45 protein-coding genes, 1 tRNA gene and 1 pseudogene (1 of these 47 running past the window's edge) are annotated in these 57671 nt (G+C 60.6%); 27 read left to right on the forward strand and 20 right to left on the reverse strand.

Going from position 1 to position 57671, the window contains the following annotated elements; all coding sequences use genetic code 11:
* Positions 1-153: 153 nt before the first annotated feature.
* From serS to NKH13_RS24530, 4 genes are all read left to right on the forward strand, one after another.
* Positions 154-1458, forward strand: a complete 1305-nt coding sequence (gene serS / locus NKH13_RS24515; protein ID WP_352719158.1) for a serine--tRNA ligase — start codon at positions 154-156, stop codon at positions 1456-1458.
* Complete coding sequence (gene surE, locus NKH13_RS24520; RefSeq protein WP_352719159.1) at positions 1458-2216, forward strand: 5'/3'-nucleotidase SurE; 759 nt, start codon at positions 1458-1460, stop codon at positions 2214-2216. The genes serS and surE overlap by 1 nt, the downstream gene beginning before the upstream one ends.
* Positions 2213-2878, forward strand: coding sequence for a protein-L-isoaspartate(D-aspartate) O-methyltransferase (locus tag NKH13_RS24525; RefSeq protein WP_352914978.1), 666 nt, complete (start codon positions 2213-2215; stop codon positions 2876-2878). The genes surE and NKH13_RS24525 overlap by 4 nt, the downstream gene beginning before the upstream one ends.
* A 285-nt stretch (positions 2879-3163) precedes the next feature.
* Complete coding sequence (locus NKH13_RS24530) at positions 3164-4696, forward strand: peptidoglycan DD-metalloendopeptidase family protein (RefSeq protein ID WP_352914981.1); 1533 nt, start codon at positions 3164-3166, stop codon at positions 4694-4696.
* Positions 4697-4793: 97 nt separating this feature from the next.
* Here the strand turns inward: NKH13_RS24530 and NKH13_RS24535 are convergent, their stop codons facing one another.
* Complete coding sequence (locus NKH13_RS24535) at positions 4794-5669, reverse strand: ATP-binding protein (protein ID WP_352719162.1); 876 nt, start codon at positions 5667-5669, stop codon at positions 4794-4796.
* 275 nt (positions 5670-5944) lie between these two features.
* On the opposite strand from NKH13_RS24535, the gene yajC reads away from it, so the two are divergent.
* Genes yajC through NKH13_RS24555 form a run of 4 tightly spaced genes read left to right on the forward strand, consistent with a single transcriptional unit; the run spans position 5945 to position 10148 of the window.
* Entirely contained in the window at positions 5945-6286 is a 342-nt protein-coding gene (gene yajC / locus NKH13_RS24540; RefSeq protein WP_352719163.1) for a preprotein translocase subunit YajC, read from the forward strand.
* Between the two features lie 51 nt (positions 6287-6337).
* Positions 6338-8890 (forward strand): protein translocase subunit SecDF, encoded by a 2553-nt coding sequence (gene secDF / locus NKH13_RS24545; RefSeq protein ID WP_352719164.1) that lies wholly within the window; start codon positions 6338-6340, stop codon positions 8888-8890.
* A gap of 15 nt (positions 8891-8905) precedes the next feature.
* On the forward strand, positions 8906-9295 hold the full coding sequence (locus tag NKH13_RS24550; RefSeq protein WP_352719166.1) for an Mth938-like domain-containing protein: 390 nt from the start codon (positions 8906-8908) through the stop codon (positions 9293-9295).
* Between the two features lie 25 nt (positions 9296-9320).
* The gene (locus NKH13_RS24555; RefSeq protein WP_502912385.1) at positions 9321-10148 is read left to right on the forward strand and encodes a phytoene/squalene synthase family protein; all 828 of its coding nucleotides are present in this window, start codon (positions 9321-9323) and stop codon (positions 10146-10148) included.
* 85 nt (positions 10149-10233) lie between these two features.
* On the opposite strand, the gene NKH13_RS24560 is transcribed toward NKH13_RS24555, so the two are convergent.
* From NKH13_RS24560 to trmFO, 3 genes are all read right to left on the reverse strand, one after another.
* Positions 10234-10566 (reverse strand): type II toxin-antitoxin system RelE/ParE family toxin, encoded by a 333-nt coding sequence (locus NKH13_RS24560; RefSeq protein ID WP_352719168.1) that lies wholly within the window; start codon positions 10564-10566, stop codon positions 10234-10236.
* Positions 10538-10840, reverse strand: coding sequence for a type II toxin-antitoxin system ParD family antitoxin (locus NKH13_RS24565; RefSeq protein ID WP_352719169.1), 303 nt, complete (start codon positions 10838-10840; stop codon positions 10538-10540). Before NKH13_RS24565 ends, NKH13_RS24560 begins: the two co-directional genes overlap by 29 nt.
* Before the next feature lie 78 nt (positions 10841-10918).
* A complete protein-coding gene (gene trmFO, locus NKH13_RS24570) occupies positions 10919-12328 on the reverse strand; it encodes a methylenetetrahydrofolate--tRNA-(uracil(54)-C(5))-methyltransferase (FADH(2)-oxidizing) TrmFO (protein WP_352719170.1) in 1410 nt (469 codons plus the stop codon).
* Between the two features lie 239 nt (positions 12329-12567).
* Between trmFO and NKH13_RS24575 the strand changes: the two genes are divergently transcribed.
* Complete coding sequence (locus NKH13_RS24575) at positions 12568-13029, forward strand: hypothetical protein (RefSeq protein WP_352719171.1); 462 nt, start codon at positions 12568-12570, stop codon at positions 13027-13029.
* Between the two features lie 359 nt (positions 13030-13388).
* Here NKH13_RS24575 and NKH13_RS24580 read toward each other — a convergent pair whose 3' ends face one another.
* Positions 13389-13529: a DUF1127 domain-containing protein gene (locus NKH13_RS24580; RefSeq protein WP_023678914.1), complete on the reverse strand. Its 141-nt coding sequence runs from the start codon at positions 13527-13529 to the stop codon at positions 13389-13391.
* 47 nt (positions 13530-13576) lie between these two features.
* On the reverse strand, positions 13577-13717 hold the full coding sequence (locus tag NKH13_RS24585) for a DUF1127 domain-containing protein (protein WP_091596947.1): 141 nt from the start codon (positions 13715-13717) through the stop codon (positions 13577-13579).
* Positions 13718-13940: 223 nt separating this feature from the next.
* Here NKH13_RS24585 and NKH13_RS24590 point away from each other — a divergent pair, with 223 nt between their 5' ends.
* Both NKH13_RS24590 and NKH13_RS24595 read left to right on the forward strand, forming a co-directional pair.
* Positions 13941-15059, forward strand: a complete 1119-nt coding sequence (locus NKH13_RS24590) for a DUF2157 domain-containing protein (RefSeq protein ID WP_352719172.1) — start codon at positions 13941-13943, stop codon at positions 15057-15059.
* Positions 15056-15640, forward strand: coding sequence for a GDYXXLXY domain-containing protein (locus NKH13_RS24595; protein ID WP_352719173.1), 585 nt, complete (start codon positions 15056-15058; stop codon positions 15638-15640). Before NKH13_RS24590 ends, NKH13_RS24595 begins: the two co-directional genes overlap by 4 nt.
* 91 nt (positions 15641-15731) lie before the next feature.
* Here NKH13_RS24595 and NKH13_RS24600 read toward each other — a convergent pair.
* Positions 15732-15816 (reverse strand) — tRNA-Leu (locus NKH13_RS24600).
* A 343-nt stretch (positions 15817-16159) separates the two neighbouring features.
* On the opposite strand from NKH13_RS24600, the gene tig reads away from it, so the two are divergent.
* From tig to NKH13_RS24625, 5 genes are all read left to right on the forward strand, one after another.
* The gene (tig, locus tag NKH13_RS24605; protein ID WP_352719249.1) at positions 16160-17635 is read left to right on the forward strand and encodes a trigger factor; all 1476 of its coding nucleotides are present in this window, start codon (positions 16160-16162) and stop codon (positions 17633-17635) included.
* A gap of 160 nt (positions 17636-17795) precedes the next feature.
* Positions 17796-18320, forward strand: a complete 525-nt coding sequence (locus NKH13_RS24610; RefSeq protein WP_352719174.1) for a hypothetical protein — start codon at positions 17796-17798, stop codon at positions 18318-18320.
* Between the two features lie 187 nt (positions 18321-18507).
* Complete coding sequence (locus NKH13_RS24615) at positions 18508-18888, forward strand: c-type cytochrome (protein ID WP_352719175.1); 381 nt, start codon at positions 18508-18510, stop codon at positions 18886-18888.
* 147 nt (positions 18889-19035) lie between these two features.
* A complete protein-coding gene (locus NKH13_RS24620) occupies positions 19036-19968 on the forward strand; it encodes a heme o synthase (protein ID WP_352719176.1) in 933 nt (310 codons plus the stop codon).
* A 315-nt stretch (positions 19969-20283) separates the two neighbouring features.
* Entirely contained in the window at positions 20284-21096 is an 813-nt protein-coding gene (locus tag NKH13_RS24625) for a DUF2189 domain-containing protein (RefSeq protein WP_352719177.1), read from the forward strand.
* Between the two features lie 62 nt (positions 21097-21158).
* On the opposite strand, the gene NKH13_RS24630 is transcribed toward NKH13_RS24625, so the two are convergent.
* The 7 genes from NKH13_RS24630 to NKH13_RS24660 form a co-directional block, all read right to left on the reverse strand.
* On the reverse strand, positions 21159-21632 hold the full coding sequence (locus NKH13_RS24630) for an aminoacyl-tRNA deacylase (RefSeq protein ID WP_352466993.1): 474 nt from the start codon (positions 21630-21632) through the stop codon (positions 21159-21161).
* Positions 21633-21776: 144 nt separating this feature from the next.
* The gene (locus NKH13_RS24635; protein WP_352719178.1) at positions 21777-22181 is read right to left on the reverse strand and encodes a cytochrome C oxidase subunit IV family protein; all 405 of its coding nucleotides are present in this window, start codon (positions 22179-22181) and stop codon (positions 21777-21779) included.
* Positions 22182-22191: 10 nt separating this feature from the next.
* Positions 22192-22914 (reverse strand): heme-copper oxidase subunit III family protein, encoded by a 723-nt coding sequence (locus NKH13_RS24640; protein WP_352719179.1) that lies wholly within the window; start codon positions 22912-22914, stop codon positions 22192-22194.
* A 13-nt stretch (positions 22915-22927) separates the two neighbouring features.
* On the reverse strand, positions 22928-23632 hold the full coding sequence (locus NKH13_RS24645) for a cytochrome c oxidase subunit 3 (RefSeq protein ID WP_352719180.1): 705 nt from the start codon (positions 23630-23632) through the stop codon (positions 22928-22930).
* Positions 23629-25398, reverse strand: coding sequence for a cytochrome c oxidase subunit I (gene ctaD, locus NKH13_RS24650; RefSeq protein ID WP_352466989.1), 1770 nt, complete (start codon positions 25396-25398; stop codon positions 23629-23631). Before ctaD ends, NKH13_RS24645 begins: the two co-directional genes overlap by 4 nt.
* 91 nt (positions 25399-25489) lie before the next feature.
* Positions 25490-26305 (reverse strand): cytochrome c oxidase subunit II, encoded by an 816-nt coding sequence (gene coxB, locus NKH13_RS24655; RefSeq protein WP_352719181.1) that lies wholly within the window; start codon positions 26303-26305, stop codon positions 25490-25492.
* Between the two features lie 331 nt (positions 26306-26636).
* Entirely contained in the window at positions 26637-26993 is a 357-nt protein-coding gene (locus NKH13_RS24660; protein WP_051409696.1) for an SPW repeat protein, read from the reverse strand.
* Between the two features lie 495 nt (positions 26994-27488).
* Here NKH13_RS24660 and NKH13_RS24665 point away from each other — a divergent pair, with 495 nt between their 5' ends.
* The 3 genes from NKH13_RS24665 to NKH13_RS24675 all read left to right on the forward strand — a co-directional run bounded on the left by NKH13_RS24665 (position 27489) and on the right by NKH13_RS24675 (position 32750).
* Positions 27489-28679: a glycosyltransferase family 4 protein gene (locus NKH13_RS24665; protein WP_352719182.1), complete on the forward strand. Its 1191-nt coding sequence runs from the start codon at positions 27489-27491 to the stop codon at positions 28677-28679.
* A 139-nt stretch (positions 28680-28818) separates the two neighbouring features.
* On the forward strand, positions 28819-29685 hold the full coding sequence (locus NKH13_RS24670) for a class I SAM-dependent methyltransferase (RefSeq protein WP_352719183.1): 867 nt from the start codon (positions 28819-28821) through the stop codon (positions 29683-29685).
* Positions 29686-30170: 485 nt separating this feature from the next.
* The gene (locus NKH13_RS24675; protein WP_352719250.1) at positions 30171-32750 is read left to right on the forward strand and encodes a bifunctional diguanylate cyclase/phosphodiesterase; all 2580 of its coding nucleotides are present in this window, start codon (positions 30171-30173) and stop codon (positions 32748-32750) included.
* Positions 32751-32867: 117 nt separating this feature from the next.
* Here the strand turns inward: NKH13_RS24675 and NKH13_RS24680 are convergent, their stop codons facing one another.
* Complete coding sequence (locus NKH13_RS24680) at positions 32868-33389, reverse strand: MarR family winged helix-turn-helix transcriptional regulator (RefSeq protein ID WP_352667981.1); 522 nt, start codon at positions 33387-33389, stop codon at positions 32868-32870.
* A gap of 91 nt (positions 33390-33480) precedes the next feature.
* Between NKH13_RS24680 and NKH13_RS24685 the strand changes: the two genes are divergently transcribed.
* Positions 33481-33924: a DUF417 family protein gene (locus NKH13_RS24685; RefSeq protein ID WP_352719184.1), complete on the forward strand. Its 444-nt coding sequence runs from the start codon at positions 33481-33483 to the stop codon at positions 33922-33924.
* Positions 33925-33985: 61 nt separating this feature from the next.
* Entirely contained in the window at positions 33986-35515 is a 1530-nt protein-coding gene (locus NKH13_RS24690; RefSeq protein ID WP_352914998.1) for an MFS transporter, read from the forward strand.
* A 78-nt stretch (positions 35516-35593) separates the two neighbouring features.
* On the opposite strand, the pseudogene NKH13_RS24695 reads toward NKH13_RS24690, so the two are convergent.
* Together NKH13_RS24695 and NKH13_RS24700 are read right to left on the reverse strand one after the other, a co-directional pair.
* Positions 35594-35758 (reverse strand): annotated as a pseudogene (locus NKH13_RS24695) (JAB domain-containing protein); the annotation flags it as partial.
* A 105-nt stretch (positions 35759-35863) separates the two neighbouring features.
* Positions 35864-36247, reverse strand: coding sequence for a helix-turn-helix domain-containing protein (locus tag NKH13_RS24700; RefSeq protein ID WP_352719186.1), 384 nt, complete (start codon positions 36245-36247; stop codon positions 35864-35866).
* Between the two features lie 1061 nt (positions 36248-37308).
* Between NKH13_RS24700 and NKH13_RS24705 the strand changes: the two genes are divergently transcribed.
* The 4 genes from NKH13_RS24705 to NKH13_RS24720 all read left to right on the forward strand — a co-directional run bounded on the left by NKH13_RS24705 (position 37309) and on the right by NKH13_RS24720 (position 51786).
* Positions 37309-38115 carry a hypothetical protein gene (locus NKH13_RS24705; RefSeq protein WP_352719187.1) on the forward strand — a complete coding sequence of 269 codons (807 nt, stop codon included), beginning with the start codon at positions 37309-37311 and terminating at the stop codon, positions 38113-38115.
* Between the two features lie 112 nt (positions 38116-38227).
* A complete protein-coding gene (locus NKH13_RS24710; protein ID WP_352719188.1) occupies positions 38228-38860 on the forward strand; it encodes a helix-turn-helix domain-containing protein in 633 nt (210 codons plus the stop codon).
* Between the two features lie 317 nt (positions 38861-39177).
* On the forward strand, positions 39178-46476 hold the full coding sequence (locus tag NKH13_RS24715; RefSeq protein ID WP_352915002.1) for a hypothetical protein: 7299 nt from the start codon (positions 39178-39180) through the stop codon (positions 46474-46476).
* Positions 46477-46479: 3 nt separating this feature from the next.
* A complete protein-coding gene (locus NKH13_RS24720) occupies positions 46480-51786 on the forward strand; it encodes a hypothetical protein (RefSeq protein WP_352915004.1) in 5307 nt (1768 codons plus the stop codon).
* 48 nt (positions 51787-51834) lie between these two features.
* On the opposite strand, the gene NKH13_RS24725 is transcribed toward NKH13_RS24720, so the two are convergent.
* Complete coding sequence (locus NKH13_RS24725; RefSeq protein WP_352915007.1) at positions 51835-52746, reverse strand: MBL fold metallo-hydrolase; 912 nt, start codon at positions 52744-52746, stop codon at positions 51835-51837.
* Positions 52747-52950: 204 nt separating this feature from the next.
* Here NKH13_RS24725 and NKH13_RS24730 point away from each other — a divergent pair, with 204 nt between their 5' ends.
* The gene (locus NKH13_RS24730; RefSeq protein WP_352719192.1) at positions 52951-53721 is read left to right on the forward strand and encodes a trypsin-like serine protease; all 771 of its coding nucleotides are present in this window, start codon (positions 52951-52953) and stop codon (positions 53719-53721) included.
* Here the strand turns inward: NKH13_RS24730 and NKH13_RS24735 are convergent.
* The gene (locus NKH13_RS24735) at positions 53715-53903 is read right to left on the reverse strand and encodes a hypothetical protein (protein ID WP_352719193.1); all 189 of its coding nucleotides are present in this window, start codon (positions 53901-53903) and stop codon (positions 53715-53717) included. The genes NKH13_RS24730 and NKH13_RS24735 overlap by 7 nt on opposite strands.
* 150 nt (positions 53904-54053) lie before the next feature.
* Positions 54054-54608 carry a hypothetical protein gene (locus tag NKH13_RS24740; protein WP_352719194.1) on the reverse strand — a complete coding sequence of 185 codons (555 nt, stop codon included), beginning with the start codon at positions 54606-54608 and terminating at the stop codon, positions 54054-54056.
* Between the two features lie 105 nt (positions 54609-54713).
* Between NKH13_RS24740 and NKH13_RS24745 the strand changes: the two genes are divergently transcribed.
* Positions 54714-57671, forward strand: partial view of a TM0106 family RecB-like putative nuclease gene (locus NKH13_RS24745; protein WP_352719195.1) — the 5' portion only. It continues 435 nt past the right edge of the window; only the first 2958 of its 3393 coding nucleotides appear in the window; the start codon lies at positions 54714-54716; the stop codon falls past the right edge of the window.

Genomic DNA, 57671 nt, shown 5'->3' on the forward strand with positions numbered 1-57671 from the left:
CGGCAGGACAGAGGGGGGCGCGAAGGAACTCGGCCTGACATCTTGCATCAACGAAAGATGCGGTTTACGCCCTCTGGTCTTTGTTTTGGGCATCTCGTTGCCCCACAACCGCTGCGCATTTTGGGCGACATGCCCTCTGAGGACGAACAGACCATGCTTGACATCAAATGGATTCGCGACAACCCGAAGGCCCTTGTCGAGGCGCTCCAGAAGCGCTCGTGGTCGGCTGAGGCGGCGCAGTCCACGGTCGACGACCTGATCGGCGCGGATGAGGCGCGGCGCGAGCATCTGACGGAGCTGCAGACCCGGCAGGAACGCCGCAACGCCGCATCGAGGGAGATCGGCAATGCCATGCGCTCGGGCGATGCCGCTCTTGCCGAAAGGCTGAAGGCCGAGGTCGGCGAGATCAAGGCCTTCATCCAGAATGGCGAGGCGCGCGAACGCGAGCTCGACAAGGCGCTGAACGATGCGTTGGCAGTGCTGCCAAATGTGCCGTTCGACGACGTGCCGGTCGGCAAGGACGAGCACGACAACGTCGTCAAGCGCGTCGTCGGCGAGGTGCCGACGCGGCCGAACTGGGTCAAGGAGCATTTCGAGATCGGCGAAGCGCTCGGCATGATGGATTTCGAGCGGGCAGCACGGCTTTCCGGCTCGCGTTTCACCGTGCTGAAAAGCGGCCTGGCGCGGATGGAACGCGCGCTCGGCCAGTTCATGCTCGATCTGCACACGACCGAGCACGGCTATGTGGAGATCCAGCCGCCGTTGATGGTACGCGACGAGGTGCTTTTCGGGACCGGGCAACTGCCAAAATTCGAGGAGGATTTATTCTTCGTTCGGCATGGGGACGGCAGGCTTGGCCTAATACCAACCGCCGAAGTCCCGCTGACCAATCTCGTTCGCGACGAAATCACGCCGCACGAAAAACTGCCGCTGCGCTATACCGCGCTGACGCCGTGCTTCCGCTCGGAGGCGGGCTCGGCTGGGCGCGACACGCGCGGCATGCTGCGCCAGCACCAGTTCTACAAGGTCGAGCTGGTGTCGATCACCGACCAGGAGACTTCGGTTGCCGAGCATGAGCGCATGACCGAATGCGCCGAGGAGGTGCTGAAGCGGCTCGGCCTGCCTTTCCGCACCATGACGCTGTGCACTGGCGACATGGGCTTTGGCGCGCGCAAGACCTACGATATCGAGGTCTGGCTGCCGGGCCAGAATGCCTATCGCGAAATCTCGTCGTGCTCGGTATGCGGCGATTTCCAGGCGCGGCGCATGGACGCCCGCTACAGGGACAAGGACGGCAAGGGCAACCGCTTCGTCCACACCCTGAACGGTTCGGGCACCGCCGTCGGCCGCGCTCTGATCGCCGTCATCGAAAATTACCAGAATGAGGACGGCAGCGTAACCATTCCTGAAGCGCTTCGGCCTTACATGGGCGGTCTGCAAAAGATCGAATCGAAATAATGCGCATCCTTCTGACCAACGACGACGGCATCCATGCCGAGGGCCTTGCATCACTCGAACGCATCGCCCGCACGCTGTCGGACGACGTCTGGGTGGTGGCGCCGGAACAGGACCAGTCCGGCTATGCGCATTCGCTGTCGATCTCGGAGCCGCTGCGGCTCAGGAAAATCGGCGAAAAGCACTTTGCCGTGCGCGGCACGCCGACCGACTGCGTCATCATGGGCGTGAAGAAGATCCTGCCCGAAGCGCCCGACCTGATCCTGTCCGGCGTCAATTCCGGCGCCAACATCGCCGACGACGTCACCTATTCGGGCACCGTCGCCGGCGCCATGGAGGGCGCGCTGCTCGGCGTGCGATCGATCGCCATCAGCCAGGCCTATTCCTATGTCGGCGAGGACCGCGTCGTTCCCTACGAGACCACCGAAGCGCTGGCGCCGGCGCTGCTCGAAAAGCTCGTCGCCATGCCGTTGCCGGACGGCGTGCTGCTCAACGTCAATTTTCCGAATTGTGCGCCGGAAGAGATCGCCGGAACTGTGGTCACTTCGCAGGGCAAGCTGGTCCACAGCCTGTGGGTCGACGAGCGGCGCGACGGGCGCGGCTTGCCTTACTACTGGCTGCGCTTCGGCCGCGAGCCGGTCGAGGGCAAGCAAGGCACCGACCTCCATGCCTTGCGCAATCGGCAGGTGTCGGTGACGCCGCTGCAGCTCGATCTCACCGCGCATGAAATCCGCGATCAACTGGCCAAGGCGCTCGCATGAACTTGAACCACGCTGCAACGGTCGACGAGCGCGAAGGTTTCGCTGCCTTCCTGCTTCGCCTGCGAGGCAGGGGCACAGTGCCGAAGGCGCTGATCGCCGCCTTCGAGGCGACGCCGCGGCGCGGCTTTCTGTCTCCGCATTTTCACTCGATCGCCTGGTCGGACCGTATGCTGCCGATCGAATGCGGCGAGGCCATCGAAGGTGCCGACCTGCAGGCGGCGGTGATCGCGGCACTTGCCATCGAGCCGGGCAACCGGGTGCTCGAGATCGGCACCGGGTCCGGCTATACGGCGGCGGTGATGTCGCGGCTTGCCGCTCGGATCGTCACCATCGACCGTTACAAGACGCTGGCCGAACAGGCCCGGCAGCGCCTCGAGGCACTCGCCATCGGCAATGTCATCGTGCGCCAGGCCGACGGTTCCAACGGGCTGGCCAACGAAGCGCCGTTCGACCGCATAGTCGCCTGGGCGGCCTTCGACAGCCTGCCGCGCTTTCTCCTCGACCAATTGTCGAGCGGCGGCATCGTCATCGCGCCGATCGGACCCGACGAAGGCGAGCAGGTGCTGGCCAAGCTGACCAAGGTCGGCAGCCGCTTCGAACGCGAGGATATCGGCCTGGTGCGCCTGCAGCCGATCCTGCGCGGCGTCGCCGCGGTGATTTGATATCCTAACCGTCGGCCGCTTGGGGGCAGCCGAAGCCGGGTGTTTCGTCATCCTAGGGCGCAGCAGAATTCTGCTCCGCCGCATTCTTCGGCCAACGTCACGGAATGGATCCCAGGGTCTCCGCGACGGAAGCTCCGCTCCTGCTCCGCCCTAGGATGACGAAGCTGAGAGCCTTCCTCGAATATTTTAAGAAAATTTGCGCCTGATTCTACAGGTTTAACCGACCGGTAACATTAACGCGCTTTAATCACACTCAGTTGTACCGGGTCTGTGCGGGTTAGTGCGATGCAATTCAGTGTTTTGAAGGCAAACGGACGCAATCTGGCGCGTGGCTGCGCCGTCCTCATGATCGCAGGCGCTGCGACGGGGTGTAGTTCCCAGGTGGCGCGGTTCAACAGCGTCGACGACGTGTTCACCGCCTCGACCAACAACCAGCGCGCCATCATCGACAAGCAGGATGCTGCTCAGCCCTATCCGGGCGATGTTGCGGCCGCGCCGATCGACGGCAGCCACACCCAGTCGGTCAGCCGCTCAAGCCTCGAACCGGTCACGGCGCAGCAATTGCCGCCTCCGGCTCCCGCCCTGGCGCCTGCCGCCCGTCCGGTGCGCACCGCTGCCGCGCCGGCCCTGGCGCCTGCCGCTCCTCGTGTCGACAGGACGGCAACCGGCACCGTCGCTCCGGCGGCAAGGCCATTCAAGAACGCCGAGCCCGACGCGCCGCGCATGGCGACGGCCGCCGGCGCACCACATGCGACCGAGATCGTCGTCAAGGATGGCGAGACCATTTCCGGCCTGTCCCGGCGCTACGGCGTGCCGGCCGATGCCATCATGAAAGTCAACGGGCTGAGCGCGACCAAGGGGCTGAAGACCGGCCAGAAGCTCGTCATCCCGGCCTATGCGTATTCGAGCAACGGTGCCGCGCCGAAAGTCGCCGACGCCAAGCCCGCGAACGGCACCAGGCACGACCAGCCGGCCGACGCGCCGGAGAAGGTGGCCGTGCTGCCGCAGCAGCCGAAGCTTAGGGAAGGCAAGTCTACCGCGCAGGTGGACGCCTCGGCTGCCGCAAGCCAGCCGAAGGATGGAAAGGCCGCGGCGAAGGTGGCTTCGGCGACGGCCAAGCCGGCCAGTGCCGGCGGTACCTACACGGTTCAGCAAGGCGATACGCTGTCCGCCATCGCCAGAAAGACCGGCGTCGGCGTCGTCGCGTTGAAGCAGGCGAACGGCATGCAGGATGGACTGCTCAAGATCGGCCAGACCCTGAAAGTGCCGGCAGGCGGAACCGCTGTCGTCGCCGGTGCGAAGCCGGCAAAGGTCGATCCGGTGACGACGGCCACGACCCAGCCGCCTGCCAAGACAACGCCGACGCAGACGCTCGCCTCCTACACGCCGCCGAAGAAGGACGCGAAAGTCATCCAGCAGGCCGAGGACGACAATGCGGTGGCGCCGGACGCAACCGGCATCGGCAAGATGCGCTGGCCGGTGCGCGGCCGTGTGATCTCAAGCTTCGGCGGCGGCAAGGACGGCGTCGACATCGCCGTGCCCGAGGGGACGCCGGTCAAGGCGGCCGAAAACGGCGTCGTCATCTATGCCGGTGACGGCCTCAAGGAATTCGGCAACACGGTGCTGGTGCGGCACGAAAACGGTCTGGTCACCGTCTACGGCCACGCCAGCTCGATTGAGGTGCAGCGCGGCCAGAAGGTCAAGCGCGGCCAGGAAATCGCCCTGTCCGGCATGAGCGGCACCACCGACTCGCCGAAACTGCATTTCGAAGTGCGGAAGAACTCGGCGCCGGTCGATCCTTCGACCTATCTCGAATAGAAGACGAAAAGCAATTTGCGGGCCGCCTGACCTTCAGCCCGCCGAGGAAGTCCGCTCCGCAAGGTGCGGGCTTCTTCTGCTGTTAGTCCTTGAGCGGCTAATCCTTGAGCGATTTTCCGAGCCGGCCTGCCAGATCCTGGGTGAACTGCCAGGCGACGCGGCCCGAACGGCTGCCGCGCGTCGTCGCCCATTCCAGCGCCTCGGCGCGCAGCGTCTCGGGATCGATGGCGAGATCGTGATGGCGGACATAGCCGTCGATCATGTCGAGATATTCATCCTGCGAACATTTGTGGAAGCCAAGCCACAGGCCGAAACGGTCCGACAGCGAAACCTTCTCCTCGACCGCTTCGGACGGATTGATCGCCGTCGAGCGCTCATTGTCGATCATGTCGCGCGGCAACAGATGCCGCCGGTTCGAGGTGGCGTAGAAGATGACGTTGGCCGGGCGGCCCTCGACGCCGCCTTCAAGAGCTGCCTTCAGCGATTTATAGGACGTGTCGTCATGGTCGAATGACAGGTCGTCGCAAAACAGGATGAAGCGGAACGGCGCGGCCTTCAGCAGTCCCATCAGCTTCGGCAGCGTGTCGATGTCTTCGCGATGGATCTCGATAAGCTTGAGCGGCAGGTTGAGCTTGGTCGAAGCGTTGACCGCGGCGTGCACCGCCTTGACCAGCGACGATTTGCCCATGCCGCGCGCGCCCCACAACAGCACGTTGTTGGCAGCATAGCCGGAGGCGAAGCGCTCGGTGTTGTCGACCAATATGTCGCGGACGCGATCGACCCCGCGTATCAGGCCGATGTCGACGCGGTTGACCTTGCGCACCGGCTCCAGATAGCCGGGATCGGCCTGCCAGACGAAGCAATCGGCTTCGCCGAGGTCGGTTTGCGGCACCGGCGGCGGCGCGAGGCGGGCGACCGCCTCGATCAGGCGGTCGAGCTTCTGGCTCAGGGTATCGATGGTGCTGTCGGTCATCTCTTGTCTTTTTTGTTTCGCATTCGGGACGTGCGGCAGGCCAACCTACCTGATTTCAGCGGTTTCGAAACTCGTCCCAAGCATTTGTTCGGGCATGATCTTTTGCGAAAACCGAGCGTCGCTTTTCGGGATCACCCTCTAACACGGCTCACCAGCCCGGAAAAGCAGCCGATTTGCCCGGCGGCGCAGTTGCATTGGCAACGTTACCGACTATATTCCGGCCAAATTTGGCGGGGCCGCCTTGCGGCTGTTTTTCAAAGTTCAGGAGTACCTCGATGTTCGTGACACCGGCATACGCCCAAGGCATCGGCGGGGACTCGTCCGCAATGTTTATCCAGATCGTGCCGTTTGCTCTGATTTTCGTGATCATGTATTTTCTGATCATCCGGCCGCAGCGCACGCAGCTGAAGAAGCGCGGCGAGATGCTGGCGGCGGTTCGCCGCGGCGATACGGTGGTCACCGGCGGCGGCTTCGTCGGCAAGGTGACCAAGGTGATCGACGACAACGAGCTCGAAATCGACCTTGGCGGCGGCACCAAGGTGACGGCGCTGCGCTCGACACTCGCCGACGTGCGCGTCAAGGGCGAACCGGTGGCGAACCAGAACGCCAAGAAATAACCGAATTGTCGGCGGAACGATCCGCCAGCACGCCCTGACGGACGACGCCATATGCTTTATTTTTCGCGCTTCAAGATGATCCTGATCTGGCTGGCCGTGGCCGCCACAGTGGTCCTCGCTGCGCCCAACCTTTTTTCCGCCAGCACGCTGGCCAAGTTGCCCGACTGGCTGCCGAAGCGGCAGATGACGCTCGGCCTCGACCTGCAGGGCGGCTCGCACATCCTGCTCAGGATGGATCCGAACGATCTGATCAAGGATCGGCTGGAGACGACGCGCGACGAAATCAGGACGCTGCTGCGCGATGCCAAGATCGGCTATACCGGCCTTTCCGGAACGGGCCGTACGGTGCAGGTCCGCATCACCGATCCCGCACAGATCGAGGCTGCCAAGACAGCCTTGAAACCATTGACCAATCCGGTGGCCGCAGGCCTGTTCAGCGGCGGCTCCATCCAGGAGATGACGCTGGATGATTCCGAGCCCGGCCTGCTCAAATTTGCCGTCACCGATGCGGGGATCAAATATCGCACCTCGACGGCGCTGACGCAGGCGATCCAGGTTGTCGAGCGTCGCGTCAACGAACTCGGCACCACCGAGCCGATCGTGCAGCGCCAAGGCGACGACCGTATCCTGGTGCAGGTGCCTGGTCTCCAAGACCCGCAGCGGCTGAAGGAAATTCTTGGCCAGACCGCAAAGCTGACTTTCCAGATGGTCGACCAATCGATGCCGGTGCAGGACGCGCTGAACGGCCGTCCGCCGCCGGGATCCTCGGTGCTGTATTCGCAGGACGACCCGCCGGTACCGTATCTGATCGAGAACCGCGTCATCGTTTCGGGTGAAAACCTCGTCGATGCCCAGGCGACCTTCAACTCCCAAAACAACGAGCCGGTTGTTTCGTTCCGCTTCGATTCGAAAGGGGCGCAGCGGTTCGGCCAGGCGACATCGCAGAACGTCGGCAAGCTGTTTGCCATCATCCTCGACAACCAGGTGATTTCGGCGCCGCAGATCCGTGAACCGATCCCCGGCGGTACCGGCCAGATATCGGGGAATTTCACCGCTGAGAGCGCCAACGACCTCGCCGTGTTGCTGCGTGCCGGCGCCTTGCCTGCGACGCTGACGGTGATCGAAGAACGCACGGTGGGGCCGGGACTTGGCCAGGATTCCATCCATGCCGGCAAGGTCGCCGGCATCATCGGGTCGATCCTGGTGGTGGCATTCATGTTCGTCGCCTACGGTTTCCTCGGCTTCCTCGCCAACATCGCGCTGGCGGTGCATGTGGCGATGATTGTCGGGCTGCTGTCGCTGCTTGGCGCAACGCTGACCCTACCCGGTATCGCTGGTATCGTGCTGACCATCGGCATGGCGGTCGATTCGAACGTTCTCATCTATGAGCGCATCCGCGAGGAGCGGCGTAACGGCCGCTCGGTGATCCAGGCGATCGACACCGGTTTCAGCAAGGCGCTGGCGACCATCGTCGATTCCAACGTCACCTCGCTGATCGCGACCGTGGTGCTGTTCTGGCTCGGAACCGGACCGGTGAAGGGCTTTGCCGTCACCTATGCCATCGGCATCCTGACCACGGTCTTCACCGCCTTCACCTTCACCCGCCTGCTGGTGTCGATCTGGCTTCGCCGCGCCCGTCCGAAGGAGTTGCCGCGGGCGCCTGTGACGTTCATTCCGCCCGGCACGAAAATTCCGTTCATGGGCATCCGCCGCTGGACGTTCACACTGTCCAGCGTGCTTTCGGTGTTGTCGGTCATCGGCTTCATGACCATCGACATCAATTACGGCATCGATTTCAAGGGCGGCTCACTGATCGAGGTGCAGTCCAAGGCCGGCAATGCCGATCTGGCCGACATCCGCGGCAGACTGACGGAACTGAATATCGGGGAGGTGCAGGTTCAGCAGTTCGGCGAGCCGAACGACGTGCTGATCCGCGTCGGTACCCAGGAGGGTGGCGAGAACGCCGAACAGACCGTCATCGACAAGGTGCGCGGCGAACTGCAGGACCAGTATGATTTTCGCCGCGTCGAAGTGGTGGGGCCAACGGTTTCGGGCGAACTTGCCAAGCAAGGCACCATTGCCATGCTTGTCGCGCTGCTCGGCATCCTGATCTATGTCTGGTTCCGCTTCGAATGGCAGTTCGCGGTCGGCGCCATCGTTGCGACCGTGCACGACGTGGTCATGACGATCGGCTTCTTCGTCATCACCGGCCTCGAATTCAACCAGTCGTCGCTGGCGGCGATCCTCACTATCATCGGTTATTCGCTCAACGACACCATCGTCGTCTATGACCGTGTTCGCGAGGATCTGCGAAAATACAAGCGAATGTCGCTGCCGCAATTGCTGAACAACGCCATCAACGAGACGCTGTCGAGGACGACGCTGACCTCGGTGACGACGATCCTGGCGCTGCTGGCGCTGGTGCTGTTCGGCGGCGAGGTGATCCGCTCGTTCACCATGGCGATGCTGTTCGGCGTCGTGTTCGGCACCTATTCGTCGATCTTTATCGCCGCGCCACTGCTTATCCTGTTCAAGCTGCGGCCGCAGGCCACAGCATCCGATGAGGAAAAGCCGGTGGGCGGCGGCAAAGCCATAGCCACCTGACGGCTTGCCGCAAAAGTGGCCAAGGGCATCGTCATCCGCGAGGCGCATTTCCCGGGCCGCGCACCGATCGAGGCTTACGGCAATGGCGGCTTCCGCTTTGCCGACATGTCGCATCGCGGCTCGCTGCTGTGCCTGCCTTCGGGCATATACGGCTGGGAGCCGGCCGATCCGCTGGCGCTGACGGCAGCGGATTTCGCCAAGCTGTTCAATGAGGCCGACAAGGTCGAGATCCTGCTGGTCGGCAGCGGCAGGGATCTGAGGCCGTTGCCGGCCGCGCTGCGTACGGCGCTGAAAGAAGCGGGCATTTCCGCCGATCCGATGTCGACCGGGGCGGCGGTGCGGACCTATAATGTGCTGCTGGCGGAAGACCGCGCCGTGGCCGCAGCGCTCATCGCCGTCGACTGACGTGGCCGAAAACACCAAAGCCGTCATGGAGACGGTGCGCGCCGCCGACCATGACCGCTATCTCGCCGCGCTCTACGCGCCCGAAGACAAGCGGGACGCGGTGTTTTCGCTCTATGCCTTCAACGCCGAAATTGCCGGCATACGCGATCGCATCCGCGAAGCGCTGCCGGGTGAAGTCCGGCTGCAATGGTGGCGAGACATCATCGCCGCCGAAGAGGATCGCGCTAAGGTCGGCCATCCCGTGGCGGACGCGCTGAGGGCGACTATTTCCGCTCACCGCCTGCCCAAGGCCGCTTTCGACAATATGCTCGAAGCGCGCATCTTCGATCTCTATGACGACCCGATGCCGTCGCGCACCGACCTCGAAGGCTATTGCGGCGAGACTGCCGCAGCACTTATCCAGCTTGCGGCGATGGTGCTCGATCCGGTCGAAGCACCGCGCTTTGCCGAACTTGCTGGCAGGGCAGGTTGTGCGCAGGCAATGACCGGTCTCCTGCTTCTACTGCCGCTGCATCGCAAGCGAGGGCAATGCTTTGTCCCGGCCGACATTTTGGCGGCGGCGGGATCGTCGCCGCAAGAATTCGTTACAGGCGACGGCGGGCCGGGCGCGGAACGCGCAGTGGCCGCGATGATCGCGCTGGCACGCGAGCATCTTTCCGCTTTCACGCAGGGGGCGTCCGCTCTGCCGGTTTCGCTGCGCCCGGCCTTTCTGCCGCTGGCGTTGTCGAGCGCCTATCTCAGCAAGATTGACGGCTCCCGCCATTCACCGCTTGATGGCGCGGTGCGGCTTTCGGCCTTGCGCCGGCATTGGCTTTTGTTCCGGCGCGCGACGCGGGGCTGGCCGGCGGTGTGAAGGCTGATTGCTAATGAGGAAATCCGGCCCGGCCGCCAAGCCGGGACTGCCGGCGGCGAGCATCGGCCCGGCCGAGTAGCTTCCATCACGATGGATCACTCGACCCGCCATCGCGCATCAGCGTTTCATAATCGCGACCGCCATAGAAGATGTTGACGATGCGAACGAGATCGTCGCTGACAACATAGGCGATAATAGCCGAGTGCTCGAACGGCACCGTTCGCAATCCTGGTGCAATGTCGTCGCGCGGCCGGCCGCCACGCGGTGCATTGCCGATGTTTCCGCAACGCAGCTTGATCCTGTCGACGAAATTGTCCGCAGCCGCTTCGCTCGCACCGCGGTTGACGATATAGCCGGCAATCGATACCAAATCCGTGATCGCGCCTTCGCTAAGAACTACGGCGAGACGCTGGATCATCGTTCCCCCTCGCCAACTCCGAAATCCTGCTCTTCACTCTCGTGATTGCCTGGTCCAGCGGAACGTCAGGCCTTGTGTCCTCGATCGAGGCCTTCACGCGCGCCCGGATCGAGGCCATGCGCTCGGCATGTTCTTCCTCTTCGCGCTGGAAAGCGCGAAGTGCCGCGCGGATGACCTCGCTCGCCGATCCGTAGGAGCCGTCCTCGACCTTTTCGCGGATCATACGCGCCATGGCGGGCGTTACGGTGACGGACAGTTTCTCAGCGGATTCCATGGGATTTTGGCCTCGCGATACAAAGTAGGATAATATCCTACTTCTCCGCCGCGCAACGCGCAAGAGCGGAGATCGGCACTATTCCGCAGCTTCCGCCCGGGAAGGCAGCCCCAGCCATTCGCGGCAGTCGGCCAGCGCGCGCGACGTCACGGCGTGCCGCTTGGCGACCGTCTTGTCCTTGCCGCGCAGCCGCTTGCCTTCGATCTTCGGCGTGTCCACGGGCGGGAACAGGCCGAAATTGACGTTCATCGGCTGGAAAGAGCGCTTTCCAGGCTCGTCGTCGGAGACAATATGGCCACCGGTGATGTGGTTGAGCAGCGCGCCAAACGCGGTGGTCAAGGGCGGCAGCGACGGCGCGTGGCCGAGCCGTTCTGCGGCGGCGAAGCGCCCGGCAAGCAAGCCTATGGCGGCGCTCTCGACATAGCCCTCGCAGCCGGTGATCTGGCCGGCAAAACGCAGGCCGGGTCGCGACTTCAACTGCAACGAAGCGTCGAGCAGCGTCGGCGAATTGATGTAGGTGTTGCGGTGCAGGCCGCCGAGGCGGGCGAACTCGGCATTCTCCAGCCCGGGGATGGTGTGGAAAATGCGCACCTGCTCGGCGTGCTTCAGCTTGGTCTGGAAGCCGACCATGTTGTAGAGCGTGCCCAGCGCGTTGTCCTGGCGAAGCTGAACGACGGCATAGGCCTTTACGGACGGATTATGCGCATTGGTCAGCCCCATCGGCTTCATCGGCCCGTAGCGCAATGTCTCGACGCCGCGCTCGGCCATCACCTCGATCGGCAGGCAGCCGTCGAAATAGGGCGTACCTTCCCACTGCTTGAATTCGGTTTTCTGGCCGTCGACCAGCGCCTGCACGAAGGCAAGGTACTGCTCCTTGTCCATCGGGCAATTGATGTAGTCCTTGCCGGTACCGCCGGGCCCGACCTTGTCGTAGCGCGACTGGAACCAGCAGATGTCCATGTCGATCGTGTCGAAATGGACGATCGGCGCGATGGCATCGAAGAAGGCGAGCGCGTCGGCGCCGGTCACTTCCGCTATCGATCGGGCGAGCGAAGGCGCGGTCAGCGGGCCGGTGGCAACGATTGCCTGGTCCAAGTCCGCCGGCGGCAGGCCGGGCACTTCCTCGCGTCGGATGGTGATGAGCGGGTGGGCTTCGAGCTTCCTGGTGACCGCTTCGGAAAATCCGTCGCGGTCGACGGCCAGCGCACCGCCGGCCGGCACCTGGTGCGCATCGCCGGCGCTCATGATCAGTGAACCGGCCAGCCGCATTTCGGCGTGCAGCAGGCCGACGGCATTGGTTTGCGCATCGTCCGAGCGGAAGGAATTGGAACAGACGAGCTCGGCCAGCCCGTCGGTCTTGTGCGCTTCGGTGCCGCGGACGGGACGCATTTCATGCAGGACAACGGGGACGCCGGCTTCGGCCGCCTGCCAGGCGGCTTCGGCGCCGGCGAGACCGCCGCCGATGACGTGAATGGGATTCTTGTCCATGAGCGCCGAAATAGTCGCTTGGCGCGAGGATTGCAATTACACGAATGAGCCGCGCTGTTGCCGCCACGCGCTGCAATCGTCTACTATCGCGAATGGGTGGGAGTCTCGGGGTCTTTGCCAGAGCGACATTTCTGACAGTCGTGACCGCGGTAGGCGGATCAGCGGCCGCCGGCGAACTGGCCGCGACGGCTCCCAAACGGATCCCCATATGTCACGGCTACGGTTGCAACTATCGCACAATGCTCGCGCTTGGCCCCAGTGACGGTGCGCGTTTCCGCTCTATCCTGCGTGCGGGTGCGGCTTCGCCCCAGGCCGAGCGTTCCGCTATTTCCAAGGCGGTCCGCTATTTCGAGCAACGCATTTTCCAGGCCATCGGCATTCGTGACCAGCCGCAGTCAGAATTCGGTGCCTCGCGCATCAGGGGCCAAATGGATTGTGTCGACGAATCGACCAATACGCATGCGTTGCTGGTCTATCTTGCCGAGCGAAAACTGCTCAGGTTTCACAAGGTCGAGGACAAGGCCTCGCGAGGCCTGTTTGTCGACGGGCGCTATCCGCATTGGACGGCGGTGATCAGCGACCGCGGCGATACGGAATGGGTGGTGGATTCCTGGTATGCGCCGATGGGCGGCGCGCCGGACATCTTTCCGCTGAGCCAGTGGAAGGAACGGGGCGTGCTGAAAAGCGGGGCGCTGGACTGACGATAGGGCCGTCCCGCAAAGACGGCTCTCCCCAAAGCAGCTTCGGAGTGCCTAGACCTGAAAACAACAACACCCGCCGGGGGAGGAGGTCCGGCGGGTGTCGTTTTGTTGGTCGATCCTCGGGAGGAGGTGAAGATCGACCGTATTCGTCATCGCCGGGGAGGAGGTCGGCTTTGACGAAATTCTTTTCGCCATTTGAAAGGGCGCGAAACCCTTTTTAGAAACAACTTAGAAACAGCGCCCGCCGAGGGAGGAGGTCCGGCGGGCGCCGTTTTTGTGGTCAACCCTCGGGAGGAGGTGAAGGCTGACCGTATCCGTCAGGGTCGGGGAGGAGGTCGACCCTGGCGAAATTCTTGTGGTTAGATCGCCCTGCGAGCGACCATCTTGATCTCGTCACGGACGATGCCGAGATCGTTGAGCTGGCGGTTCGACAGGCGACCCAGCTCGGTAACCGTCTCGCGGTAGACGCGCCAGTTACGATAGTTGCGGATCAGGTTCATTGTCGTTCTCTTTTCAAAACTGGTCGGACCATTTGCGGCCCGAAGGATTAGACCGCCTTGCGGGCGACGTAGTGAATGTCGCTGCGGCTGATGCCGAGGTCGGTCAGTTCACGGGTGCTCAGGCGGCTCAGCTCGGACACGGTGTCCCTATAGCGGCGCCAGTTGCGATAGTTGCGGATCAGGTTCATGGTATTCTCGTTTCGTCTTTCTTTCGGATCATTCCGTCTTTGTGTGCACCGTGAAAATAGGTGGGATCATATCGATTTAAAAGCGCTATTGGTGCATGGCAGCAATGCAAATTGTGCAATGCAACATTAACGCGCGTCCGGCTTTCCGCCCAAATCGGAAAATGCCGTAAGGTCAAACGCTTGGGCGCACGAGCTAAAAGGACGAAGCGAAAGGGGAGGGGCAATGGCGAGCTATTCGTCACGGGTCAGGTCGGATATCGCGCGATGGCAGCAGGCCGGCCTGATCGACGCGCCGACAGCCGATGCGCTGACGCGCGACGTCGAGGCCAACGAACGCAAATCGCTGAGCTTCGGCTCGATCCTGGCGATGATGGCGGCGCTGCTGTTCGGCGCGGCTATCCTGATTTTTATCGCCGCCAACTGGGAAGTCATCCCGCGGCTGGTGCGGGTCGCGGCACTTTTTGCCGTTATCCTTGCCGGCTATGTCGGCGGCGCGGTGCTGAAGATGCGCGACCATGCGGCGATCGGCGAGGCGCTGTGGATCGTCGCAGCGGCGGCATTCGGCGGATCGATCGCGCTGATCGGCCAGATGTATCATTTGTCGGGCGACGAGGCCTCGGCCTTGATCACCTGGGGCGTCGGCACGGCGCTGGCGGCGGTGGCGCTGCGCTCAAACCCGCTGACCGTCGCTGCCGTCGGCATCGCCGATGCCTGGCTGTTCCTGAGAGGGTTCGACTACTTCCGGCGCACGGAATTTCCGCATCTCTTCGTCGTCATGGCGCTGGTGCTGTTCGCCGTTTCGTTCTGGACGCGCAGCCAGGCGGCGCGCCACCTGATCATCCTGTCGGTCCTTTTCTACCTGGTGCTGTTGGTCATGGAGTACGACACGCTGCAAGTCGCCATCCCGCTCGTTGCCGCGTCGGTGCTGCTTTTTACCGCTGCGATCTTTGCTGCCGGGCCGGTCGAGAGTGTTTTGCAACTCGGCGGCAGGTTGCCCTTGCATGCGCTGATCGGCTTTCTCACCGGCCTGGCGATGATCCAGTTCGAACTGGCGGATGAAAGCAGCTACAGCAGCGGCTTCGCCATTGCCTCGGCTGTTGCGCTGGCCGGCATCGTCGCGGCGATCGTGCTGGGCGGCCGCGAGAGCCGGGGGCTGCGCTGGGTTGCCTATGCGGGCTTCGCCTTCGAACTCGCCATCATCTATGTGGTGATGCTGCAATCAATGCTCGACACGGCAGGCTTCTTCCTTGCGGCGGCGGTGCTTCTCGCCGTTCTGGCCTTTATTATCATCCGCATAGAAAAGCGCATGAACGCCTCGAACATGACAGGAGCGGCGGCATGATGACCGGCAAAAGACTGATCATCTCGGCGCTGGTCCTGGCGCTCGTCCAGATCGGCTTTCTGAGCTGGATCATCGCCGGACGCGCGGCGATCCTGCGCGACGGCAAGCAGGTCCTGCTCAGGGTCGAGCCGATCGATCCGCGCGATCTCTTGCGCGGTGACTATATCTCGCTTGGCTACGAGATTTCGCGCATACCGGTGAAGCTGATCGGCAACATTCCGGCCGGCAAGCTTTCCAGCGAGGAAACGTCGATCGTGGTCAGGCTGAAGCAGGGCGCCGATGGCTATTGGGGGCCGACCGCGGCTTGGTTCGGGCAAGCGCCGGTGCCGGCAGCATCCGGCGAAGCCGATATCGTCGGACACGTCTCCGAGGGCTGGGATATCAGCCAGGGAGCAACGACGATCGCGCCGGAGTACGGCATCGAGCGCTTCTATCTGCCGGAAGGCGAGGGGATCGCGATCCAGAACGATATGCGGGTGCGGCCGTTCGGCATCCGCGTGGCGATCGCGGCCAACGGCACGGCGCAGATCAAAGCGCTGGTGGACGGCGACAAGACACTGTTCGAGGAGCCGCTTTACTAGATCGCGCTACGGCCTTGGCAATGATCCTCCTTCGCCAAGGCTTCAGAGGAGCTTCGAGTGGCCTGCCACCCGAAGCTCGAAGAGCGAAGGGTGGTGCGGATGAAGGGACTCGAACCCCCACGCCTTTCGGCACTGGAACCTAAATCCAGGGCGTCTACCAATTCCGCCACATCCGCATTGCCCGGCCAATCCCATGTAGCCATCATTCTGTCAATGTCAGGGCCGATATCGGCATCATTGGCCGGAATGCAAAGATGGTTGAAAATCAGCGTCGCCTGTGACAAAAGGCGTGTCGAATGTGACGGGACGCGACGATCCGCTTCTGCAGAATGTGATAAGAAGTAGGAAAAACAAAGACTTATTCACATTTTGGAGCGTATTTCTGGAGGATTTGTGCCGCGTTGGGCGGACAGATCGCCAAGTCCCGCACCAAAAGCCATTCCCGGCAAGATCATACCGGCAGGCTGTAAACGGCAGGGGCCGTTTGACGGCCTCATTGGTGGAAACAAAGGTTTTATGATGCAGGTCACCGAAACGCTCAACTCCGGTCTCAAGCGCGAGATCAAGATCACCGTGCCGGCCGGTGACATGGAAGCCAAGCTGATGGCGCGGCTCTCCGATGCCAGGAACAAGGTCCGCATCAACGGCTTCCGCCCGGGCAAGGTGCCGGTGCAGCACCTGCGCAAGGTCTACGGCAAATCGTTCATGGCCGAAGTGGTCAACGAGATCCTCAACGATTCGACCCGTTCGATCATCACCGGGCGCGGCGAAAAGGCCGCCATGCAGCCCGAAGTGATCATGACGGAGGACGAGAAGGAGGCCGAGAAGATTCTGGCAGGCGGCGCCGACTTCGAGTTCCGCCTGAACTATGAGGTCATTCCGCCGATCGAGATCAAGGATTTCTCCGACATCAAGGTGACGCGCCAGGTGTTCGACGTGCCGGATGAAGAGATCGACGAGCAGGTCAAGCGTGTCGCTGAATCCGCCCGCACCTACGAGCCGAAGACCGGCAAGGCCGCCGAGGGCGACCGCGTGACCATCGATTATGTCGGCAAGATCGACGGCGAAGCCTTCAACGGCGGCGCCGGCACCGATCAGCCGCTGGTACTCGGCTCCAAGGAATTCATCCCCGGCTTCGAGGACCAGCTGGTCGGCAGCAAGGCTGGGGACGAGAAGCAGATCACGGTAACCTTCCCGGAAAACTACCAGGCGGCGCATCTGGCCGGCAAGGAAGCCACTTTCGACGTGACCGTCAAGGAAGTGTCGAAGCCCGGCGAACTTGAGATCAACGACGAGATGGCCAAAAACCTCGGCCTGGAGTCGCTGGAGCGCCTGCGCGTGGTGGTGCGCGGTCAGATCGAAAATCAGTTCGGCTCGATGACGCGCCAGAAGGTCAAGCGCCAGTTGCTCGACCAGCTCGACGCCGCCTACTCGTTCGAGGCGCCGTCCAAGCTCGTCGAGGCCGAGTTCAACAACATCTGGAACCAGGTCAACCGCGATCTCGAAGCCGCCGGACGCACCTTCGCCGACGAAGAGACGACTGAGGAAGAAGCGCGCGCCGAATATATGCGCCTTGCCGAACGCCGCGTGCGTCTCGGCCTGGTTCTCGCCGAAATCGGCGAGAAGGCAGGCGTCACGGTGACGGACGAGGAACTGCAGCGCGGCCTGTTCGAGCAGGTACGCCGCTATCCGGCCAGCCAGCAGCAGGAAGCCTTCGAATTCTATCGCAACAATCCCGAAGCGCTGAATACGTTGCGCGCGCCCATGTTCGAAGAGAAGGTGGTCGACCATCTGCTCGGCCAGATTTCGGTCACCGATGTCAAGGTCAGCAAGGAAGAACTGCTGGCCGACGACGAGGATACGGAGACGACCAAGGCAAAGCCGGCGAAGAAGCCGGCCGCGAAAAAAGCCGACGCCAAGAAGGCCGACGACGACGCTGAAGAGCCGAAGAAAAAGGCCGCGCCGAAGAAGAAGGCCGCCAAGGACGCTGAATAACGTCCCTGCTGAATTCCGAAAGGCCGCCTTCTCGAGGCGGCCTTTTTCGTTGTGGCGCAGACGCAACGGATTTCACGCATCTGGCGGTCGAGGTGGCGATACGAAGCTTTGATGATTATCTGCGCAGGGTTGCTGACCGCAGCGGTTGTTGGAGGCATCGTTGAGACAGTTCTTCGGTATCGGAAGCGTGATGGCGGCGGCATTCCTGCTTGCGTCGGTCTGCGGGATCGCTCAGGCTGATACGGTTCTCGACAACTGGCGGTTCGACAAGACCAGCGATGGCCTTGTCACCGCCTCGCTTTACGCGACCAACAAGCTCATCACCGGCGGCGGCGCATTGAGTTACAGCCCGGTATTGACGATCGCCTGCCGGACCGCCGGCGAACCGCGTTGGAGCGAATGGCTGCAGCTGAGCGACACCGTTTCCGCCAGCCGAACCATCGCCATGTCGGTGACTGTCGGCCAATCCGGCAAGCTCAACGAAAGCTGGTCGGTCGGCCCGCGCAGCAGGATGCTGGTCCGCGACGGTGCCGACGGCATCAGGCGACTGATTTCCGCGGACCGGCTGCTGCTGTCCTGGCGGTTCGGGCTGCTGTCGGGGCGCGGCAAAGCCGAGTTTGACCTAGCCGGAGTTGAAGAGGCGGTCGGCCGGATCGCCACCACCTGCAACACCAAATTGCCTTGAGCGCGGATTATCCGCATTAATCCATTCAATGATCGAACTCTACCTGCCGGCCGGGTTCTGTGGTATGTAGGTGCCGCAACTCCAGGCAGTGGATATCCGTTCTGCCCTTCAAGAGCGCATGCCAGCGGACTAGATGTCGGCCTGTGCAGGTCAGCCAGGGCAAATTGGCGATCAGGGAGGAAATGCCATGCGTGCCATTGTGTTTTTTATCGTCATGTCCGTCGCGACCGTCATTGCCGGCCCCTCGTGGGCCCAGGATGCCGCGGCGGGTGAGAAGGTCTTCGCCAAATGCAAGGTCTGCCACGTGGCAGACAAGGACCAGAACAAGATCGGTCCGTCCTTGAACGGCGTCATCGGCCGAACGGCCGGGACGCATCCGGGGTTCAGCTATTCCAAGGCGATGACCGAGGCCGGCAAGTCCGGCGTCAAATGGGATGAGGCCACGCTGACCACCTACCTTCACGATCCGAAAGCGATGGTCAAAGGAACGAAGATGGCGTTTGTCGGCCTCAAGAAAGACGAGGACATCGCCAATGTCATTGCCTACCTGAAGCAATTCTCCAAATAACGCGGCTCTTCCGCCGGATCTTGGTATCGCAAACAGGTCGAGGCATAGCCTCGGCCGCAATCTGCCGGCAGCGTCAGGTGGGGAGGCGGCTCGTTGCAAAAAAGACATTGGCCGGCTAGGCTGCCGTTCCCATCGGTGGTCGTCTGAATGTCGACTGAAGAAAGCCGTCTCAAGGATACCGGCATCCGCCTCTCGGAGGCGACGGCGGGTGATTTCTTTGCGCTTTTGAAACCGCGAGTCATGGCGCTTGCCGTTTTTACCGCCTTCGTCGGCCTGATGATGGCGCCCGGCGTAATGAATCCAGTTATCGCCGTAATCGCCATCGGCGCAATTGCGGTCGGAGCAGGAGCCGCCGGCGCGCTCAATATGTGGTACGACGCAGACATAGACGCCTTGATGTCTCGCACGTCCAAGCGACCAATTCCGTCCGGTCGCGTCACGCCTGGCGAAGCTCTCGGCTTCGGTCTGGTGCTTTCCGCACTGTCGGTCATGACGCTCGGCGTGCTGGTGGGGTGGCTTGCCGCATCGCTGTTGGCGTTCACCATTTTTTTCTACGTCGTTATCTACACAATGTGGCTGAAGCGCTCGACGCCACAGAACATCGTCATAGGCGGCGCGGCAGGCGCCCTTCCTCCGGTGATCGGGTGGGCGGCTGCAACCGGCGCTATCGGTATTGAAAGTCTCATCCTGTTTCTGATCATTTTCCTCTGGACGCCGCCTCATTTCTGGGCGCTGGCCCTTTTCAAGGTCGGCGACTATGCCGCGGCGGGTATCCCGATGATGCCGAATGTGGCCGGCCAGCACTCGACCAGAAAACAAATCTTCGCCTATTCGCTGCTCTTGGCGCCAATCGGCGTTCTCCCTTGGGGCTTTGGCTTCGCGAGCGGATATTACGGCACTGTTTCAGCCGCATTGGGCGCAGGTTTCATTTGGCAGGCCTGGAAGGTTCTCGTCGCCGACAAGGAGATGAAGCCGGCAAAGGCGCTGTTTGCGTATTCGATTGTCTATCTTTTCGCAATCTTTGCGGCGCTGCTTGCCGACACCATTGTAATGCGAGTGGTCGCGTCAGCCGGCTATTGACACCTGCTCCAAAACATCACGTCGGCAGAGCACAAAATCCCAGCAACAGCAGAATAACGACGCCAAGGCCGAGTATGAGAACTGTCCTTCCATCCATGACCTTCACCTTCGACTAGAAGAGCATATCGAAAAACGGCGTCTGGAGCTAGTCAGGCTACCCGGGACCCTTACTCCCGGCCTTCCTACAAAGCGCGACAAGTCCCCCGCATGAGAGTATATTGATCATGGTGCAGGTCGCGGTTTGCGTGGGCCAATCATGCAGAACGGCAGCACAGTAAAACGCGACCTTACCGGACCTGGTCTGGAGGAATGGTCATGGCAAGCTTTCACGTGATAGCAGGTGCCAGCGAGACGCTGGAACACACCAGAGTTCGAAAAATCGGTGTCTCCGATCTTTTTGATGCGCTCAGGCGTGGGGTCGATGATTTTATGGTCAAGCCGTCGCACATCGTTTTTCTCTGCCTGATCTATCCGCTTGCGGGAATCGTGCTTGCTGTCTGGACATCAGGCAACAACACGCTGCCATTGCTGTTTCCGCTTGTGTCCGGCTTTGCACTGATTGGTCCGTTCGCGGCGATCGGCCTCTATGAGATCAGCCGGCGACGGGAAGCCGGGCTCGATGCCTCGTGGAGACACGCCTTTGAGGTCAGGAGTTCTCCGGCACTGCCGGCTATTGCAGCGGTCGGCATCATGCTGCTTGCGATCTTCATCGCCTGGCTTTTGACGGCCCAGATTTTCTATCAGACCCTGTTCGGCCCGGCGCCACCGCAATCGCTGTCCAGCTTCATCAGTGAAATATTCGCCACGGGACGCGGCTGGACGCTCATCATCCTGGGTCACGCCATCGGCTTCGTGTTCGCCGCGGTTGTGTTGTGCACCACGGTCGTCGCATTCCCGTTGTTGCTCGACCGCGATGTCGGGGCCTACGAAGCCATCCACACCTCGGTGCGCGTTGTCCTGGCCAACCCGATCGTGATGGCGGTGTGGGGCCTTATCGTCGCCGTCGCCCTGATCATCGGCTCGCTGCCAGTGTTCGCCGGGTTGGCAGTCGTGCTGCCGATCCTTGGTCATGCCACCTGGCATGTCTATCGGAAAGTTGTGGAATCGCCGCCGGCCACCAGACCGTGAGCTGAAAACCTGCCGTGCCCGTACCGGCGAAATGCCGGTGCGGGCAGGGTGGGGCAGAGCTTTCAATAGGCGGGGTGGCTGAAACGGGCCTGGCGCGCGTCCTTTGTCAGGTCGCGGAAATCTTTGCCGCTCACATGCACAAGCGTCTTGTGGTCGCCGCCCTCGAAATAGACTTCGGGAGCGTCGCCGAGGCTTTCGTCGAGGACCACCGGCACATCATAGGCAGCGCCGATCGGCGGCACGGCGCCGACGTCGCAATCGCCGAACAACGAGACCACCTCGTCTTCAGAGGCCAATCCAAGGGGCTTGTCCATGACATCCTGCAATGTCGCGAGTTCTATCCTGTGCGTGCTTGGAACCACGGCCAGCGCGTAGCCACGGTCGTGGTGAACGACAACCGATTTGGCCATTATGCTGCCAGGCACATGTGCCGCAATGGCGGATTGTCTGCTTGTCGCCGTGCGGTGATGCTCGACGGTGTCGTAGGAAATTCCTTTCCTATCGATGAAGTCCTTCAGTCTGTTTGCGATGGTCATCTTGGGCGCCCCTTGCTGGTGTTCGCGACGCATGTGGAAACGCCGGCATGGCCAGTCGTTTCCGATACCAACAGAAATGGACCAGCCGTGGATTGTTTCAAGGCGAAGGCTCCAGGACCGGACGGCCTGGATCCGGATTGCATGTCAGGGCCCGGCCCCGAAAAACGCCATTCTGGTGAGAAGCGTGTAGTCCGCTTCGAAGACCATCATCGTCACGAACACCAGAACCAGCACCGGCGGCAGGATGATCGCATATGTCAGCGCCAGCCGTTCCCAGGCCATGTGCATGAAGATGGCGACGATCAGCCCGGCCTTGAGGATCATGAAGATCAGGATCAGCGACCATCTGAGATAGCCGTGGAGGCCGAAATAGTCGACCAGATAGGAGCAGGTGCTGAGGATGAACAACCACGCCCAGACCACCAAATAGAGCTTGATCGGGTGCTCCTGATGAACCTCCGCCGGGGTAACGCCGGTCGTCGTCGCATCATGGGTATGGGCGCGGTCCAGCGCATGCTGTCCCAGGCCGTTTGCGGTTGCTTCAGCCATGTCCTGCCTCTCACCAAAGATAGAAAAATGCGAAAATGAACACCCAGACCAGGTCGACGAAATGCCAGTAAAGCCCCATGATTTCGACGTTCTCGTAGCGGCCCCTCCGGCTGGTGAAGAAGCCGGGCCGTCCGACGTCGTAGTCCCCGCGCCAGACCTTTCGCGCCACGATGATCAGGAAGATCACCCCGATCGTCACATGCGTGCCGTGGAAGCCGGTAATCATGAAAAAGGATGCGCCGAACTGTGCAGCGCCCCATGGATTGCCCCAAGGCCGGACGCCTTCGGTGATCAGCTTGGTCCATTCGAAGGCTTGCATGCCGACGAAGGTCGCGCCGAGTGCTGCGGTCAAAAGCATCAGGACTGCAGTCTTGCGGCGGTCGCGGCGATAGCCGAAATTGACCGCCATGGCCATCGTTCCGCTGCTTGAGATCAGCACGAAGGTCATTATGGCGATAAGGATCAACGGAATGTCGGAGCCGCCGATGCGCAGGGCAAAGACCTCGCTCGGATTGGGCCACGGCACGCGTGTTGAGATACGCGCGGTCATGTAGGAGAGCAGGAAGCAGCCGAAGATGAACGTGTCGCTGAGCAGGAAGATCCACATCATGGCCTTGCCCCAGGACACGTTTTTGAACGCCCGCTGATCCGAGGACCAGTCGGCGGCGATGCCTTGCCAGCCTGGGGGGCGCGGCCCCGTTCGGCCGATGTGGGTCAGTGTCGTCTCTGCCATCCGCCCGTTCCTCCTAGGTCAGCAACCCTCGGCAAATGTCGATTAAAGTCGAAGCCCAGCCGGCCAGAAGAGCAAAGATGGCGAGCCAGACGAAAAGCAGGAAATGCCAGTACATGGCGCACAGCTCGACACTGAGGCGAAGCCGGTGCGGCGGCGCTCCGTTCCAGGCGCCGACGCTCGTTCTGCCCAACCCGACCAGCCCCCCCAGTATATGCAGGCCATGCATTCCCGTTAGCAGGTAGAAGAAGCTGTTGGCCGGATTGGACGCCAGAAAATAGCCGTCCGCACTCAGTTCCCGCCATGCCACAAGCTGTCCGATCAGGAAGACGAGCGCTGTGAGCCCAGCGGTGGCGAGGCCGAGCCTGACCATGTCCACTTGACCCTTGCGCGCCGCGAGCGAAGCGCACTGTATCGCAATGCTGCTCAAGACCAGTACGCCGGTGTTAAGCCAGAGCAGGTGCGGGATGGGCAGCGGCCGCCAATCCGACAGCGCCATGCGCATGAAGTAAGCACTGGTGAACAGCGCGAACAGGCAGCCGACGACGGCAAGGAAGACGCCGAGACCGATCTTTGCGGTCGGCAGCGCCGATCGGTCCAGGGCGACAAAATCCCCGATCATACCTTGCTCGAGCCACGGCTTCGTCATTAGCCGCTGATGGGAAAGCCACCACCCAGCAATACCGGCGATCACGAGCAGGAAAACCAGGATTACGCTCATGCCGGCTCCCTGGAGGGCGCGAAGGAGCCCGGAACGTTTTGCGGTATGAAGTCCTCCTTGGCTCCCGGCACGCTGTAGTCATAGGCCCAGCGATAGACGATCGGCAGATCCTTGCCGAAATTGCCGTGGGCGGGCGGTGTTTCGGGCGTCTGCCACTCAAGCGTCGTTGCCCGCCACGGATTGCCGCCAGCCTCACGGCCATGGCGGATGCTCCAGATGAGATTGAACAGAAACACAATCTGGGCAAAACCGACGATAAAAGCCATGATGCTGATGAACGAGTTCAGGTGGTGGGCCGATTCCGTCATCACCGTCATGTCGGTCAATTCGTTGTAGCGCCGCGGCACGCCCATCAAGCCGAGATAGTGCATGGGAAAGAAGATCAGATAGGCGCCGAGGAAGGTGACCCAGAAATGGAACCGGCCCAGTGTCTCGTTCAGCATCCGACCGGTGACCTTCGGATACCAGTGATAGATCGCGCCGAAAATCACGATGATCGGGGCGACCCCCATGACCATATGGAAATGGGCGACGACGAACATTGTGTCCGACAGCGGAACGTCGACGACGACATTGCCGAGGAATAGCCCGGTCAACCCGCCATTGACGAAGGTGACGATGAAGGCCAGGGCAAAAAGCATCGGTATGGTGAGATGGATGTCGCCGCGCCACAGCGTCAGTACCCAGTTGTAGACCTTGATGGCTGTTGGAACTGCGATGATCAATGTCGTGGTGGCGAAGAAAAAGCCGAAATAGGGATGCATGCCGCTGACATACATATGGTGCGCCCAGACCACGAAACTCAGCGCGCCGATGCCGACGATGGCCCAGACCATCATGCGGTAGCCGAAGATGTTCTTGCGCGCATGGGTGCTGATCAGGTCGGACACGATGCCGAAGGCCGGAAGCGCAACGATGTAGACCTCGGGATGGCCGAAGAACCAGAACAGATGCTGGAACAGGATCGGGCTGCCGCCGCCATGCTGCAACTGTTCGCCCATCTCGACGATCGCCGGCATGAAGAAGCTGGTGCCGAGCGCCCGGTCGAGCAGCATCATCACGCAGGCGACGAACAGCGCCGGGAAGGCGAGCAGAGCCATGACCGTGGCGGTGAAAATACCCCAGACGGTGAGCGGAAGGCGCATCAGCGTCATGCCGCGCGTGCGGCCCTGCAGCACCGTCACGACATAGTTCAAGCCGCCCATGGTAAAGCCGACGATGAACAGGATCAGCGAGACGAGCATCAGGATGATGCCCCAGTCCTGGCCGCCTGGCGTACCGGTCATGATCGCCTGCGGCGGATAGAGCGTCCAGCCGGCACCCGTCGGTCCGCCGGGCGCAAAGAAGCTCGACACCAGGACCAGCACGGCGAGCAGATAGATCCAGTAGCTCAGCATGTTGACATAGGGAAAGACCATGTCGCGAGCGCCAACCATCAGCGGGATCAGATAGTTGCCAAAGCCGCCCAGGAAGAGTGCGGTGAGCAGGTAGATCACCATGATCATGCCGTGCATGGTGATGAACTGGTAGTAGGCTTCCGGAGTGATGAAGTCGAACGTGCCGGGGAAGCCGAGCTGCAGCCGCATCAGCCAGGACAACACCAGCGCCACCATGCCGATCGCCGTCGCCGTCGCCGAATATTGGATGGCGATGACCTTGGCATCCTGCGAGAAGACATATTTCGTCCACCAGCTGTGCGGATGGTAAAGTTCCATTTCCGCGACTTCGGCCGGCGGTACCGCATCTGCAGGTGTGATATCGACCATAGGAACACCTCCGTGCCCTTTTCGGCCAGCCCGACAGTTCGGGCTTGCCGCACTATTTTCAATCCCGACGGCGCGCCGTCGTTCCGGTTTCCTACTCTGCCGAGCCCATCTGCTGGGGCGCGGACAGCTGCGCAAAAGTCTGCTGCTGGCCAAGCCACGCCAGATAGTCTTCCTGAGTATCGACCATGACCACGCCATGCATCATCGGATGTCCCTGGCCGCAGAGTTCGGCACACAGGACCTGGAAGGTTCCGGTCTTGGTCGGAGTGAACCAGAAATAGGTGACCGAGCCCGGGATCATGTCCATCTTGGCGCGGAATTCCGGCACGTAGAAATCGTGCAGCACATCGATCGAGCGGAGCAGCATCTTGACCGGTTTGCCAACCGGGAGGTGCAGGTCGGCCGCTTCCACTACGACATCGTCCTGGCCGTTGGCATCGGCGGCGATCACGCCGAGTGGATTTTCAGCGTTGACGTCGCGGGTGTCCGATGTGCCGAGCTTGCCGTCCTTGCCGGGGAGGCGGAAACTCCATTGCCACTGCTGGCCGACGACTTCGACCTCGGTTGCGTCGCTTGGAACGGTAACGAACCGGCTCCAGACGAACAGGCCGGGAACCAGCAAAGCCGTGACGCCAACCGCGGTGACGACCGTCAGCCAGGATTCGAGCCGCCTGTTCTCAGGTTCATATGCCGCCTGATTGCCTTCCCGATGACGGAAGCGGAAGACGCAATAGGCCATGAAAAGAACCACGGCGGCGAAGACGACGCCGGTGATCCAGAAAGTTATAATGATGGTGTTGTCGATATAGTCCCAGTTTGAGGCAATCGGCGTCCACCACCATGGGCTCAGGAAGTGGAACAACACCGAGCCCACGACTATCAGAACGAGTACAAGCGCAACGGCCATGTCCCGGTTCCTCCCGGTATTCCAAGCGGCGCAAAGCCGTCCCGGGAAATACCAAGTGCATCATAACTTGATTTGCGATGAAAATTCTAGAGCCGGCTGTGGGAAGGGCAAAAATACCATTTCTCTGTGCTGGCGGTCCTTCGCATCGGATGAATGGGATGTCCCGCAATCCTGGCCGTCGAACGCGGATTGTCACCGACCATAATGCGCCATCCTTCTCGGGACTCGTCCAAACAAACTGCCATCCGGCCTCCGGCGGCTGTTGCCGAGAGGCCGGCAGACGACCCATCGATCCGTCAGGCCTAAAAAGGGCGCCGGGTGGCTGCGCCTGCTAGGCGGCGGACTGGGTCGGAGGGTTCTGGTACATCATCCAGAGCTCGATCGCGGCCAGGACGGCGACCAGAATGCCGATCACGACATGCACGGTCATCGCCGTTGTCGCCTGGAATCCAAGCACCCAGGGAGACACGAGGACCCACAGTCCGACGACCAGATTCACCCACTCTTCCCACACGGCAAATGCCGCGAGGGCGGCAATCGAAAGCACGACGATCAAGATTCCGCTGCCGAGGGCGTTCTGCGTCTGCGGGCCTGCCGCAAAGGCGAAGATCCAGGGAGAAAAGAACAGAATTGCCCCAAGGATCAGGTTGGCTACGTCACAGAGCCTGGCGTTTGTCCACTGGTTCATGGCATCCTCCATAGGGAGCGTTTATGGCTCCCGAGTTCGGCAAGGTGGTGCCTGAGTTCGGCGCGATACGCCCGAAGCCGCTCACTCCGTGTCACGGCAGTGCCCTTGCCCGGCCGGAGTTGCGCATCTGGCGAACTCCAGTCAAATCCGGCTATCTAACTGATTTCCGGGCTTTATGTTCCATTGGGCACCGACACGCCTGGATCAATTGATGGTGATCGAGCAAATCCAAAGCTGCCTGGTCAGGGGCGGCGGGGCGGCGGCGCGTAGCTCATTCTGTCTTTTTATCGAGCCGGTGAAACATTTCTCGGCGATCGCAGTTCTTGGATCCAGAGGAATTGAATAAGGGCAACCTAATTGCGCGGGAGGAGCACGGACGGCACAACTATAAATACGCTCTGCATAGAATACTTTGCAACGGGAAGCTCTCGCTTGTCTTGGTTGCCGCCGAAGCTTGTTTGAAAGACGGCGGTTGCCGCCGAAAAGATTTTCTAAATGAAAATAGCCCAGATCGCGCCGCTAACCGAATCCGTGCCGCCCCGAACCTACGGTGGAACCGAGCGAATTGTGTCGTATCTGACCGAAGAACTTGTCCGACAGGGCCACGAGGTGACGCTGTTCGCCAGCGGCGATTCTCGTACCTCAGCCGAGCTGGTGCCGTGTTGCGAGGTCGCGTTGCGCCTGAATCCCAGGGTTCTGGACGGTGTTCCGCACCATGTCATGATGCTTGAACGGGTGCGCCGGCGAGCCGATGAATTCGAAGTTTTGCATTTCCACGTCGATGTTCTGCACTTCCCCATAATTCGGGATTTTGCCAGACGAACGGTTACCACGCTTCACGGCAGGCTCGACCTGCCCGATGTGGCGCAGCTTTATGCGATGTTCGACGACGTTCCCCTGGTCTCGATTTCCTTCGACCAGCGCCGGCCCATGCCGCCCGTCAATTGGGTTGGAACCGTGCATCACGGCCTGCCCCGCGATCTTTTGCCATTCCACCCGAACACCTCTGGCTATCTTGCATTTCTCGGTCGTATCTCGCCGGAAAAGGGGCCGGAAACGGCCATAGAAATAGCAGCGCGAGCCGGGTTTCCCCTGAAGATCGCCGCCAAGATCGACAAGGTGGACCAGTCGTTCTGGAAGGAAAGGGTCGAGCCGCAAGTGCTGCGGCATTCGAACGTGGAGTTCATTGGCGAGATCGATGAGCGGCAAAAGGCGGATTTTCTGGGCAATGCGAAAGCGCTTTTGTTCCCGATCGACTGGCCGGAACCCTTCGGGCTCGTAACGATCGAAGCAATGGCCTGTGGTACGCCGGTGATTGCGTTCCGGCGTGGCGCCGTCCCGGAGATCATCGATCACGGTGTGTCCGGATGGATCGTGGATACGGTGGAGGAAGCTGTGGGCGCGCTCCGGCGGATAGACAGCCTCGAGCGCGCACGAGTGCGGCAGACGTTCGAGAAGCGGTTCACGGTCGAGCGCATGTGCAGCGATTATGTGGCACTCTACCGAGCACTCACGAGCGGCACAGCAGACGCAGTTGACCCCGCAAACGAGCTCTCCAGAAACATCGCGATGGTGGCCGCGGGGGCTGAGGAACCGACTAATCCACATGCAGACCACGACGGCGGCGTCAGGGAGCGCCTGCGGGGTCTTGTCGCCGGGCGCGGCGATTGCGCCAGAAGCCTTTGATCAGCAGCAAGCCTTCCTGGGCCATGGCTTTTGCGAGCGCTGGCGCACTGCCGCCCGGTCCGGATTGACGCGCGATACTTTCGCTGCAAAGGTACTTTAACGACTTGTTTACCATGCGTCAGTCAGGGGTGGGGGGAATTTGGAACGGTTTCTGGGCGCGAACCGCCTTAATTGGGATGATCGGGCCGAACTGCACTCGACCGACACAACGGGCAGCTACCACATCGAGAATGTGCTGGCCGGCGGATCCAATCTCTATGAGCTGGAAACGCGCGAGCTCGGCGATATCGCCGGCAAGGATATCGTCCACCTGCAGTGTCACATCGGTCTTGACACGATCAGCCTTAAGAATCTCGGCGCGGGCAGTGTGACCGGGCTCGACTTTTCACCGACCGCGATCGCCGCGGCGCGGGATTTTGCTGCGAAGGCAGGCACCGACGTGCGCTTCGTGGAAGCGCCACTGTTCGAGGCGGTGGAAGCGCTCGGTCGGACCTTTGACATCGCTTACGTTACTTGGGGTTCGGTAAACTGGCTGGACGACGTGTTCCGTTGGGCGCGGGTGGTTGCCGATCTCCTGCGACCCGGCGGCCGCCTCTACATGGCCGAGGGCCATCCATTGATGTTTCAGTGCGATCGAAAGGCCGCGGCCCTGGAATTGAAGCACGACTGGCGAACGCCGATAGCTCGGCCGCTCGCCTGGAACGAGGAACTGACCTACACCGGCGATGACCGCATCTTGAAGCATCCTCGCTATTATGAGTGGATCCACCCGATCAGTGACGTGGTGAATGCGCTGATTTCAGCGGGTCTGACGCTCGATTTTCTCAATGAGCATGACACGGTTTCGTGGCAGCACTTTTCATTTGCAGTGCGGGCCGGCAAGGATATGTACGGCCTGCCCGAGAACTCTCCCAAGATACCGATGGCCTATTCCATTGGCGCGACGAAGCGCAGCGTCGGCAAGATACCATACCTTGTGTCTCCCAAGGCGATTGAGGGCCACTAGTCCAGGCCAACACTCTTGAGTACTCGGGTCGGAGCGTCGAAGTGTGCAATCGCGCTCGCGCTCCTCGATCTTCCGAGCAAGCCTGGTCTAGCTGGCCTCTCTGTCGGTCCGCTTCCACAGACGAACGCCATGAGATGAGCAGGGAACGGCGGCCGGCCGCCGTTTCCCGCTCGCATCAGATCTCCTCGCGAATGGTCAGCAGACGCTGGATCCCCGGCGCCAGCGCATCGCAATCAGTGGGACGATGGCAGTGGAAATCGGCAGCTGGCTCCAGCCGCTCGGGCCTGCAACATCAGCAACGGTCGGAAAGTGCAAAAGCTCTAAGGAGCGTGAAGGTCAAATTAAACATTGAAAGCTAATGTTCCTCATCGGGTCGACCCGGGAACCTGAAATGGCACTTGAGGAATCGGCTATTGGCTTTTTTCCGCGCTAGGTTCGGCGGCATCAAGGAGGTCGTCTTTTCGTCGGCAAATATTCCGGCGGCGATCGCGCTTGTCGTCATACTTATCAGCGCAGCATTCGCGGAGCACCAGAACAAAGTCGTCTCGGACCAGGCCGTCCGTGCGGACGTGCTGACCAAGGTCAATCTCATCCGTGCCAAGCTCGAAGGCAATATCAACGGAAACCTTCAACTCGTGCGTGGATTGGTCGCCGCGGTCGTGACCGAGCCCTATATGGGACAGCAACGCTTCGCCTCGCTGGCGAGCAATCTGTTTGGCGCCGACTCGCAATTGAACAATATTGCCGGCGCGCCCGATCTGGTCGTTTCCCTGATGTACCCGATGGAGGGTAACGAGCAGGCGATGGGCCTGGACTACCGCAAGAACGAGCGGCAACGTGCGGCTGCGCTAAGGGCGCGAGACGAACGCAAGCTGGTGCTTGCCGGTCCCGTCGAGCTGAAGCAGGGAGGACAAGGCTTCATTGGCCGCTTTCCGGTTTTCGTGCCGAGCGCGGGCAACACGGAAAGGTTCTGGGGCATTATTTCCGCCGTTGTCGACGTGCAGCGCCTTTACAGAGCGAGCGGCATGCTTGACGACGATCTCGGGATCGACGTCGCGCTGATCGGCAGGGACGCCCTCGGTCACCGTGGTGGTCAATTCTACGGCAATGAGGAGATCAGCAAAAGCGATCCGGTGACGGCTGACGTTTTGCTTCCTTCCGGCTCGTGGCAGCTCGCTGCCATTCCCAAGAACGGCTGGCCTTCGACGCCAAGTAATGCATGGTTGCTGCGCGCGATCATGGCGACGGCCGGGGCCTTGGTTGTGTTCCCCTTCCTGGTCACGGGTCGTCTGATAGGCGAAAGACAGCGCAATTATGCGGAATTGCGCCGATTGTCACGACGCCTTGAACTCGCTCTGGAAGCCTCGGCTATTGGGGTTTGGGAACACGATCTCGCGACCAACGAGCTTACATGGGATGAACGCGTCAATGAAATATATGGCAAACCAGCGGGGGAGCACCGGGGTTACACAGACTGGGCGGGAGCGATCCATCCAGATGATCTGGCTGGCGCCAATGCAGATTTCGATAGGGCGGTGGCCAGCGGACGACCATATTTGTCGGAGTACCGGATTGTGCGCCCGAATGGCGAAGTCCGTCATGTCCGCTCCAAGGCGATCCTTTACCGGGCCGCAAACGACACCCCAAAAATGATCGGCGCGGAATGGGACGTGACTGCCGACGTCCTGCTGAACAAGGATCTGGTTCGCGCAAAACAGCTGTCCGAGTCGAAAAATGCAGAACTCGAGTCGGCCAAGGCGCGCATAGAGCACATCGCGCTTCATGACTCGCTGACCGGCTTGCCCAACCGACGCTACCTCGACCAGGTACTGGAAGACTACGCGGCAAACGCCAGGCGCTCCGGCGGGCGTGCGGCACTGCTTCACATCGATCTGGATCGGTTCAAGCACATCAACGATACGCTGGGCCACGCCGCCGGTGACGCGATGTTGGTTCACGCGTCGACAGTCCTCAGATCGAAGGTCGGCGACGAAGGATTCGTCGCCCGCATCGGAGGAGACGAATTCATCGTTCTGTGCGTGGTACGCGACGATACCAAGCAACTGGCGCTGCTTGCCGATCGGGTCATCAGCCAGATGCGCGAACCCGTCTACTATCAGGGCCATCGATGCCGTTTTGGCGTCAGCGTGGGTATAGCTGTCGACAACGGAAAAGATGTCGAAGCAAAACACCTGCTGGTGAACGCCGATATTGCGCTTTACCGAGCAAAGAGGCGTGGGCGCAATCGATACGAATTCTTCACCGACGCGATGCAAAGCGAAATCGTCGATACAAAGCGGATTGCCGACGAAATTCTCGGCGGCCTCGAGCGCAACGAGTTCATCCCGTTCTACCAGCCCCAATTTGACGCAAAGACGCTCGAAATCGTTGGGGTTGAGGCGCTGGCGAGGTGGCGACATCCAGTAAAGGGTATTTTGGCGCCCGACGTCTTCCTGAGGATTGCAGAAGAACTGAACGTCGTCTCGATCATCGATCAAGCCATATTGAAGCAATCGCTTTCGGATTTCGAAGAGTGGTCCGCTGCAAAACTTAACATTCCACGGGTGTCGGTCAATGTCTCGGCGAGGCGCCTTCAAGACGAAGAGCTCATCAAGAGCCTGCGAGAACAAAATATCAAGAAAGGAACAGTTTCGTTTGAGCTCGTTGAGTCGATTTTCCTGGACGAGAACGACGATCTTGTCACCTGGAACATCGAGCAGATAAAAGAACTGGGGATTGACGTCGAAATAGACGATTTTGGTACCGGCTACGCTTCGATGGTCAGTTTGCTGAAGTTGCAGCCTCGCCGGCTGAAGATAGATCGGCAGCTGGTTACCCCAATCGTCAAATCGCCGCAGAGAAGGCAGGTTGTCTCGTCGATCATTGAAATCGGCAAGTCGCTGGGTATCGAGGTCGTCGCGGAAGGCGTCGAGACGATGCAGCATGCACGGATACTCAAGGGCCTGGGCTGCGACATATTGCAGGGTTATGCCTTCGGCCACGCGTTTGATTCCGAGGGACTTAAGACCTTTGTCCGAACGCGGCGCCTGCGCACGGCCAGCTGAGCCTCGGCGCCGGAGTTTATCGACCCGACCTGCCTTGAGCCTCACGGTACATCCGCGCAACAAAGCTCAAAACAACAAACCTCAAATCAGCAGCAGCGACGCAAGGTACATGGTCCGTCAAATTTCGGGCCAAGACTCTATGTTGGCGTGCATCGGGCACTGGTCCCCGGGACACGCCGCAAATTCGCAGAGGCGACAAAAATGGCTGACCCCGTATGCATCCGTCGCTAGTGGGCGCATTAGCTTTTCGAGAAGGCCGGTGAGTTGTTTTTCTTCAGCCGCGGTGAGGACCCCAAGATAGTCGTTGACCGCCGCGCAACGTGCGACAAGAGCGGGCAATACGGCTTCGCGGCCGGCCGGAGTGACGTGGAGGTGCGTAGCACGCTTGTCTTCACCCTTGCGAGCTTCGACGAAACCCTGAGCCTCAAGCTTGTCGACCAGACGCACCGTCGCAGTGTGCGAGAGGTTTAGCGCCCGCGCGAGCTGCGCGTTGGTGATGCCCTCCCAAAAGCCCATGATGTTGAGCGCAGCTGAGGCAGAGTCGGTTTGGTTGGGGTGACTTTTGAGGGTCGCGTCCACGCGTTCAGCGATTTCGCCAGCGAAGGCGGCAAGCATATTGGCGGTTCTCAAACGTGTCATGGCGGCAGTCTTTATCATGAGGGGTTGACGGCGCTAGCGATTATATGACTTATTATGTGCGTGTAGCACGCACTTATCAAGGAAAAAAGTCATGACAACTTTGCAGAAATGGACCCTGGTGGCAGGGCAGGTGGTAGCTCGATATAGCGTTGTCCTATTTTTCGCGTTGTTCGGAGTGGCGAAGTTCACTGCGGCCGAAGCGACGGCGATTCATCCGTTGCTTGTTCACAGCCCGTTCTTATTCTGGCTCCCCGGACTGCTTAATCAGCAGCTGTCCTCGGACCTCATCGGCGTTGTGGAGATCGCCTTGGCTCTCATGATGGCCTCGCGTCCCTTTACGCCATGGGTCTCGGCAATTGGCAGTTACGGCATCGCTGCCTCGCTGGTGGTCACGCTGAGTTTCCTCGTCACCACGCCGCAACTCGACCCGGCGCTTGGCGCCTTCATCGTCAAGGACCTGACCCTTCTCGGGGTTGCGCTTTGGTCCGCTGGTGAGGCCTTGGAGGCCACAAAGCCGCGCGTGTCTTCGCTTTGAATGATAGCGGCGTAAGCAGCCAGGCAATCCGTCAGCGGACTTCAACAATCGGGAGATGGCAATGGGCACATCCGACACCACCGGCCTGCACGCGGGCCGAGCCACGCATCGCGAATGGATCGGCCTCGCCATCATCGCGCTGCCCTGCATACTCTACGCGATGGATCTGACCGTGCTGAACCTGGCCGTGCCATCGCTAAGCGCCGACCTCAAGCCCACGGCCGCGCAACTGCTCTGGATCGTGGACATCTACGGCTTTCTGGCGGCCGGGTCGCTCCTCATCATGGGAGCTCTTGGCGATCGCATCGGCCGGCGGAAGCTGCTGCTGATTGGATCTACGTCTTTCGGGCTCCTGTCGCTGGTCGCAGCCTTTGCGCGCAGTGCCGAGATGCTCATCCTGGCTCGGGCGCTGCTCGGGATTGCTGGCGCAACGCTGGCGCCCTCGACGCTATCTCTCATCAGCAACATGTTCCGCTATGACCGTCAGCGGACCTTCGCTGTAAGCGTCTGGGTCGCGAGTTTCTCGTTTGGCGGCGCGATCGGCCCGGTCGTTGGTGGTCTGCTTCTATCACACTTCTGGTGGGGAGCCGTGTTTCTGGTGCCTCTCCCCATTACGGCGCTTCTGCTGATAGTCGGACCGGTATTGCTGCCCGAGCACAGGACCCCAAACGCCGGGCGACTTGATATCCTGAGTGCTGCCTTGTCTCTGGCAGCTGTGTTGCCGATCGTCTTCGGGATCAAGCTAGTTGCTGAGGGCGGCAGTGTCGTGTGGGCGGCATCCGCGGTCGCACTAGGCCTGTTGTTCGGAGTGGTGTTCGCAAGGCGGCAGATGAGCTTGCCCGATCCGCTGCTTGACTTGCGCCTGTTCAAGCGGCCGGCTGTGGTGGCGGCGCTCGGCATTAACGTCCTCGACTTCTTCGTTGGCTTCGGAATTCTCGTTCTTGTCGCCCAGTATCTCCAGTTGGTCTTGGGGCTAACCCCCCTGGAAGCGGGCCTCTGGAGCATCCCGGCCGGGCTCGGCTTCATCGTGGGATCATTGTTGACTTCGGCTGTGCTCAGGCTGATGCGGCCAGCTTATGTCCTCGGCTTCGGCCTGACGCTTGCTGCTGGCGGTCTTGCCCTGATGGCATACGCTGGGGAAATACACAGCTTGGTTCTGATTGTTCTGGGAAACGTGCTGTTCTCGATCGGCTCGGCTCCCGGCATTGCGATCGTCGCGGACCTCGTCGTAAGCGCGGCGCCCAAGGAGCGATCCGGCGCTGCCTCGGCCCTTTCCGAGACGGCCTCCGAGTTCGGTGGCGCGCTAGGCATCGCCTTGCTTGGCAGTCTTGCCACCCTCCTCTATCGCACTGCGCTCGGCGTCACCATGCCCGCGGGTATTCCCGCCAATACAATAGAGACCGCGCTACGCGGTATTGGGGCAGCGAGCAGCCTTGCGCCAAGTCTCGGCGACGGCAGCGCGTTATTGTTGGCAGCGCGAAGCGCGTACACGAGCGCGGCGGACATCACGTTGATGACTGCCGCGGGGATTGTGCTGCTGACGGCAATTGTCGCGGTGACAATGCTTCGGGGGCTGAAGACGCAGGGATAACGCCTCGCCTGGCCAAGTGCAGTATCGTCGCCTGTCTTCATCGTGCGCGCGCGATCGCGGTGATGCAGGCATTCTCGATCAAATCAGCAGCAGGCCCTTCATGCTGGAGTGGCCTTTCCTGCCGATGATGATGTGGTCGTGAACGGCAATGCCCAGCGGTTTGGCCGTCTCGATGATCAGCTTGGTCATCTCGATGTCGGCGCGCGACGGCGTCGGGTCTCCCGACGGATGGTTGTGCATCACCCGTCGCGACTCAGTATCTGATTGATATTACATGATAAAAAGACGAGACAGACGTTTACTGAGGGCGGGTTCTGGGGTGCGTAGGTGAACTTTATTCGACCAGGTTCACGATTGCTCATGTTCCTTCCCGTTGAGTCGATTTGTCGCACGGCACCTAACGGTTTGCTGACTTGCCCATTCGTTGAGGTCGGCCACGGGATAGACAATCGACTTTCCAATCTTCACGAAAGCTGGCCCGACGCGCAATGCTCGCCAGTTGGCCAATGTCCCGGTCGAGATTGCGCCGCGAAAACGTTCGGTCACTTCCTCCGGCGTCAGATACAGTGGTTCCATCATCTTGCACCTCAAACCAAGTCTCAGTCGGGATGATCGGTCCGCCATAGTGAAGACGGAGACGACCTCCCGGCGCTTGGGGTCGACAAGGCGATCTTCATTGAGAACATCTGTCGATACCGGCGCGTCACGCACCTCTAAGGTGACTTCGCTCAAGACTGAAAGCGGGTTCTGACCACGGTAGGACCATCTCGGGCTGCCGGCTAGAAAAAGGCCGGAGGGCAGGCGCGCCCCTTTTGGCGGTCGTGGCGGTCTGGGACGCCGCGCCCTTTGCTGTCCCCCTAAGGAGGACTACTCCTATTCTGGCCTGGTCCGTTTGATTGGGAGTCTTGATGATAGGGTTGTGGTACCGACTATGGCGGTGGCTTCTGGAGTTGGTGAGGGTTAAATCATCGAACCGCGTTGAGGAACAGATGAGGATCGCTTGCTTGGGTTGGGGGGTAGTCGGTTTCCAAGAAACTTGCCATTGTCTGGCGAATGGGAACAGGAAGGCCCGATACTGCCAACCGAGTTTGCGCGTGAGTCAGGTCGAAAGCGCATAACTCTCGTGATCGCCGTCGTTCTGGAGACGGTGACATCCTTAACCTACCGCTCCGCGCCGGCGACCGTCGGCGCTCTAAGGAAGAACCGCGTATAAGCCGCAGCCCTGCGCGCGTCCGCAACAGCGCACGATTGTCGCGCGTAGGACGGAGGAAATTCGCCTTCGCCGCGGACGGTGAACGGGACAACCGCAGGAGCGTCAGCATAGCGCCTGCCGCAAGGACGGGACGCGGGACCGACTGTCCCCGTCCGCCGTGGTCCGAATGCTGCCTGCGGTCGGCAGGCATCTATCCACGGGGCGGCTTTCCGGTCCGCCGGGGCCACGTCCCCGCAGACTACGAATCTGGGGGTGGGGAGTTCGAACCTCTCCGGGCGCGCCATATCTTTCAATAATTTAGGAGGGCGGCGAAAACGCCTAAACCTCGAGCAGCTACCATTTAGCAACCTCGTCGCAAACACGACTAGGTTTGCAGTCTCTCAGACATCCGCCTATGAACGCTCTCACGGCGCAACAGAGTTCGCCCTGCGGAGTCGTCATATTGCCCGGTGGGAGGCCGACCATTTCGAAATTGAGGATGCCCAAGTCAAGCAAGCCTGACTTGGTTGGTATGGTTCCGAGGGACGTGCTTCACCGGGTAGTGCCTTCCGAGAACCCATTTGTTACCAACGCGAACGAAATGATCGGGCGCCTGAATACGTTGGGAAGGAAGTTGCCTAAAGCATACGGGTGGAGGTTCCGCACAGCCGACGCATTCAACGCCGAAATAGCGGAGGTAGCAGAATCGGCAACTGATTGTTTGCCGATCAACAATTTCTACTGGCGCGACCAACTTGGAAATTGGGAAGCGTACGCGATAATGAATGCGCTCCGGGTCATTGACTTGAGCCGGAGTTGCGTGTGGGCTCTCGGTCGTCAGGATGTTGTGTGTGCCAGCCTGCTATCCCGCTCAGCGTTGGAGACTGCGGTCGCTTTTGTCGACGCCTCCCGTACCGTCAATGCCACATTGCTTGGTACGGACAAAGAAGGCAAAATAGCTCCTATACTTAATCCGTCCATTAATTTACGCGACACGTGTGTCACGTGCGAGGAACTCGAACGGTATTCCCTGAAGACAGTTTTTTCTTCGCGCTTGCCGGAAGCCGACACAATTTACAATCCCACAAATATCGTCACGACAATCACGCGCATCTCTAAGAGCCCGGGTCAAGCATTTCTGGTTCCAACCTACGGTATGCTGTGCGAAGCAGCTCATCCTAACATGCTTGGCAGGGCACTTTACCTTCAAGGGTCGGAGCGCGGGCCTACGGAAGGAAATGAACTCAGGCTAATTGGTTTAGGCAACGGTCCTTCTTGGCCACTTCTTGCTGAATCAATCGTCGCGGCACTCTCATGGGCCTGCGCAGCTCAAGTCTCCGCTTTCGAGTTGATGGCGGAAACAGTCGGTACCATTTTCAGTCGAATAGGTGCGTTTGAGCGACTTTGATCAACTGGGTTCTTTGGTGGCGGGATTCGGCTTGCCACTTAGTGGGTTGATCGGGACAAAAGAGTCCGGGTTGGGATTCGGCGCGGCGCGGCGTCGTGCGAGTCTGCGGGATGTGCGTGCTGGCGTTGTCATCCATCTGAGCCCAACAGATCGTAGGCGACTGCGGTCGATCGTTGGCGACCGCAACAGCCTGCACAAGCATGTTTGGCGCGCTCGGATCGTGCTGGCCATGGCCGATGGCGTGGGCACAGTGGAGATCATGCGGACGGCGGGGGTCAGCAAGACCGCAGTGTGGCGCTGGCAGGCGCGGTTCATGGACGAAGGCGTCGAGGGCTTGGTGCGCGACAAGACCCGGCCGCCCGGCACGCCCCGCCTGCCGCTGGATGTGGCCGAGCGGGTCGTCGCCCTGACGCTCTGCGATCCGTCCGGCGAGACGACGCACTGGACCGGGCGGCTGATGGCCAAGGTGGCGGGCGTTGGTCTGACCTCGATTCAGCGCATTTGGAAAGCTCATGGCTTGGCGCCGCACCGCATCCGTGCCTTCAAGCTTTCCAACGATCCGAAGTTGGCCGCCAAGGTCCGCGACATCGTCGGTCTCTATGTCGATCCTCCCGCCGATGCCGTGAAAGGGCCAAGCAAAGGCTCGCTGAGGCCGAAAGGCGGCTTGCCGTCCTATCGCTCGCTCGAGGGCGGCACGTTTGCCTTCGCCGATCAGCTTGCCGCCAAGCGGCAGCAAGCTGGCTGAAATCGAGACGTTGCTGGCGGAGGATGTCGAGGGCTGCAAGTCGAAGATGTGGAACACGCCACGCGAGGGCCCCGATCAATTCGCCTATGGGTTAAAGCGGACTGGCAAGTCGCGCGCGACTAGTTTGGGAACTGCCTTCGTCTGGTCAACCGCCTTCGGGCGACAAGGCGCCCCCGCTGCCGTCTAAAGGTCTTCCCAAGTCGTTTCAGCGAAGTTTGGTCAAGTGAATTGCGCATTACTTCGTTGAATCAGCAAGCAGACTATGCAACCATCTGGGATTGCAATCTGAGATGCAAGCTCGCTGGGGATTGGGGGCTATGTTCCGATATTTGCATGCTCTCGCGTGGCTGGACCGCTACAAAGACGGAAGGTTGGCTCACGAACGATCTGATCTGCGAGAACTAGCGCTTACGCGCCGGCAAGTATTGATCGGATCGGCAGTTGGTTCTGCAGGTCTGTTGCTTAACCGCAGCTCTCCTGGGAAGCTCGAAGTTTTTTACGACAGCAACCATTTTGTCGCCCGTCTGAACGGACACGAATGGAGAGTTGATCGCGCGTTATTCGGCAAGAACGCCAAGCTTCATTGCTACAGTCGCGCACAAGAACATTGGATCCGCGTCCTCCGCACCGCCAGTGCGGATGTAGGGCTTTCGACCGACTTCGTCGCCAATCTGCAGGTGATCGCCGGACAATGGTATCTATCGGTTCGGTTTCACCATCTCGACGTGCCGTTACGCGTGCCATTTGCCCCTTGGCTTGAAGGACTGCAGCCGGCGCTGGCACAGGTGAAAGGGATCGCGCCGCTGAGCGCCATCACTGGGTCACCTGTCATCTTCCAACGTCGCGAGACGGTGGTCAGCTTCACACCCGATTGGTGTCTTCGCTGGCGTGCGGAGGAACCGATCGTTTCCGCTTCGCTTCACGGACTCCGCCTCTCAGCGCGAGAGGCTTGCTTGAGTATTGGCCGCCGTCCCGCCACGGACGTACTCGATGTTTTAAGCGAAGCCGCGCCTCAAGGCGCTGGCATCCTCGCGATGCTAAATCCAGAGATCGAAAAGCCGCGCGCGGAGCCCGGCCAGATCGGCAGGCGCGCGCTTTCGTTGACGTTCGATTCGATCCAGCGGGCTGAGTTCGGGTTTGTCTCGCGACCAGATGGCTCGGCCGTTTCTGCCTTCACGGTGCTGGGCGAAGCCGAAGCTGCGGTTACCAACGGCAATGCTGTAGACATTCGTACTGACCTAGCCGGATTGCGTCTTTCGCCGATAGCGTTGGTTCAGCCGACCGGCGTGCGGCAATGCTTCATGACGGCACGCGTTTCGCGGGCCGCGCACTCGATCGAAACCGCGAACCTAGTGCTGTCGGTCGCCGGAAACGATGTCGATGGCATCGTCACGACCTTCAAGAACGGCTTAGCCCCGCCTCTGTCGATTCCGGCCGAACTCCACGAGGCACATGTGCCGGTTACCGGGGTAGACTCTGCCAAGATCACGTTCGTTCCGATCCCATTCGATATCCGGCTCGGCAGCGTCGGCGCGCCACCGCCCGACATCGTGGACGATGGGCCATTGTCCGCTCTTGCCGAACGGGAACCTGAATTGATCAAGGTACAGGCGCGGCGAACGCCCCCGAGGCCTGCCCAAGAAAGCAGGTCTTTGTCGGCGTCGGATGAGGCGGCTGTTGCCATGGCGTCAGGCAGCAAAGGCCTGTTGCTGCTGGACACCGCGCCGTTCTTCATTGCGCCTTTGGACAAGGGAAAGTTGCAGGTCCTGCGCAGCCAGGACCTACTAAGCCTCACATTCGGATTCCGCAATTTCGCGATCCTAGTTAACGGTCAACGCGCGCGGCTGGTGCCGCGCCGGATCGAGCCCGTGGTCGGCCTCCAGGCCGACCAGGATGCGCTGGCCTACAAGCTCATCGTTGAGTTTCCCCCGCAGCACGTTGCCGAGCATGCCAAGAAGACGCAGCTTGGTCTCGGATCTGCACCTGTTAATATTGATGAGCGGGATCGGCTTAAAGGCACCCAAAAAGATACTCTCAAACCGGACACTCCCTTTGAGCGGGTGGTCCGCGCGAGGCTGAGCCGACCTACGCGCTTGGTCTTTAAGGTCAAGCCGGAGAATGCCAACGAGCTCGCCGCCAAGGATCTGTCGATCAAGACGCTGACCGATTGGTCGGATCTGGCGCAGGTGGTGTCCGAGCGTGCGCTGCCAATCAACACCGCGCTGTCCGATCAGATGAACCTGGTCGGCATTGACAAGGGTACCAACCGTGCCGAGGCGCTGGCCAAGATTGTCCAATCAATCCGACCACCGGGCGAGGACGAAACAGCAATTGAGTTTCCTTACCGCCTCATACTTTCCCCGGATAGCCGCGCGAAGTGGATCATTCCTCCGCATGTCCTGGGAGCGCCTAAGGATCCCACGCCGCTTTGGCACGCGCGTCTCGACTCGGTCGATGGCGGCAGGAGCGTGCGGGCGATCTGGGCGCGCGACATCCTGCTCGATTTTTTGCGCGGCAACCCGCCCGCCGACCGCGACCAGAGCCGCCCGGAATTCCACGAGCCATCGACGCGCCCCGATAGGAAGGACCTGACGCTGTCGTTGAGCCGCAGCGATCGGCGGGAGTTGGTAACGCTCAGCTCTGTCTACGCGTTGCCCGCGCTAAGGCGCATCGTGTTGGATAAGGACAAGGCTCTAAAGGACAAGCCGACCGAAATCGGAAAGAATCCGCTGGCAACCGACGCCGCCGGCACGGTCATCTTATTTCCTCCAGGCATCGGTTTGTGGGACAGGCGTCACCCAGACAATCCGACTACCGTCAAAGACGAGGGCGTGTATGTACCCAAGCCCCTGGCCTCGGCGGATTTGCTGCTCACCGCGATGGGAGGTACGTTCGTCGGCGAGGGGCAGTGGGAGCCTCCATCGCCGATTGTCTACGACCCGAGCGATCCCGATCTGGTTTGCGATCCCAGCTTCCCCTGGAAGTGCGACCCGGACCTGAAGGATAACTGGTATCCAAGCCTACGTCTGGAGCGCTGGCGCCACCGTGCCGTGCTCGGTCGCGATATCTTTGTGGAAGTCTCCTACAAGGGATTTCTGTTTCCGATCGGCCATCGCGCCAGTTTGCTCAAGGTGACGGAACGGCGCTTCTACCCGCATCCCATCAACAACCGGCCGACCGCTTACCTGATACAACGGCTGTTCATCCTTATCGGCAAGCGCGAGAAGCAATTTCCTGCCTTCGGCCAGGCACATGACGGTCGGCTGTGGCCGGCCGACACTATCACCATGGTCACCGGTCGTACTCCGGATATCCGCGATCCGGAGGACGGGACGCCAGCACAGGCCGAAGAGAATGGCCGCATTTGGCTGAAAAAACCGGACGGCGCTGATGCAGTAGGTTTGGTTTTCTGGCCACGCGTCGGCAAGGGCCAAGACAACAATTTCGAGTTTCAATTCCGCAAGGATGCAGATGCCGAGCCGATCCGTGCTCCGCTGATTTTTGTCGACAACGTTGCGGCCCACATCCCCGACACCATGAAGGCGCTGGTTGAAACCTACTATCGTAACCTACCGGCCGATCCTCTGCGCCTGGCAAAACACGGCAGCGTGCGCCGCCGTTACGCTGCCTCGCTGAAGGACGGCGAGACCGACTTCGACACCCAAAACTGGGAGCTCACCGCCACCGGCCGTTTCATCGAAAACGTGGCGAAGCCGGGCGACCCGCCGATCGAATCGTTCCGCATGGACGGCATCATGGAGGGCTCCGATCAACCGCCCTACTACCCGGTGATGCGTACGGCGAACATCACGGTGCAAAGCCTGGACCGCCTGGTCGGCAAGCCGGCTGGTGGGATGACGGTTGCTTTCAACGAGCTGTTTGTGCGGCATGCATTTGCGCCCGACCAGAATCCTTCCGAACTGTTCCTTGACGTGCTCAGTCCGGCGATCCAGCTCGACTTTTCCGGCGGCGGTGACGTTGTTGGCGGCTTTGCCAAGCCGAGCACGCGCGTGGTCGCGCTGTCGCGCAAGTTCGGTCCTGTCGGTGGGCGCGGGCCGCAGCCGGGCAGCGGCACGAAGCGCTCGCGCGTCACTGCGCTGGTCACGGGCGAACCGCAATCGGCGCCGATCGGTGGGCTCGACGGCCTGCCACCGACGGGGGACTTCAAGGCGCTTTCCGAAGGCCGCTTCGACCCCAAGGAGTTTCTTGGCGGCGCCGACAAGCTGCCCAAGCTGCTCGGTATCTTTTCGCTCGCCGACGTGCTCAAAACGGTTTCCTTTGCCGGCGCGGATAACAAGAAAAACCTGATCGCGGGCGAACTGAGCGAGAAAGAGCAAAAGGTTCCCAAGCTGCAGGAGCAAATGAGCTTCGGTGGCGGCGGACTCGAGAACCAACTGGCCGACGCCAAGAACGTGATCAAACAGGTCGCGGAAGCGTTGATCGGCAATGGCACTCCCGGCAGCGGCTTGCTCGGCCAGGCGCTCGCCGACATCGACGAAGCGGTTAAGAAGAAATTCGGACCTGACTTTAACTGGCGCAGCCTGTATCCGCGCCTTACCGGTGCATTTGACACCCTGATTGCACGCGTCCAAGCCGCAAAGAGTGCGGCTGAAGGCGGAGCGGATCTTGCCACACTATTCGCTCATGCGTCGGCAGTCGTCGCCGCGGGGAATGCCCTGATCGCAGAAGCAAAGGCGATTCGCGACAACCCGATGCCGCCGCTCGTCGGCGATATTCTCGCGACCGTCGGCAACGAATGGGAAAAGGTCCGCAAGCTTGCCAAACTCAAGATCGACGGCGCCGAGAAGGATCTCGAGAAGATCGCCCAAGATCTGAAGTCGGAGATCCTCAAGGAAATCGGCGCGCTTTGTGGAGGGTTGATCACCGATCCGAAGCTCGCCGAGCTGTTGTTCGGAGAAGCTGTCGAGAAAACCACATGCGACGACTTCGCCACGATTGATCCGGAGCAGGTCTACAAGCGGCTTTCCAATGCGCTGCTGTACGAGATTGCCGGCGAACCGATCGCGCGGGCCCATATGGCATTGCGCTCGCTGGCGTCGGAAATCAGCGCGATAATCAACGACAATGCGCGCGACGTTGCGCCAAAACTGATCGCGCTCACCAACAAAGTATTCGACGCTGCCCTGGCGCTCGCCCGAATCGCCGAGACGTCGGCCGTATTTACGGCAGCGGGTGAACTCGCCAAGTGGTGTGCCGCCGCAATCGATTTTGCCATCTACATTTCCGACGAATTGATCGGGAAGGGACGGCCGCTTTCCGAGCATATCGCAGCGATCGCGACACAACTCGGTACAGTACAGCTGCCGGCGCAAACGCCGGCCTCGATCCGGGCGCGCGTGGATGAAGCCCGCGCGGCGGCGGCGCAAGCCCATGAGCGCGCCGCCCGGGCGATCGGCGAGCTGGAGCAGCGTCGCGCCGATTTGCAGAAGATGGGGGGCGATTGCGCCAAGATCGCCGAGACACTTAGTTTGTCCGGCAAAATCTTGGCGCTGCGACGCGATGCGCTCGCCGCAATCCAGGACATGATCCTCCAGGCCGGCGTCATGGCCAAGGCGCTCGACGATCTGGCCTTGGAGCAGAAGCGTGCTCCAGTGTTCAAAGCGGCAGTTGTCGCAACGGCTTTTGATCAGGATATCGCAGCCGCGAAACGTGCGGTCGCAGACATTGTGGGCAATATTCTGTTCCTGCTCGAGAGCCTCACCTCAATAGGCGAGGTTGCCGGCACGCATGGATCGAAAGAGCAGCCTTTCGAGGATCGGATCAAGCTACTCTCCGCCAGGCTGACAGGGACGCTGGCGCGGCACCTGGCCGACATCAAGCAGGCGATCTCGGAATTGACAGCGTCTGCCACAGCGCTGTCCGGCAGGATGTCGGATCTGCGAAGTGCCGGCGGCGGGATCGCGAAATGGGTCGCCGGCGGCCCATTTCCCGCCGATCTCGCCGCACTCGGCGGCGAGGTTCTCACCTACGCCACGCAACACGACCGCCGCGTCGCGGCATTGGTCCTGCAGGCCGCGCCGACGTTCAATGCCGTCAACGACAAGCTCGGCAGTGCCGCCGCCAAAGCGCTGCTCGAGATCACCAACCCGATGGTGGCCGTCCACGATCTCGCGATCTCCGTGCTCGACACAGTCGCCGATGTCTTCGACACGACCACGGGCAGCGACGAGAAGAGGCGTCGCGCCGCGTTCCTGACCGCGGTCGTCAGCGCCGACGTGATCGAAGCGTTTAAGGACACCACACAGATCAAGGCCGACCGCGGCGAGTTGGCGGACATCAAAACCAAGGTTAGCGCCAATGCTACACGGCCCGAGGGGTTCGCCCAGGCGGACAAACTAAAGAAGCGGTGGGCGGCGCAGGAGCCTGCGTTGGCGCGGAGCATCAGGGCGCTTGCGCGCATCATCGAGAGCTTGGCGCAAGGGAATCTGTCCGCGCTGATCGATCTCGATCGTGTCCGTGACCTGCTCGAAGCCGAACTGAAAAAGGCACTCGCGGCATTTCTGCCGACTAAGATCGAGCAGCGCTTCGACTGGAAGACGGAGCTGCAGCCGTTTCCGCCCGTTTTCAAGATGGTTAGTTCTACAGAAGATGACCTCACGCTTTCAGCGCGGGTGAGCATCGATTTGTTAGACCCTGGCAAGCGAACGGTTGAAGTCAAAGGCGTACTAAGGCCTTTCATCATCAACATTCTAAGCGAACCACCCAACAACTTTCTGACACTAACCTTTCGAGAAGCCCGGTTTACATCAGTGAACGGGGGAAAGCCCGATTTCGACGCAAAACTCGAAGACGTCGCGATCGGAAACGAGCTGCAGTTCATCAAGCTCATTGAGTCATTCTTCTCCTACGGCGATGATAGCGGCTTTTACGTCCGCCCGACGATCTTCCCGCTCGGCATCGAGGCTGGCTTCGAGTTCTCGGAAGATATCGTACCGCTCGGCGGACTGATCCTCTACAACGTCGGCTTCTCGGTCACCGCCAACCTGCCGTTTGAGGATCGCGACGCGCGATTCCGCTTCGCGCTCGCTTCCGCCGACGCGCCGCTGATCATCTCCTATCCGCCTTACGGTGGCGGTGGCTTCGTGGCCCTGACCGCCAACGGCCGCGAATTCGTAATGGTCGAATGCTCATTCGAGTTTGGCGCCATTGTCGGGCTCTCGTTCGGCCCGCTCAGCGCGGTCGGCCGGGTGATGGCCGGCATCTATATCCGCTGCGCCCATGGCGGCGGCACGTATATCAAGGGCTTCGTCCATGCGGTGGGTGAGGGCAGCATCGCGTGCTTCAGCATTTCCGTGAACATCGAAGTCGCCATCGAGCACGAGAACGGCAATATGCGAGGCTCGTCCTCGTACCGCTTCACCTTCAAGGTCGGCTTTGCCGAGATATCCTACGGATTCACGGCAACCTACAAGGTCGCGGGCAGTGGCGGCGGTGGCGGACAAGCCGTTTTGTTCGACGCCAGCCAGCATCCCATGGTGAAAGCTGGCTGTCATCCAAACGAGATCTTCTACAAGGTTATCGAGCGAGTACCGCCGAAGATGCGGCGTTGGAAGGATTACCGGACGTATTTCGATATGGATCTTTTGGAAACCTAGCGGATGATCAAAGCAAAGATTGTGGCACGCGTAATCCCCGATGGTTTCCAGCGGGATAAATCCGGCAATGCTTCGTCTTTACGGGTCAGCCTGGCTTTGATGCCGGATTTCAGGGATTTTCCCGGCGGCACCGAGGTCGACATCGAGAACTGGCCAAGGAGGATCTGGGAAAACAGGAAAAACCTGAAGCTGTTTGTGAGCAGCAATCCGAACGCCGATTTTGCGGACGCCAATCCGCCAAAAGAGATCGCTTGGTATGCGCGTGGGAACATCACCGGCAACGGAAACGATCCAAAAGACGCTCCGCTGTCGAAGGAATTCAACGAGGGCCGCGCCGACGCCGCAAATGCCTTATGGCGCCGGATTTTCCTGGGGGATTGCGGAGACTTGGCGCAGTTCGACAACCTGATGGAGGCACTGAAAGAAGATCAACCCAAGTTGCTCAAGATGGAGAGAAACAAGGGTGGTGCTGGCAATGACGCAGTCAGTGCAATCATAGGAAGTCCGATGAGCTATCCGGTCGCGACTCTCGCAGAGGGCGTCGAGGGCCTTTACGGTTCGCAGACCGCTGTGATGCTCCTGTCAGCCGCCGGTCAACTCGCGTTCGACGGCAAGCGCGAGGCTTGGGACCTGGCCCGGCCGATGGTGTCGCCGGCATTTTTCGACACAGTCAACAGCAGCATGTTCGGCATTTTCGCGTCGGATACGCTGACCAATCGGTTGCTTAACGAAAAAACGGAGAGTTCCCGGTGGTATAATACAGATAGTAACGACGAGGTGCCGGAAGACGTAACCGGCCAAGTGATGTTGGTTGGCAAAACGTTGGAAGGGCCTTTGACAGGTACGAAGGCCACCGGTGTACAGAACTACATTTCCAGCTCGTTCGTTCGCCATTTCGGCCAGCAATTCGCTGCTGAAACGGCGTACAATCTGAAGGTCGCTCAGTTTACGTTCGAACTGGACGCTGCCATCAGGAAAACTCAGAGCGGTCTCAAGGTTACAGCAGTTCCCGATATTGCGTCACTTACACGCCGCTCCGAAGTGGGCACGCTGGACCACTACTTCGCGCAGATGGCCGTCGACGCTTCTCCATGGACGCGCGGCCGATTTTCGGAAATGCCGGAAGAGCCTGGTCTGAGCGCGAAGGACCGGCAGGATCGGGAAGAAAAAGCCAGGGCGCAACGTGCTGAGGGCGAAGCAACGCTGCAGCGCGCCGTCGCCGCCTATCACGCAGCCTGGCGACCGGATACCCCCGTGCAGAGCGTCGACGCACTCTCAGACGCCTGCAACAAGCCCGTGGAAATCGCGCGCAGGAAATTCCTGAGCATATTGAGCCATCCCTCGTTGGCGAAATTTCTCGGCTTTATCATCGACGTCGAGTTGAAACTCGGCAGCTTGCCTTACAACTCTGACCAATGCTTCTGGATGTTCGCGGATTTTGGAGACGGGTCGGAAAAAGACCGTCGGGTTACCACCGCAACCATGCTGGCGGATAAGGATGGGGTTAACGGCTTTTTTGGACCGTGTCCGAAACTTCATGCGGCATTCGCGATCAATGTTAGGATCAAGGGACTTGCCGAGGACGACGCCCCGCTCGTTTATGAGCGCGGTGTCTTCAATCTCGCGGCCCCGGGTAAGGATACGCAGGCACGCTTCAGGCTGGTCGACTTCGACGTGGATGCGGCGGTGCAGGCGCTGGAAAACACCGGACACTCACGGACAACTGCGCGCGAGAAAGGTGAGCTGGACAGTCAGATCAAGGTGGCGCTGCCAAACCTGCGTTCACGCGGGATCGCGTTGATAGACAGGGATCGGTCAAAGGAGATCGTGGAGGAAATAACTACAGCCGAGTTCAAGATCGATGGTGGAGCAATACAGCTCTACGCCGAGGATTTGGTCATCGGCTATCGGCTCGACGTCGGCATCTGCGGCAAGAACGTTGCTGAAGTACCTCCGATGAAACGTTGGCGCACACTCACCGACCGGCAAGTGCGATACGACCCCAAGGATATCAAAAAGGAATTCTCGGATTGGCTTCAACACGATGTCGACCGAGAGAATGGATTCGTCAAGCCCATTACGCGGACGGTCAGCAACGAGGACCCGGCCAAAAACAATGAGATCGTCGAGCAATACGTGCCACAGGAGACGGTTGCGGTATGGACCGGCGGCAGTCTCGCGGTCGGCACCGGCGAGCGGCCGCCTGCGATAGCCGAACAGCGCAAGGGCGAAACCGACGAGCAGCTCAGGAAACGCATTTGGGAGCTTCCCAACAAATACGACCAGCTGTTTCCAGTCACCGAGGTCGACGCATATTGCGAACTGGGCGCCAATCTTGGGTTTGAACTGGCCAAGAAGCCCTCCGAGGGTGGCGGGATTCCACCGCTTCGCTTTGGTCGCCGCTACTGGTTGGGCGCCCGTCTGGTATACGCCAACGGCGGCAGCATCTCGCTGCCGACGGCGGCGCAGTTATTCTACACGCGCGTGCCCCAGAACGGGAAACCCGGGACCACAGCGGTCGGCGGCAGGGAAGCGGAGGAAGGCTTTCTGTACATGCGCGGGGAACGCGCTGGCGCGCCTGTAGTTCTGCTGCCGCCCGATGATCCGTTGGTCGTTAAACAGCCCAGCGAATTGCGCGGAGAGCAAGCCATGACGGTGATCCTCCGCGAGGTCGGCGCGCGGGCCACGCGGTATCTTGTGCCCCCGCGCTCGACCTTCGATTTGGCAGAAGCACACGGTCAATTTGACCAGAGCTACGCGCAGCGGCCGCCTGGCGCGTTCAACCAGTATCACCGAATTTTAACCAGCGGAGAGTTTCCGAACGCGCGACCGAACAAAGACAAGAAGGGCGGAACAAATCCCGGCCAGGTGCTAAAGCCCGGAGGCTCAGAGGATGCCCTGCCGTATTATCCTGATCCGCTCGCACGCGAATGTCACGTGCGCGTATTGCAGCACGATGCGCCCATCGACGACAGCGTGGAATGTAAGACGCTCCACTTCTACGAAAAGGCGACTGACGCCGTTCACAAAGCCCGTCCAGTCCGCATCAAGGTCCGCACACTCTCTCCGCCGGCGGGTCAACCGCTTCACAAGATCACCTTGCTCGACAAAGAGAACCCGCCTGCCGTTCAGCTCGAAATCGGTCCAGGGGCGGATATCGACCTTCTCCTTTGGTCCGGTACCGACCAGGAAAACGACTTAGCATCGTTGCGGCCTGTGGCCTCCGGCTTGAAAATCCTTACGCAACTTCAGACGGGCCTGAAAAACCAGATCAAGGAAGATGCGACGTCGCCTGCTGCGCACTCGAAGGTCGCAGCAGCCTTGTCGAACGTTGTCGAATTCTTCCAGAAACCGACGACAGCCCGGGTGTCCGAACTGGTCGCGGGGAAGATGCCGTTGGTGGAGCTGTTTCAACAGCAGTGTGGTCCAGTGCCGACGATCACCGACCAGCGTCGTTTGCGCGTGGTCAATCCCGTGAAGAGGCCGATAGACGCACCGCGCGTCAAAGAGGTCAGCGTGAAATGCGAGGACGATGCGGTTGAACGCGCTGGGGTCGCGGCCCTTCGCGCCGTCCGGGTAAAACCTCTCCCTGAGGCTGAGCAGTCAGCGGATCATTGGGCCAAATACGTCGCTGCGAACGTCGAGTCGCCGCTCTGTTATCCAAGCGAAGAAGACGCCAGCCAAACCTTTTTTGTTGGTACTGCGCTGGTTCATCGGGCATCGACCGGGAAGCTGCGTTTCGAGGCTGTCTGGCGCGAATACAAGGACGACGTAACGCTAAAAGATGGGGCGTTCGTTCATGTGCCGAGCAGCGCAGGCCCAGCAATCTTCAGCGTCGATAAGATCGTTCGCGACGATGGGCGCGCAGGCCTCTCGGATCTTTCGCTGATACGCGACGAAACGGGCGGACTTCGTGGCTTGAAGATCGATTTCCCGGACACAAAAGCGCGCCGCGTCACCTTTGGTCTGCACGGAATCTCGCGCTTTACAGAGTTCTATAAGCCCGCAAAACCGGCAGCCGATGCTAAAAAGGGCGATCCGAAACCCGAGGACTTCGAGAAGCGCGACTCCGCTCGTGATGTTACCCTTTGGGTCCCTTCAACGGCACGTCCGGCGTCTCCCGTCGTCGATCGAATCCTTCCGGTATTTCGATGGGATATCGATCCTAGGAAGAACAAGATTACCTTTACCCGCAACGTGGATCTGCGAGTGTATCTCAAGCGGCCGTGGCACAGTTCCGGCGAAGGCGAGCGCCTTGCCGTTATCTGCTGGCCGCCTAATTTGTTCAGCGATGCCACTGCTGACGAGGTCGCCAGGTGCACGTTGCTTGATCGGGCGGCGCCCAACGTCATCAATCCCAAGGAAGAATTTTTGACCCGCTGGGGGGCTGATCCGATTCATCTTTCCGGCGACCTCAGCGATCTCATCCCGGCCGACCAGTTTGTGTCCGCCGAGTCCCGCGTAGCGAATCTCCCGCTGCAGTTGCGCCACCGCGATGCCGACCTTCCTGGCGGCATTCCTCAGCTGGACATCGACAAGGGTTGCCCCAACGATCCGCCAGATCCGGCCCAACCGCTGAAAGCGCAGGCCGCGGATCCGGACACCGTTCGCGTCGCGATCGCCACATACACGCCCAAGCTCGACGCCCAGCGCGGTGACGTCTGGTACAGCGACCTTCCGATCACTCCGGGCGAGTCCTATTTCCCGTTCATCCGCCTCGGATTGGCAAGGTATCAGCCGAATTCGAGTGAGACGAGATTGGCGTTGTCGTATCCCGTCGCCGAATGGGCGCAAATTCCGCCGCAGCGCAAAGCGATTGTCGAGTTCGTCGACAAGCGCAAGATACTCGTTACTGTGACAGGGATTGGCTATCACGAAAGCCAAGGCGATGAGATCCCTGATGAACGGCATCTCATGGATCGTCCCAGGCTTCGCATCCGCGTCTGCCGCGCAGTGAAAACGGATGGCATACCGTCGAAGGGGAAAGACGTCGATTATATGCCGCTATTGGTCAACGGCAAACCACTCGAGTATCCCAAACTTGTGCCGAGCCTGAGCGGCAACACCGTTACCTGGTTGCAAGAGATCACCCTGCCGCAAACGAGTAAGCAGGAACGCTACGCGGTTATAGTCGAGGAAACCGAGGTGATGGTGGCGGACGGCGACGTCATCGGCGACGTCGTGACCGCCGAGCGAGGCCCCATGTTCGCGTGCACGATACCGTTCAGGTCCCCGCACAACATGGGTTCTATACTGAGAGATGGCAGCTCTGATGAAAGCTTCGCACAACTCGCTCCAGCTGACAGCTGAGATCCTGACGCAATCTTGCGTATCCCGGCTGTACGAACGGATTTGCCCTCATTTCGGGTCGGCTGTCCAGTAATAGCAATAGCGCTCGACGTTTCCGGGCAAATCCTTGTAGTTGCCCCAATTTGCAAAGGCGGGAAGCGTGATCTCGTGCATCGCGACGGTCCAGCAGTCGTCTACCCTGTTCTTGACCTCCGCCTTCAGGGCCGTGAAATAGTCTCGCAGCGCCTGTACGTCCGATTTCGACGCCTCGCCGACACCTCCATAGCGGCTTCCGAGCACAAGTTTATCCCAGTCCGGATCGTCATATACTGTCTTCAGCGAAACCTCCCAGTCAGGGATCCAACTGCGCTCCATTTTCCCCGCGGGCAGCGTTTTGAGCGGGATGAAATCAACGGCAAACAGCACCTTGTCGGTCTTGAGCAACACGACCAGCATGTCGTTGGAATAATTGCGTCCTACATCTTTGACGATGAATTTTTTTCCACCAAGGTCGAATTCGAAAGGTGTGCCTTTGTCTACCGTCTGGTCCGGCATAACGGTATCAAAACTGGCGGGATCGTCGAGCTTCTGCTTCTCCAGTAACTTTTTTGCTTGAGCATGAGCGACGAACTTCGCGCCCTCATCCTTGAACAATTGCCCCCCGCCGCTTCGTTCCGGGTCACTATGGCTATAAATGACGTACTTGATGGGATTGCTTGTTATTTTCTTGATTTCGGCCAAGTATTTCGCCGCTGTCCCGGGACTTTTGTGGCTCATCGGGTCGGTCACAACCACACCATCAGTCGTGACAACAAAGAAAGCAAGTTGGTCCTTGTGACGGAAAATGTAGGCGTCCGGGACACCCGTGACTGGCACGGTCTCATAGTCCGCGGCCTTGGTTGGTTGCGTGAGCATCCCTAAAACCAGTGCCAAGCAACATACCGTCGCGAGCGCTAACCTCGCCCCGAGCTTTGACCACATTTCAGGCCCCGTCTTCAACGTTTCAAGCCCACCGGTCTTACCCACGTCACCTTAATTGGCGCTCGGCACGGAAGGCAAACCAAAACACCCATATCATATTTTCATTGGCGGACCCACTAGATCTGAGATAACTAAGATCGCTCTTGAATTGCGTGCTAAACCAAGATGTAGCTATGATTTAGTGACAAGCAATGGGGGGGGGTCATGTTAACGCGATTGATGGTGGTGGTACTATTTGGCTGTTGCGCAACAGAGGTGCGGGCCGAGTTTAAGCTGACGCAGATTGAACGATCGGCATCTCTTGCGCCATTTATAGTCGGCGGTGCGCCGGCGGACCCTGATCTCTGGCCTGCGACCTTGATTTTCGACGCACCGAACCGCTGTACGGCGACAGTCGTTGGACCCAAAGCAATCTTGACTGCTGCACATTGCCTTGACGGAAGTACAAGCGGCGAGGCGCTAATCAACGGTCAAACACTGGCCCTGAAATGCCAAACGAATCCAAAATATCCAGCAGACACAACCGCTGACATTGCAATGTGTGGAGCGTCCAGCACGATTACTGCGCCCAATCTCAAATACGAGGTCCTAAATACCGACGCTGCAACAGTAAAGGCAGGAGACAGCATCGTTCTTCTCGGGTACGGCTGCTTAGCTGAAGGTGGGCCGGTGAGCGATACATTGTATGTAGGGAGCGCGACCGTAAAAAAGATACCAGTAAAATTCAACCGGTACGAAGTGCAAGGCGGCGCGAAACTATGCGGAGGTGACAGTGGGGGAGCGGGGTACGTCATGTTGGATTCGACGACACGCATCGTGTTCGGTGTGAACGAGTCCCAGGTACCGGGCACGAAAACTTCATATCTCAGCAGTGTGTCAACCGCTGACGATGCGAGCTTTATAAAGCTTTGGGGCGCCACGACCGGCAACAAAATCTGCGGATTGGATGGCGGCCTTGCGGACTGCCGTCAATAGCGGTGATCCATCAAGATGGCGAGTTCGGTATGTCGGCTTAACTCGACTTCGCTATCCTGAGCCAGCCGGAAATGTCCCGACAGCTTCGGGTCTAGGGTCAGCTTCCATTTTCCCGCTGGAAACAACCGCGCAAAGAAGCCAGGGCGGTAGGTGCGCGAGCGGCCAGATAGCAATTTGGTCAAGGCCACATTCGATACGCTCGGCAAATAAGAGATCCCGACGCCCGAACTATCACGGAGAGATTGAGATGTTCCAAATCACCGTGGAAGGCCACGTTGAATTGCACGCTGGCTTGCGGTGGCGTGGCATTTGCCGCTCCAGCGTGGTCCTTGCTACTGGCGCGCACTTGTCGTGTCCTTGGGTTTCGGTTTTTGCAAGAGGGTGGCTGGATACTGGCCTTTAAGCCCGTCGGCCGAGTGTGATTGCTTGGGCCTTCTCGGCGGCAGCGTGATCAATACAGTGACCTTTGTCGCCACCTCTTCGAGGGTAGCGGTGAGACGGTTCAACTGTGAGGCGGTTGCTACGAGCTCCGGGCCGTAACGGGTAACGAGATATTCTCGGTTCTGGCTGAGGGACTGAAGATGCTTGGCGGTTTTGGCGCGAACGCTTAGCCCCGCCTCCAAAGCGTGTTCCGTCCGCGCCGACAGGTCGTGCCGCATGCTGCGGATCTGATTGGGATTGAGCCCAAAGTGGAGCAAAAGTGCGGTCAGATAGAGTTCGATCGCATGGATTGCCGCCATTCTGAACGGCGCTCGGGTAAGCGGCTTGCCGGGTCGGCTGAGCTGAAGGAGAAGGCTTGCTGCTTTGCGGTATTCTTCCGCCAGGGCGTGAACCTGCTGTGGGGATGCTAGCTCACCAGGATATTTTTTGGGTTCTTCGAGCGTCATTTAGCGCAATATAAAGACGCTACGGGAAGATTTCGTAAAGGGGAAAACTGTTCTTCGGCACGCTCGCAATTGCCCCGCTGCCACTAATCTGCGTAGACATTGTTTATGCTAAAAATCGGCTCCGAACTACAGTTGAGTGCCTCCGACCTGGTCGGCCACTTGAACTGCGGCCACCTGACGGCGCTTGACCTTCAGGTTGTGGACGGCGCACTTGAGAAGCCGAAGATCTGGGACCCGCTGCTGGAGATTCTGCAGCAGCGCGGCGCCGCGCACGAGGCGGCCTACGTCGATCATCTGCATGCGTCCGGCCTTAATGTCGCGGTCATTGCAGGTAAGGGGATCGATGACGGCTCAGTGGCCGCCACGATCGAGGCGATGCGCGCCGGCGCGCAGATCATCGTGCAAGCCGCGCTGCGCGCGCCGCCCTTCACGGGCCGGGCCGACATCCTTCGGCGCGTCGAGACGCCAAGCGATCTCGGCACATGGTCTTACGAAGTCATCGACACCAAGCTCGCCCGCGAAACCAAGGGCGGGACGGTGCTGCAGCTCTGCCTCTATTCTGACCTCGTCGGGCAGGTGCAGGGCCTCGTGCCAGAATACGCCTACGTTGTCGCGCCCCTTACAGACTTCGAGCCGGAGGCCTTTCGGGTCAGCGACTATGCCGCCTACTACCGCAATGTCCGGGAACGCTTCGTCGCGTCCTTGAACGGAAAGGGCGCCGCCTATCCGGAGCCGGTCGCTCATTGCGATATCTGCCGCTGGCGCGGCCGATGCGACGACCGGCGCCACCAGGACGATCACCTCTCCCTTGTGGCCGGGATCACGGCCGTGCAGCGCGGCGAGCTCGTCGGCCACGACGTGGCCACCATGGCTGCGCTGGCCGAGCTCCCCCTTCCGCTGCCGTGGAAGCCGGAGCGTGGCGCCGCTTCGTCCTACAATCGCATCCGGGAGCAGGCCCGGATCCAGGTCGCGGGGCGCGCGGCCGGGCAGGTCCTGCATGAAGCGCTGCCGATAGAACCGGGCTTTGGCCTGTGCCGCCTGCCGGTGCCGGACGACGGCGACATTTTCTTCGATCTCGAGGGCGACCCCTTCGTCGGCGAAGGCGGCCTCGAATATCTCTTCGGCTATGCCTTCAAGGACGCCGACGGCGCGCTCACCTACGTCGCCGACTGGTGTCTCACGCCGCCCGACGAAAGGGCCGCCTTTGAACGCTTCGTCGATTTCGTGATCGAGCGGCGAGCGCACCATCCCGGCATGCACATTTATCATTACGCGGCCTATGAGGTGGGCGCGCTCAAACGCCTGATGGGGCGCTACGCAACGCGCGAGGAAGAGATCGACACGCTGCTGCGCGGGCAGGTCCTGGTCGATCTCTACGCGGTGGTCCGCCACGCCATCCGCGCCAGCGTCGAGAGCTATTCCATCAAGAAGCTGGAGCCGCTCTACGAATTCGTACGCGCGGTGTCGCTGCCCGATGCCAACTATGCCTTGAGCAAGGTCCAGGCCCGCCTGGAGCTCGGAGATGCAGGCGGCATCAATGCGGAAGATCGGGCCGTCGTGACGGGCTACAACCAAGATGACTGTGTCTCGACGGAGCGGCTTCGGGACTGGCTGGAGCGCCTGCGGACTGACGCGGTCGCCTCAGGCGTGGAGATTCCCCGACCGGCTCCACCTGGAGAGGGCGCTCCGCCGGATATTACAGCCTGGCAGGCACGGATCGATGCAGTCGGGGCCAAATTGACCGATGGCATTCCCGTGGACTCCGCAGAGCGCAGCGCCGAGCAGCAGGCGCTCTACGTGCTGGCGAACGTGCTCGACTGGCATCGCCGGGAGGAGAAGGCGATCTGGTGGGAATATTTCCGGCTGGCGGCGCTGTCCGCGGATGAGCTGGAGGATGAGCGAGCAGGCATCGCCGGCCTCGAGTTCGTCGATACCGTGGGCGGAACCGCCAAGGCCCCTGTCCACCGCTATAGATTCCCCCCGCAGGACGCGGAGTTTCGCGGCGGCGAGGATTTGCGCAGCGTCGGCGGCGAGCGCTTCGGCAAGGTCGAGGCCGTCGATCTGGAACATCGCTTTATCGACATCAAGAAAAGGGGCGACACTGCCGGTCTTCACCCCGAAGCGATCTTCGCCCATACCTACATCGACACGACTGTCCTGGCCGAGTCCCTGGTGCAGATCGGCGAGTGCGTGGCCGATCATGGCATCGGCGGTCCCGGTGCCTACAAGGCGGCTCGCGATTTGCTGCTGCTGCGGCCGCCCGATGCCTGCGGCGCGGCGCTGCGCCAGCCGGGCGAGAGCCCGGTCGATGCGGCCTGCCGCCTCGTCCTGGCCTTGCAGGGCGTGCTCGCCATCCAAGGACCGCCTGGCGCGGGCAAGACCCATACCGGCGCCTACGCGATCCTTGCGCTGGCCAGGGCCGGCCTTCGCGTCGGGGTGACCGCCAACAGCCACAAGGTCATTCGCAACCTGCTCGCGAAGGCCGCCGAGGAAGCAGCGAAGGAAGACTTCGACCTGCAGTCCCTGCACAAGGTCACGGATGCGGAAGACAATGTCCCGCACCTCACCTTCACCACCAAGAACCCCGAGGCCCTCGGCGCCTTTGCAAGCGGCTACCACGTGCTCGGCGGCACGGGGTTCCTGTGGGCCCGGCCCGATGCCGCTGGCCTCGTCGACGTGCTGTTCGTGGATGAGGCCGCGCAGATGTCGCTCGCCAACGTGCTTGCCATATCGCCGGCCGCAGCCAGCCTTGTCCTCCTTGGTGATCCGCAGCAGCTTGAGCAGCCGATGCAGGGCTCGCACCCCGAAGGTACGGAGGTCTCGGCCCTCGACCACCTTCTCGGCGGACGGCAGACCATCGCCGACGACGAGGGCCTATTCCTAGAGCAGACCTGGCGCCTCCACCCCGACATCTGCCGGTTCACCTCCGAGCTGTTCTACGAAAGCCGACTCCTCCCCCGTCCCGATCTCGAGAACCAGGCCATCCTGATGGACGGCCCGCTTGGCGGGAGCGGCCTGCGCTATGTCGCGGTGCAGCACAGCGGCAACCAGAATTCCAGCCCG

It is taken from the genome of Mesorhizobium sp. M1348 (genome assembly GCF_040317925.1).
Taxonomy (GTDB): domain Bacteria; phylum Pseudomonadota; class Alphaproteobacteria; order Rhizobiales; family Rhizobiaceae; genus Mesorhizobium.

What these genes read in the sequence shown, in the direction of transcription:
- serS (WP_352719158.1), top strand. Translation starts at nt 154, where the DNA reads ATGCTTGACATCAAATGGATTCGCGACAACCCGAAGGCCCTTGTCGAG.
- surE (WP_352719159.1), top strand. Translation starts at nt 1,458, where the DNA reads ATGCGCATCCTTCTGACCAACGACGACGGCATCCATGCCGAGGGCCTT.
- NKH13_RS24525 (WP_352914978.1), top strand. Translation starts at nt 2,213, where the DNA reads ATGAACTTGAACCACGCTGCAACGGTCGACGAGCGCGAAGGTTTCGCT.
- NKH13_RS24530 (WP_352914981.1), top strand. Translation starts at nt 3,164, where the DNA reads ATGCAATTCAGTGTTTTGAAGGCAAACGGACGCAATCTGGCGCGTGGC.
- NKH13_RS24535 (WP_352719162.1), bottom strand. Translation starts at nt 5,669, where the DNA reads ATGACCGACAGCACCATCGATACCCTGAGCCAGAAGCTCGACCGCCTG.
- yajC (WP_352719163.1), top strand. Translation starts at nt 5,945, where the DNA reads ATGTTCGTGACACCGGCATACGCCCAAGGCATCGGCGGGGACTCGTCC.
- secDF (WP_352719164.1), top strand. Translation starts at nt 6,338, where the DNA reads ATGCTTTATTTTTCGCGCTTCAAGATGATCCTGATCTGGCTGGCCGTG.
- NKH13_RS24555 (WP_502912385.1), top strand. Translation starts at nt 9,321, where the DNA reads ATGGAGACGGTGCGCGCCGCCGACCATGACCGCTATCTCGCCGCGCTC.
- NKH13_RS24560 (WP_352719168.1), bottom strand. Translation starts at nt 10,566, where the DNA reads ATGATCCAGCGTCTCGCCGTAGTTCTTAGCGAAGGCGCGATCACGGAT.
- NKH13_RS24565 (WP_352719169.1), bottom strand. Translation starts at nt 10,840, where the DNA reads ATGGAATCCGCTGAGAAACTGTCCGTCACCGTAACGCCCGCCATGGCG.
- trmFO (WP_352719170.1), bottom strand. Translation starts at nt 12,328, where the DNA reads ATGGACAAGAATCCCATTCACGTCATCGGCGGCGGTCTCGCCGGCGCC.
- NKH13_RS24575 (WP_352719171.1), top strand. Translation starts at nt 12,568, where the DNA reads ATGCTCGCGCTTGGCCCCAGTGACGGTGCGCGTTTCCGCTCTATCCTG.
- NKH13_RS24580 (WP_023678914.1), bottom strand. Translation starts at nt 13,529, where the DNA reads ATGAACCTGATCCGCAACTATCGTAACTGGCGCGTCTACCGCGAGACG.
- NKH13_RS24585 (WP_091596947.1), bottom strand. Translation starts at nt 13,717, where the DNA reads ATGAACCTGATCCGCAACTATCGCAACTGGCGCCGCTATAGGGACACC.
- NKH13_RS24590 (WP_352719172.1), top strand. Translation starts at nt 13,941, where the DNA reads ATGGCGAGCTATTCGTCACGGGTCAGGTCGGATATCGCGCGATGGCAG.
- NKH13_RS24595 (WP_352719173.1), top strand. Translation starts at nt 15,056, where the DNA reads ATGATGACCGGCAAAAGACTGATCATCTCGGCGCTGGTCCTGGCGCTC.
- tig (WP_352719249.1), top strand. Translation starts at nt 16,160, where the DNA reads ATGCAGGTCACCGAAACGCTCAACTCCGGTCTCAAGCGCGAGATCAAG.
- NKH13_RS24615 (WP_352719175.1), top strand. Translation starts at nt 18,508, where the DNA reads ATGCGTGCCATTGTGTTTTTTATCGTCATGTCCGTCGCGACCGTCATT.
- NKH13_RS24620 (WP_352719176.1), top strand. Translation starts at nt 19,036, where the DNA reads ATGTCGACTGAAGAAAGCCGTCTCAAGGATACCGGCATCCGCCTCTCG.
- NKH13_RS24625 (WP_352719177.1), top strand. Translation starts at nt 20,284, where the DNA reads ATGGCAAGCTTTCACGTGATAGCAGGTGCCAGCGAGACGCTGGAACAC.
- NKH13_RS24630 (WP_352466993.1), bottom strand. Translation starts at nt 21,632, where the DNA reads ATGACCATCGCAAACAGACTGAAGGACTTCATCGATAGGAAAGGAATT.
- NKH13_RS24635 (WP_352719178.1), bottom strand. Translation starts at nt 22,181, where the DNA reads ATGGCTGAAGCAACCGCAAACGGCCTGGGACAGCATGCGCTGGACCGC.
- NKH13_RS24640 (WP_352719179.1), bottom strand. Translation starts at nt 22,914, where the DNA reads ATGGCAGAGACGACACTGACCCACATCGGCCGAACGGGGCCGCGCCCC.
- NKH13_RS24645 (WP_352719180.1), bottom strand. Translation starts at nt 23,632, where the DNA reads ATGAGCGTAATCCTGGTTTTCCTGCTCGTGATCGCCGGTATTGCTGGG.
- ctaD (WP_352466989.1), bottom strand. Translation starts at nt 25,398, where the DNA reads ATGGTCGATATCACACCTGCAGATGCGGTACCGCCGGCCGAAGTCGCG.
- coxB (WP_352719181.1), bottom strand. Translation starts at nt 26,305, where the DNA reads ATGGCCGTTGCGCTTGTACTCGTTCTGATAGTCGTGGGCTCGGTGTTG.
- NKH13_RS24660 (WP_051409696.1), bottom strand. Translation starts at nt 26,993, where the DNA reads ATGAACCAGTGGACAAACGCCAGGCTCTGTGACGTAGCCAACCTGATC.
- NKH13_RS24665 (WP_352719182.1), top strand. Translation starts at nt 27,489, where the DNA reads ATGAAAATAGCCCAGATCGCGCCGCTAACCGAATCCGTGCCGCCCCGA.
- NKH13_RS24680 (WP_352667981.1), bottom strand. Translation starts at nt 33,389, where the DNA reads ATGACACGTTTGAGAACCGCCAATATGCTTGCCGCCTTCGCTGGCGAA.
- NKH13_RS24685 (WP_352719184.1), top strand. Translation starts at nt 33,481, where the DNA reads ATGACAACTTTGCAGAAATGGACCCTGGTGGCAGGGCAGGTGGTAGCT.
- NKH13_RS24690 (WP_352914998.1), top strand. Translation starts at nt 33,986, where the DNA reads ATGGGCACATCCGACACCACCGGCCTGCACGCGGGCCGAGCCACGCAT.
- NKH13_RS24705 (WP_352719187.1), top strand. Translation starts at nt 37,309, where the DNA reads ATGATCGGGCGCCTGAATACGTTGGGAAGGAAGTTGCCTAAAGCATAC.
- NKH13_RS24715 (WP_352915002.1), top strand. Translation starts at nt 39,178, where the DNA reads ATGTTCCGATATTTGCATGCTCTCGCGTGGCTGGACCGCTACAAAGAC.
- NKH13_RS24720 (WP_352915004.1), top strand. Translation starts at nt 46,480, where the DNA reads ATGATCAAAGCAAAGATTGTGGCACGCGTAATCCCCGATGGTTTCCAG.
- NKH13_RS24725 (WP_352915007.1), bottom strand. Translation starts at nt 52,746, where the DNA reads ATGTGGTCAAAGCTCGGGGCGAGGTTAGCGCTCGCGACGGTATGTTGC.
- NKH13_RS24730 (WP_352719192.1), top strand. Translation starts at nt 52,951, where the DNA reads ATGTTAACGCGATTGATGGTGGTGGTACTATTTGGCTGTTGCGCAACA.
- NKH13_RS24740 (WP_352719194.1), bottom strand. Translation starts at nt 54,608, where the DNA reads ATGACGCTCGAAGAACCCAAAAAATATCCTGGTGAGCTAGCATCCCCA.